This is a genomic window from Dyadobacter jejuensis, from assembly GCF_003149085.1.
Classification (GTDB): Bacteria; Bacteroidota; Bacteroidia; order Cytophagales; family Spirosomataceae; genus Dyadobacter; species Dyadobacter jejuensis.
In genome coordinates this window covers 1-57,671 of record NZ_QGDT01000004.1, presented here as the reverse complement: position 1 = coordinate 57,671, position 57,671 = coordinate 1, and the positions used below count along the sequence as shown (strand labels likewise).

The window sequence follows — 57,671 nt, the reverse complement described above, 5'->3', positions numbered from 1 at the left end:
CACCTTCTAGGTACTCATTTTTGACAGGGTACACCCTAAATTTTCGTTTATCCTCTTTGACAGACAAAAGCTGAACCAACTTTTTAAATAACTTATCGACTACCTCTTGCTGACCAGTCAACAAAAACTCCTCTTGCCTCCAGGCCCATAGGCCTTCCCCCGTCAAAACTCCCGTTTTATTCCCATCGGCCATCCGTACCAATAGCAAGGGCTTGGTGGTCGGCACGCTTCCAACTTGCTGATACAGTATAGCCTCAGCACCAGTCCGAATCTGGTAATCGCCAAATGGGACACTCAAAGGTGGAAGCTTGCCCAGCACATCTAGCTCCTTTTCATCAAGATTTAATAGATGAAAGGAAGTATTATATTTCCCTCGAACCAAATCCTTTTGATTTCCATTCTCCACGATCTGTAGTGCTTGGTTCAAGGTATTGAAAGCCGAGGTACTAGATTGGTTTCCTAAAACGAATAATAAGGGTGTATTAGTTTCCCGGAAGTTACTGATAAGTTGATTTCCAATATTCATGTTATTGGGGATCTGATGCAAAATCACCAGATCGTAGGGTTTGGCCGATTTGGGCAGGGTGGCATTCACCGACAATACCTGTGAAACTACCTCATAATTATCGTCGGACTCCAATATCGCCTTTAAGGCTTTGAGGTCAGGATGAGGGACTGCACCAAGTAATAGAATCCGCTGCCGCCCATCAATAATATCGATATAGACATCCTTATCATTATTTTCCTTGGAGTACTCGCCACTAACAGGCACCACCGACACCGTATAGCGCTGAACGCCCTTTTCTGTAGAAGTAACCTCAAAAGTTAATTCCTGATAATATTCCTTACGATCAATACCGACAGACCGGCTTTCCAGAACTTTACCGCCATGCTTTAATAATACTGTGGCCCGCTTCCCTTCCAGCCCTTGTCCTACGAGCTCCACTTTAATGGGAAACTTATTGCCTAGGTAAGCCACCTTATTATGGACCACTTCGGAAACCCGAAGGTCGGCCACCGGGGTAGTATCGCCCAAGGCGAGGGTATTGACCCGAAAAGGCATTGGCTTATAGATGGGTGAAAGGCCTCGGTTAACGATCCCGTCCGAAATAAGGACCAAATCGGTCAGGTGCTGCCCTTCGTACTGCCTTTTCACAGTAGCTAATAAGGTCGATAGATCCGTTTCAGGAAAGTCAAATTGGAGGCTATCGAGGTTGACATTATTTTCGTTTAATGACTGCCAGCTAACGTCAAAGTCTTTTTCCTCCAGCTGGCTGGACAAGGACTTAGCTAGCGCCCTAACTTCCTGGGCATATGGAGCCATAGAGGCCGAATTGTCGATAGCCAAAACGATCTTGGCCTTTTCGGTAAGGGTTGTGGTATTCCTTACCAAGGGATTCAGCAATAAAAAGACAATAAAAGCGATCAAAAAACCCCGTACTCCAGCCAAAAACCAGTTCCATCGGGCACCCCATGGCCCTACTGGCCTGTAAAGTAATAGCGCATAGGCGGCCCCAGCCAATATACAGAGGACCAAAAACCAAGGAGGAGTTTGAAAAAGCAGTTCTGAATGTACCATATTAGCCTTTAAAGGGCGGGTTTATCAATACCTAAAATAATAAGGAACGCAAGTTAAGCCCTTAACTTGCGTTCCCAAAATACTTAATTTCCATATCTTACCCAAGAGGTGTAAGTTGGCAGGGCTAGGTCAACATCCCTCCGTCTACTTGCAACACTTGGCCGGTAATATATCTGGACAGATCGGATGCTAAAAATACGCAAGCATCGGCCACGTCTTCAGGCTGGCCCCCACGCTTCATAGGAATAGATTGTTTCCACTCCTCTACGGCTTTGGTATCGATGGCATCAGTCATTTCCGTCTCTATAAACCCAGGAGCCACGGCATTGGATCGTATATTACGTGATCCTAATTCCAGTGCTACCGACTTGGTAAAGCCTATAATTCCCGCTTTAGAGGCGGAATAGTTGGCCTGACCCGCATTTCCACTGATCCCTACCACCGAGGTGATGTTGATGATAGATCCACTTTTTGCCCGCATCATGGACTTTATGGCGGCCTTGGTAAGGTTAAAGACCGACTTCAAATTGATGGTCATTACCGAATCCCACTGTTCTTCGCTCATTCGCATCAGTAATCCGTCGCGGGTCACTCCGGCATTGTTGACTAGGATGTCGAGCTTACCGAAGTCCGCCAACACATCGGTTACCAGCTGATCGGCAGCCTGGAAGTCAGAAGCATCGGACCGATACCCTTTGGCTTTAATTCCAAATTGCTCCAATTCCTTTACCAAGGCTTCGCCTTTTTCGACGCTAGACAAATAAGTAAAGGCTACATCGGCACCTTCCTGGGCCATGCGCAAGGCTATAGACCGACCGATGCCCCTTGAAGCGCCGGTTACCAAGGCTACTTTTTTTTCAACTAAATTCATTCCTTCCGTTTGGGTTGATACTATGCTTTATGATCAAGAATGGATGTGTAGACTACTGAGAGTCCCACAACCTTTGGCAAAAATAGACTTTTACTAAGATAGAACAAAAATCTAAGGCCTGAGGCTGAATTTTAAAATTCTGCGTAAACAGGCAAACCATCGACTCCAGAATACTGTTGAGGGGATAGTATTTCGAAATTTATTCATTAATAAACACTCAAAATGACCGAATCAATTGTAAAAGTGGCCTTAGTCACTGGCGGATCCAAGGGTATTGGATACGGCGTGGCGGAGGCCTTGATAAAAGACGGTATAAAAGTAGCCATTACCAGCCGTTCCCAGTCGGCAGCCGATGCAGCCGCCGCAAAGCTGAATACCATTAAAGACGGCTATGCCCTCGGCATTGCCTCCGACGTTCGCGAGTTGAGCTCCCAGGAGCAAGCAGTAGCTACAGTAATAGGACACTTCGGCCGCCTCGACTATCTGATCGCCAATGCAGGAGTGGGGCATTTCGCTCCCATCCAAGAGCTAACCGCCCAACAATGGCAAGAAACCATCGATATTAACCTCACTGGCGTATTCTTTAGCGCCAAAGCTTCCCTGGCCGCGCTCACAGAAACACAGGGTTATTTCATCACCATTTCCAGCCTTGCAGGCACCAACTTCTTCCCTAGTGGAACGGCTTATAATGCCAGCAAATTTGGCGTGGTAGGCTTTTCTCAGGCCATGATGATGGACGTTCGAAACGCTGGCATTAAGGTATCGACCGTTATGCCCGGATCGGTGGCTACGGAATTCAACCACCACCAGCCCTCCGACAAGGACGCATGGAAGATTCAGCCTGAAGATATCGGACAGATCGTCTCCGATTTAATTAAAATGCCTGCCCGAACCTTGCCGAGCAAAATAGAGGTACGCCCCACCATGCCCCCAAAATAAATATCCGAACTTATATTACGGCAGCAAGCCCCTCCTATGCCCCTAACTGGTGCATATGGAGGGGCTTTTTGAATTAGATATTTTTTTTACAATCATCCTAAAGTTTTTTATAACTTAAGGATAAGGTGATGGTTTTAGCACTATGGGCTAAATAATTAAGTCTGCAGTGAGAAAATAGCTGTCGAGAATAGGTCATGGGTGGGGGGGGGAGTACAAACTGGTCCAAGGATTCGAGCAGTCAAGAACGGCAGGTTAGAATAAACCCTATTAACTTCATTTATAGATACCTTTCTATATCCATACTGACATGAAGAATTCTGATTATTTCAACAATATTATCAGGTGAAAAACGGAAGAATATATAATGCTTGCCATGCATTGTTTTCATATATCCCTTCCGGACTGAATCAATTGCCTTGCCCTTTATTCTGCCTGCTGCAATCCCTTCAAAACTGGATACCAAGCTATCAATGTATCTCTCTGCCTGATTAACTGACCATTCATGAACGGTGTAATCCCAAATTTTTACCAGATCATGCTCCGCCTGCTTAGTAAGTTTATACTTACTCATTAGCTTCAATAATCTTTATCAATTTAGCCTTGAAGTCAGTTGGATTAAAGTTCTCTACCCAGCCACTCTCTTCTCCATCGATAAGAGCTTGCCTTAATAACCTGAGCCTCTGCTCTTCTTCTTCTAACAAGCGCAACCCTGCCCGAATCACTTCACTAGTTGATGCATAGCGACCTGTATCTATTTGATTTTGAATAAATGAATCAAAATGTTGCCCTATTGAAATCGAGGTGTTTTTGCCCATACCATTTTATTTTTTAACCTAGGAGCAAAGTTACCAAAAATTGGTAACCGAAACTACCCAGTATACATTTTACTCTAAATGATGCTCAATAGCACAGCCCTCCGACAAGGACGCATGGAAGATTCAGCCTGAAGATATCGGACAGATCGTCTCCGATTTAATTAAAATGCCTGCCCGAACCTTGCCGAGCAAAATAGAGGTACGCCCCACCATGCCCCCAAAATAACGGCAAAAACACGAACAGAGCCATTGCCTCTCCTGTGCCTCTCATTAGTGCGTATGGAGAGGCTTTTGCTATTAATAGTCTTTTGTTAATAATTTTTCGCTATAAATGAATATTTTACATATATTTATAAGGAATACATTACGGTAATTTCCTAGACATGGATGCCTTCATCAACTATTTCGAAACGATTTCGTCATCCCATCGGGCAGCGATCTTGATAGGGGGCATCTTGCTATTCTGGCTGATTGAAAACAACTGGCCTTTGTTTCAATTTAAATATCAAAAGTGGAAACATGCCCGGGTCAACTTTTTCTTTACCCTCACCACCATTCTCGTCAATATGCCTTTGGCATTCTTATTGTTAAGAACCAGTGATTGGGCCACCTCCTCTTCCGTCGGGATCATCCATTGGCTGTCCCCCCTACCCATTTGGCTAAAGGCCCTAATCGGCCTAATGGTATTAGACCTTATCGGTGCGTGGCTGGCGCATTGGATACAACATAAGGTCAAATTTCTGTGGCGTTTTCATATTATTCACCATGCCGACCAACAGGTGGATACCACGACCGCCAACCGACACCACCCAGGAGAAAGTATGGTAAGGTTCGTTTTCACCCTCTTGGCCATCGTCGTATCGGGAGCCCCCATGTGGTTGGTTTTTCTTTACCAGTCCCTATCGGTCGTGCTATCACAGTTCAACCACGCCAATATTGTATTGCCACGTGGCTTGGATCGTCTGCTGAGTTGGGTGCTGGTCACTCCCAACATGCATCATATTCACCACCATTACCAGCAACCCTTTACCGACTCCAACTATGGCAATATTTTCGCCTTTTGGGATCGCTTGTTGGGCACCTTTCAGTACACGCAACAGAAAAACCTGATTTATGGGATCGATACCCATCCAGATCCTCAAGAAAATGCAAAAATTGCGAACCTACTTAAAATCCCCTTCCAAAGGTACCGTCCCCCTGTTTCTTCCCAAAAAAAGGACTCTTTCTCCGCCCAATAAAGCTTCTTACCCAACAATATTTGGCAAAGAATTAAATCAGGCGGTCCTAGTTATTAAATATTTTTAATAACTTAGCCTTTAAAGGACTATTCCAACCAAAATAATACTATCTTTTGAAGAAAAAACTACGCATACTTGTGCAGCCATTCTTGGCTTCTATCCTCCTACTCATTTCGGCGCAACAGGTACAGGCTCAATACCAACCCACGTGGGAATCGCTCGACCAGCGTGAGGCGCCTACCTGGTACAAAGGGGCTAAATTTGGCATTTTTATCCACTGGGGTCTGTACTCGGTACCTGCATGGGCCACCAAATCGGGTGCCGACGGCTTCGGAAGTGGCTATGCCGAATGGTACTGGCAACGCCTACATGCACCGAACCTAAAAATCCATCAAGAGTTTGTCGACTTCCAAAACAGGGTATACGGTCCCAATAGCCGCTATCAGGATTTTGCCGGCCAGTTTAAGGCCGAGCTCTTTAATCCCGATGATTGGGCAGAGCTATTCAAACAAGCGGGTGCCAAGTACGTGGTATTAACCTCCAAGCATCATGAGGGCTACACCCTATGGCCTAGCGCCCAAGCTTGGAACTGGAATGCGATGGACATAGGACCCAATAGGGACCTGGCAGGAGACCTTTCTGAATCCATTAAAAAAAGTGGTCTTAAAATGGGCTTTTATTATTCATTATACGAATGGTTCAACCCTACCTACCAATCCAATGTCGATACTTATGTGAGCCAACATATGCTCCCTCAGATGAAAGATTTGGTAACCCGATACCAACCCGACCTGCTGTGGGCAGATGGCGAATGGGACCACCCAGCTAAGACCTGGCGGAGCGAGGAATTTCTCGCTTGGCTTTATAATAACGAGGCAGTAAACGAAAACATCGTCGTCAACGACCGCTGGGGTAACGATACCAAAGGACTTCACGGGAGTTTTAACACTACAGAATATGGGTCGGGGACGGTTTCGTCCGACCGGCCTTGGGAAGAGTGCCGAGGCATTGGCGAGTCGTTTGGCTATAATCGAAACGAAAACCTAAACGACTACAGAACTGGCGACTACCTCATCCATACCCTTATCCAGATCGTCGCCAAAGGCGGGAACTTTCTGCTCAATATAGGCCCCACGGCCGATGGCCGCATACCCGTCATCATGCAACAGCGCCTCCAGGAAATCGGTAAATGGCTAGAGGTAAACGGGGAGGCCATCTACGAAACCGAGGCATGGAAAGAGGCTCCTGCTAGTTCCGATAGTACGGTGTTTTATACTCGAAAAGGAAAAGATCTTTATGTGCACTGTACGACTTGGCCCGAAAAATTGGTCGTTAAAAATATAAATAAACCCGCGGCCCTAGCGCTACTGGGTCTTAAAGCCCCCATTAGCAGCCGGTATAAGCAAGGTAGTCTTGAGATAAAATTGCCTACCGTTACGCCCAACAACCTCCCCTGTCAGTCGGCATGGGTGTTCAAACTTAGCAACGTATTAAATTAACCCACTAACCTATATGATCATGAAACGCAACCGCCGTTCTTTTCTTCGTCTATCGGCCCTGGCCCTCCCTTTTTCGCAGGCCAATTTCTTACAAATCCCTAAGGCTGTCAATAAGCCCGTGGTAATTTCTACCTGGGACAGCGGGCAGATCGCCAATGGAGCCGCTTGGCCCATACTCGAAAAAGGCGGCAGGGCATTGGATGCTGTGGAACAAGCCGCTATCGCCATCGAGAACGACATCAACTGCTGCGTAGGCTTGGGAGGAAACCCAGACCGAGATGGGCATGTAACGCTGGACGCCAGCATCATGGACGAAAAGTCTAACTGTGGCTCGGTAGCCTTTATGGAGCGTATCAAACACCCTATATCAGTGGCCCGCAAGCTTATGGAGACCACCCCTCACGTATTTTTGGCTGGTGAAGGGGCCCAGCAGTTTGCGCTTGCAAATGGTTTTAAACTAGAATCCGCAGCATTGTCCCCTTCTGCTAAGGCCACCTATGATCAGTGGCTAGAAAAGGCTGAATATAAGCCTGTGATAAATATAGAGCTGCAACAAAACAAGGGGAACGGACCATTTGCTCCCGCTCGCTTAGATGATGGCTCTTTTAACCACGACACCATGGGAACCCTGGCCTTAGACGCCAATGGCGATGTGTCGGGAATGTGCACGACCAGTGGAATGGGCTTTAAGATGCGCGGACGTGTAGGCGACTCCCCCATCATAGGGGCAGGATTGTTTGTAGACAACGAAATAGGCGCTGCAACCTCATCGGGGCAAGGAGAAGAGGTGATCCGTGTATGTGGAACACACTTGGTGGTCGAATTTATGCGATCGGGTCTTTCGCCAGAGCAGGCTTGCAAAAAAGCGATAGAACGCATTGTAAAACCCAACCCCGAACGAGCAAAGACTTTTCAGGTAGGGTTTATCGCCATCAATAAAAAAGGAGAAATAGGTGCATACTCCATATTAAAAGGATTTAACTATACCGTAACTGAAAAAGGGGGTAAACCCAAAGTAATAAACGCTAAAAGCCATTTTGCCTAGAAACTGATCGATTGATAATGATGAAAATTAAAACTTTAGCCTTTTTGCTTTGTTCCATGGCCAACGGGCTATGGGTATCGGCACAGCAACACGCCGAGCAAGACCACTCCAAATACGTCCCTCCTACCGACCCTTTGGTGCAGGCCAAATTGGCCCAATGGCAAGACGTAAAGTTCGGGCTCATGATGCATTGGGGCACTTATAGCCAATGGGGAATCGTAGAGTCCTGGTCGTTATGCCCCGAAGATGAGGGCTGGTGCGAGCGCCGCGGCCCTCATGCGCATAATTGGTACGAATACAAAAAGGCGTATGAGGGGATTGCCGACTCCTTTAACCCGGTTCAGTTCGATCCTGAGAAATGGGCCGTTGCCGCCAAAAATGCGGGGATGAAATATTTGGTGTTTACCACCAAGCATCATGACGGCTTCGCCATGTTCGACTCCAAATATACCGACTATAAAATCACCAATACCCCCTTCGGAAAAAACCCTAAAAGCAATGTCACCAAAGAAATCTTGTCGGCATTTAGAAAAGAAGGGTTTATGACCGGCACTTACTTTTCTAAACCCGACTGGAACACCCCGTCGTATTGGTGGCCCTATTTCCCTCCTAAGGACCGGAATGTGAGCTACGACCCAAAGAAATATCCCGAAAAATGGCAGGAGTTTAAGGATTTTACCAACAACCAAATTCAGGAGTTGATGACTGACTATGGGCAGATAGACATCCTATGGCTCGATGGGGGCTGGGTACGCCCCTTTAGCTCGATAGACCCCAATATTAGCTGGCAAAAATCGATCCCCTACGACCAGGACATCGATATGGCCCGCATTGCCAAGCTTGCACGGCAAAAGCAACCGGGGTTGCTGGTAGTAGACCGTACCGTAACGGGGGCTTACGAGAATTATGTCACTCCCGAACAGCAGGTCCCAGATCATTATATGCCTATCCCTTGGGAATCGTGCATGACCATGGGCAACTCCTGGTCCTATGTACCCAACGACCCCATGAAAAGCACCCATCAGCTGGTACATACCCTGCTGGAGATCGTTTCAAAAGGGGGAAACCTGTTGCTCAATATTGGTCCTGGTCCCGACGGTACTTGGCCCCAAGTCGCCTATGACCGTTTAGAAGAAATAGGCCTATGGATGAAAGACAATGGTCAGGGTATTTACGGTACAAAACCCAAAGCTCCCTACCGTCAGGGCAAGTGGGCTTTCACCCAGAAAGAGCAGACTACTTACGCGTTTTATCTGGCAGACAAGGGAGAAAAGCTTCCCAAACAATTGAAAATAGAGGGATTAACACTAAATTCGAAACAAAAAATAAGTATCGCCAAGGGTTCAACGTCTTTAAAACATAGAGATGGAGTGCTACAGCTCTCCGACAAACTCGTCGATAGCATTGGCGAACAGCCTGCCTATTTATTCATCATCGAATAGTCACCTAACCTCTTTAAGAAAAAATATCATTATATGCGTAAATCATTATTAGGACTGTATCTGGTAGCCTCTTCGGCGGTACTAGCCCAAACACCCCCAAAGCCCTATGGTGCCCTACCCGCTCCCAGGCAGCTGGAGTGGCACAAAACGGAGGTCTATGGACTGATTCACTTCACCCCTACTACCTTCGAAAATAAGGAATGGGGCTATGGTGATGCCGAGCCAAAAACCTTTAACCCTTCCGATTTCAATGCCGAACAGATCGTACTGGCCGCCAAAGCAGGAGGCCTGCGTGGTATCGTATTGGTATCTAAGCACCACGATGGCTTTGCGCTGTGGCCTACCAAAACTACCGAATACAATATCAGCAAAAGCCCCTTTAGAAACGGCAAAGGCGATTTGGTGCGTGAGGTAGCCGATGCAGCACGCAAGCATGGACTTAAATTTGGCGTTTACTGCTCCCCTTGGGATCGTAATAATGCTCAATATGGCTCACCGGAATATCTGCAAACCTATAGAGCCCAGTTAACTGAGCTCTATACCAACTATGGGGAGCTGTTTATGTCGTGGCACGACGGTGCCATGGGTGGAGACGGATACTATGGAGGAGCCAAAGAGAAGCGATCTATCGACAACACCGTATATTACGACTGGTCCAATACCTGGGGCAATATCACCCGCAAGCTGCAACCCAGCGCCAATATTTTTAGTGATGTAGGCTGGGACGTCCGCTGGGCGGGTAACGAAGACGGTTCCGTCAACGAGACCTCTTGGGCCACTTTTACACCCGTGCCACCAGTAGGTAAGCATGAAGCCGTGCCAGGCCAGGCTAACGCCACCGAAAACCCGGGAGGCACACGGCATGGTAAACTGTGGATACCTGCCGAATGCGACGTACCCTTACGGAAAGGCTGGTTTTACCATGAAAATGAAAAACCTAAAAGCCCTGAGCGCCTATTTGAACTGTATATGAAGAGCGTAGGCCGTGGAGCCGCATTAGACTTAGGCTTGGCTCCCGATACTCGTGGACAACTGCATGAGGACGATGTGCAGGCTCTTAAGCAATTTGGAGACCGGATCGCCAAAACTTTCGCCCTTAATTTGGCCGCAAAAATGCCTATTCGGGCCGAAAATGTCCGGGGATACAATTCCATTTATTCTGCCAAAAATATCTTAGACGGAAACCCTGACACCTATTGGGCTACTGACGACGACTTTGTCACCCCAAATGCCATAGTCGAAATGAGCAAACCCGTAACCTTCGATATCATATCCCTGGAGGAGTATATCCAGTTGGGCCAGCGTATCGAAGCGTTTGCAGTAGACGCCTGGGATGGCCAGCAGTGGCAGGAAGTGGCATCGGCCACCAGCGTTGGCGCCAAGCGGCTCATAAAACTAGAAGCTCCCGTAACCACCCAAAAAGTAAGACTACGCATCACCAAGTCGCCGGTAGCGGTGGCCATCAGTGGTTTTGGCTTATATAAAGACGCCTACTAAGCGAGTGATTTAGCAACCCCCTCAGTCGGTTTACCATGCTGCTGAGGCTACAAGACTGGCACCCAATTGAATGATTGGGTGCCAGTCTTGTATCTGGAGATACTCGGAGGCCATAGTCTCATGGGGACCGGTTCCCCTGAATCGCGGGGGTTCAACCTACAGATGGGGAATAACGTTAATATCAACCTCATGCCCGACACCCGCCTAGAAACCGAAAGATTGTTTGCTGCCTTGTCGAAAGGCATATCCTGAGACAATACGGAGTGTTTTGGAATTTTCTCCCTCTTTAATACTGACAAGGTATGTTCCGGGAACTGTATCTCGAATATCTATACCATCTTTCTCCTGAGAGGTATTCACCTGTTAGAGTGCAATACCAAATACGTAATACAAAACGACCTGCCGAAGAGCCGCATGACCAAACTCCAATAGCAGAAAATCGTTGGCTGGGTTAGGGTATGCATATACTTGTACCAGCTTAGCAGGATCCTCCAGTTATTCGCGATGATTACCTCCCCATCACCAACCTCGTTTGTGCCGTACTTTTATCGTTGAGTTGGGCCGTTATTTCCGAAGCTTCTACTGTGCCGCGGTCGATGACCAGGGTGATCTGATGCTTACCAATTGGCAGTTCTGCGCTGATTCCCTGGCCGGCAATTTTTTGAGATTTCGTACCTATCCAAGCAAGCACACCACGGCCTGTATTGAGCTCAATTTGAACTATTCCTTTACTAAGCACTTCTACGTCAAACCGAACTAAACTATATAATTTATCCTTACCAACCTTTATAGCTGAAAGTTCAGATAATGGAATTCCACCAGAAACGGTACTATAGATAGGTATGCCGGTTTGCGTAGCCGTGTGCATGATCAAATTATCCAGGCCGGTTGCATTTTTTTCTCCGTTAGTTATTCCCTCCCATCTACGTACATAGCGGGTATTCGGCACTCGATATTTTCCAGACTCCCCTAGTCTCGAGAGAAATCCGATCAGGTCAATAAATTCTTGTTTGTCCAGTGAGGCAGTCAAGCCAGGAGGCATCAATGAACCGGGTATTTTTTCTATTTTTGAAATTTGGTTTTTGGCCACATTTTGTTCCATTCCCGTCACATCACGCATCACAATTTCAGTATTTCCACTACTCACCAAATAGCCCATCAACTCACTACCATCCGTTTTTACGATGCGCTGTAACTCGTAACCCTCTTTGATAGAAACAGCCGGGTAAAGGATAGATTTAATAATGGTTTCGGCAGGCGAACTAGTGCCCAGGCTACTCAGGTCAGGGCCGATTAATCCGCCGGCACCACCCAGGGCATGGCAGGTATAACAGTTCGTTTGTCGGAATAAAAGCTCTCCTTTTACTGGATCTGCAGTTGTTTTTGCTTCACCGGCAATTTTGGCAATTTCCGAATCACTTAATTCCTGAGGCATACGTTCTACTGGCAAACTACCGCCCGATTGCTCCAAAGCCTTCTTTAACTGGACTACGTCTTCATCGGTTTGGCGGTTGCCCCGTACTTTCTGTTGCACCTCTTTCCTGGCGAACATCGCCATCGGTTGAGGGATTTTGGTAGTGGCAATGGCTTGTCCAAGGGCAGCTATACCACCTTTGGTTCTAAAAAACGCTTGGAGTACCTCTGAAATATCGACGTTTGCGGGTAGCTCATTCAATAATTTGACGGTCCTATCCGCAGCAGCCGTAACATGGATGGAGGTCATTTGACCAGCAACCAATAACTTCAATGCATCTGGATATTTCCCATCAAGAATTTCAGAGAATTGGCTTTGTGCTTTCTGCGGATTCATCAAAGCAGCTGAAAAAAGTGCGGCCTTCTGAACCCCAACGTCACCACTATTGGTTAATTTTAAAATAGCATCTAACTGATTTTCAAGCTTCCAATACCCTGCCAGTCTAATCGCACTTTGGGCCACTTTAGGATCCCCGCTGGTGGTAAATGGCATAATCCTCACCAAATCATTGGTTGGTTTTTCCTTGCGTCGGGTGTAGGCATCTTCCAGGGCGGCCAATTGCTGACCAGTGCTGGTACCCGATTTTTTTGTAGCTATCTCTAACAGCAAATCCAAATCCCGCCCCGTTCCGTTTCGTGCAATGGAGTTTAACACATCACTTTCATAGGGTTCTGGAATTTCATTTTTTTGGTACAGGCTCATTAATTGTGCAACTGCACTGGCCGAATTGACCGATTTAAGTGCAAAGACCGTTTTTTTAGTATCACCAAAAAACCCAGGTTCGGCGGTAATTCGCTTCGTCCAAACGGGTGCCAGCTCTTGCATGGTTTGCCAGAGGGCGAAATCCAAAAATTCGTCCATCTGAAAATCCAAAACAGCAAGTGCTGTTTTGGCAGCGTCAACCGTATTTAGCTTACCTAAGGCAATTACAGCTTCTAAGCGAACCTGTGGATGAACGTCTTTGCTCGCTTTTGACAATAACTCCGCTGTATTTTTTATATTGTCGTACCAAAACCCCAATGCACGCAGGGCAGCAGCACGAGCATGGTGATTTTGGGAATTCAGCAATTCCAATAGGAGCGGTTCATTTACCGTTTTTAGCGCTTGGTACACCCATAATGCTTCCAATTTTCGTTGTGCATAGGAATGATCATTTTTATCCAAATCGGCTACCCACTTCTCCAAGGCTGGCAGTACCAGTTTTGGTCCACGTTCTTTGAGTACCTGACGGGCATTTGCACGGGTGAGTTCTTCCGGGGATTTCAATGCGTCCAATAAGGCTGTTACAGGTGCTTTCGAAAGGGCTACTTTTTGTAACAGGGGCCGTTTTTTGGCCGTAATTCTCCAGATCCTACCATGCTTCTGGTCGCGGCGGGGGTCATTAAAATCCACCTCTCCATGCTGAATGATCGGGTTATACCAATCGGCCACATATATAGCACCATCGGGCCCCACATTGATATCAACCGGGCGAAAAGCGACATCATCCGTCCACATTACATCATCCACCTGGCGGGAAGCGTAACCACTTCCTTGCTCTTCCAATACAAAGCGGTTAATCCTATTGGCTCTGAAATCATTGGCCAATAAAGTGCCCTGCCAGGAGTCAGGCAAATGTCTGCTGGAAACAATTTCTAAGCCGCTATGCTTGGGCTGGCCCGGATTGAGCCCGCGTATCGTTCTCTCGGCTCCGGGGGCAGTTACAAATGTGGCACCAGGGAAGGCATAGTTTATACCTTGTCCACCGGCTCCATCCGTCAAAAACGATTGTCCCCAATCATCAAAACGCAAACCCCAAGGGTTAATCAAACCCCTCGCATAGATATCCAATTTCAGTGTTTTGGGATCCAGTTGCCATACGCCGCCACCTTCCAAACGTATTACTCCAAATGGCGTCTCTACATGGCTATACGTATAAATGGATTGATTGAAGTATAAAAGTCCCTCGGGTCCCCAGCGAAAAGTATGGATCAGATGATGTACATCGGCCACGCCAAATCCATTCAGTATCCGCTTTTTAAAGTCAGCCTTTCCATCGCCATCGGTATCTTTCAAAAACAGAATTTCAGTAGAATTAGCTACATATACCCCTCCATCACCCGGCAATATACCCGTGGGGGTGAGTAGTCCTTCCGCAAAAATGGTGGATTTGTCCGCTTTACCATCGTTATCGGTATCTTCCAAAACGTAAATCTTGTCGTTGGCTTCCTCTCCTGTTTTCAGGTTTGGATAGGCCGTGCTGCTCACCACCCAGAGTCGGCCATCGGCATCCCAGTTCATCTGAATGGGCTTGGTTACCATGGGTTCTGAGGCAAAGAGGGTAACCTCCATGCCTTCGGCCACTCGAAACGATTCCAATTCCCGTTGTGGATCGGGATCATTATTCCGCTCGGTAATTTCTGCGGAGGAGGTCATGAAAAGTAAAAATGGCAATAGGGCCATACTCCACAACAGCTTATGACAAGTTGGAATCGATTTCATTGGATATACTTTAATAATTTCGTGTATTATTGAATCTGGAGCGACAGTTAGCTAAGACGTACTTATTCTGCTGCACGCAACTCGTAAATGGCAGGCTTGGGCTGGCTATTGAGCATAATTTGTGTTTCCAGCCATTTGATCGTAACATTCATTTCGTCCAGCTCCTGGGTATGCTTACCTTGCTCATAGGACCGAAATCCGACAATATAGGTACGGTTCAAGGGCCGATATTGGTAAAAAAACAATTCATTCTTTTTCATAATCAATTTTATCAATCGATTGGACTGGTCAAAAGAACTGCCTTGAGTAACAGGTAGACCTTGCGCCCAGGCCTTCTTAGAACCCGACTGTATCAATTTATTCCCATCGACGAGCTTATAAAAGCCTTTCTTTAGTCCGGTAATGGTCATAGAATTTCGGTCCTCAAACAATTCTGGATGCTTGGCAGGTAGGGGGAAGGGCAATAATGGGTCGTTTATTCTAAAAGCCATGAGCGCATGGTCGGTTACGGAAGCGAGCACCTCTGCAGGCGCCGAAACGCTGCTTCCATTTTTGGAATACTTCACCTGAATGGCCCGTCGCCTGTCCGGAAAGCCAAGCCCAGTTTCAACGACTTGACTTAAAAAGTAATAACCGGCTTCATTCAATTGATAGCCGTCGTCCATCAACAGCTGGTACGTATCGTATTTGAGAATAGGATCGAATAGATCAATAAATCGCTTATTACGCTCTTTGGCCACTGTGGCGATCAGGTTACCATATAGCTGCAAATCACGATTGCGTTGTTCAGCATCGGCAGTTAAAACTGGAATGGGCGATAGCAAGATAGCCTGTGCTCCTAATTGATCGATGACATCCAATAATTGGTTATACCCCGCTTTGAACTTGGCGACGCCTGCCTGGCCTTCCTGAGCCTCCGCTGCACCATAACCTACAAATACCACCGTTGGCTGCGCTTGGGTGATCTGCTCAATCAGTAACTGATAAGGGGTAGGTGGATTGGTATAATAACTTCTGGAAGCCCCAAATACATCATCGCCAGACCATCCTAGATTTCGGTAAACGATATTCCTGGTGGGGAAGCGCGTGGTGAGTGCAAACTCCAAATAGCCAAATTGCAAGTCATTTTCGAATAACCCATTTCCTACAAACACGACCCGATCACCATCTTTAAGTACAAAATCCCTAGTTTGCGCACTGGTAAACAGTGGTATCAGCACCAGTAAATAAGTCCCTAAGCGCAGGTATTTGGAAAAGCATGGGTGTTTCATATATCGGGTTGGGATATGTCAAGTAGTAGATCAGTACTATAAGAAGGAGAAAACGGCTAAATCATAACCTAAAAAAGACAAAAATTGTTGATACGGCCAACGGAGGCGTGTCCAGTTTTGTGGAGATAAACAAGTGACAGGTAAGCGATTAATTCGCAAATAGTGCCGATCGAATTAAGAGCAATTACCTAGGCCATGGACTACCCACCCGTTCGTGTCAACGGGTGGCACTAGCTAAAAAAGGGGGAGTCGCCGGACTTGGGTTTTTTGGGCATTATGGCTTACCAAGCTTATACCTCAGCCCAGAGGCTATTAAAACCAAAAGCCCATCTGAAATAAAATCCTTGGACTCTCTTCAGCCTTTTCTCTCGGGATAAAGGCCCCTACCGCCAGGGTCAGCAAATCTACTGGAGCGAACCATACCCCTCCGCCATAGCTGTAATGCCAATTTTCTAAACGATCCTGTTCCATCCATACCCGGCCATAATCGAAACTACCAAACAGGCCATAGGTGAGAGGTAGGGTTGGATTGTAATTGCTATTGAGACGAACCCGAAGGTCAGTTTCCTGCCAATAGCTACTTTTACCATAAAACCTTTCGGCCCTATAGCCTCGTAGCCCTTGCCGGGCGCCGAGGGTCGGCATCTGAAAGAAGGTATACCCTTTACCAAAATTGACGTTGGTACCTAGCCTGGTGGCAAGTATGAAGTTTTCTTTGGTATCTAGCGCCTTATAAATCACCAACTGGGACTTAAGAGCGGCAAATTGACGTTGATTGCGTAGGTCGTGGGTCCAGTCTAGGCTCGTTTTGAACCGTATTCCCGAATGAGGCATAGAATAACTATCTACACTCTTGTAATCGAGCAGCGCGCGGGCCCCTGCAAAATATTGGGTATCGAAAATCTGACCATCCAGTTGGTTCTTACCAGAAGTAATAAAGCGACCTGCTGTTTGTTCTATTTTGTTAGCCTCAGCAAAAGGACCTATCGCAAAGAACCCATCACTACTCCCCAATCTTTTCTTAATGGCCGGAAACAAGGCTACACCTCGCTGCCGTACCCTATAAAAATTGGCCTGCTTGGGCAAACGAACGGAGGCATTGCCTAGTCCTGCATAATTAAAGGCATAGCTAGGGCCATGGAGATGTCCATCCAGATAAAAATCCCACTGGCCGAAAGTATTCAGAAAGTCCCCGGTGTAGTCGAGTATAATAGATTTGGTACCGAAAGCATAACGTAGGCTAGCCTTCTGAAATGAAGCATAAGGTGCTTTTTTAAACCCATATCGGGTATAGCTCAGGCCACCACCCAGTAGCAGGCCGTCGTCGGGGTTATAACCAACGACTGGAATGGGCATCAAAATATCGTAATTACTGTCGGCACTGCGCCGATCGTAAATGTTATACCGATATTGACTCGTCCGTAAGTCCTTAAAGTGGGGGCTCTTTTGAAATTTATTATTCCTCAGATCGTCATATACCCATATCTTTTTGCCGATTGGGGAGTCCTTAGTTTCATCGATAAAGCGATCCTTACCCAATCCTCCAATCCAACGAACTTTTATAGAAGGGGTTCCTTCTCCGAGCAATACGAAGGTATCGTCATCACCGACCCCATAGATCTGCACCGATCGGGTAATATCCTGATCGAAGGTCCTATCGTATCTTTTATTTTTTAATTTCCCTTTCTTCGACAGATCGTAAATCCTCACCCTCAACTGTTGGTCGTTGATACGATCTACTTCAAAATATTCCTCTTTATTGGTCCCAATTACATCCACCGACTCGCTAACGATAGCATAGTGCTGCCGGGCGATGTCCATTAACCGATCCCGACGCGACTTGATATTTTGAGCGATGGCTGGGCTAGCCAGGCGTCGTGCCTCAGGGGGCCACGAATCAAACGCGGAGTCGATCACCTCGTCGGTGAGCTTCGCCTGAATAAAAAACGCCTGCTGTTGCCATTCGGCCCATGAAAGGCCATTGAGGAAGGTACGGTCCACCAGCCTGGCACTCCAGGTACTCCATTTTACATTTTTAACTTCCGGGCCAAAGCTTTGTAGTTGCCTCAAAAAAGGCTGAGTAAACCTAGCGAGGCCGGTCACGAGCCCATCGTACAAAGAAAAGGCCTGATCCCTGTCTTTGGGGATAGGCCTGAACAAGGTTCTACCTTTTGACTGATCGATGGAAGCCCAGGCCCATTGGTCATCGTGCCGGTCCCAGTCCCCTACCAAAAAATCCAGCATCCTCGTTCGCAACATCCATGCTTCATCGACCCGGCTATCGGGGTCGTCTAGGATCTCCTCCACCACATCGGCAGTTCCTACGATTTTGTGGGGGTTACCAAAAAATGCGGCATCCTTCCAGTGCTTTCCCTTGGGTCTTTCCTCATACAAATTCATGGTACCCCCTACAATACCATTATAGTCGGACAAGGCGGGCTGTTCCGGAACGAAAACCAGCTGTGGATTGGTATGATATACTTCTATGGCGTCGGCCAGGACCGGCATAGACAAAGGGGCAAATGGGTTGGTAGAAAGGAAATTATCTTCTACCACATATTTGGCGGCCGTCATCTTGTTGAAAGGAAAGGGAATAAAACGGGAAACGTCTTTGGCCAATCCTCGCAACACATATTCTTTGCCATCGGCCGCCTCGAGCCTGAGCGAGTTGGTCTGGTTACCTCCCCCCAGTTTGACGGGGGTAAGTCCCCCCCTTTCCTGGGAAAGGTCCATCACTCGAAAGGTATATGGCTGTTGGTAGAGGTTGCGGTGGTGTTCCCCAAAGAGAAAGCCATGAAGCCCCCCTGTTTTAGCTGCCTGATGCATGGTCACGAAGTGATCGACGCTATCCTTGGCTAAAGCGGGAACAGCTGGGGCATTGAGTCCCATTTCTGGCTCCGGCTGCACCTTATCTTTGAGCCTTTTCCTGAAAATAACCTTCGCTTGTAATCCGTCGGGAGAAACGGCATAAAAGTTGGTCCATACTTGTCCATTCTCATAATATTGAATGGTGCTAAAGCCCGGCTCAGTAGAGGCAAACTGAGAGCCTTTGCCCATTCCTACGGGACTCTTCTTCGACCCGCTCCCACTGACTATAAAGCTATGATTTTCGTCCTGAATAAACTGCAACCCATGTTCATGACCACTGGCAAATATAAAGCTACCATTCTTATTGGCTCCCGCAAAAAGTGCTCTACGCAGATCCTTATAGCGCTTATTGGCCATATCTTGCCTCGATCCTATGGTACCTCGAAACAGGGCACTCAAGGAACCCAACCCCGGAAGGGGGATATACAAGTTGGGTTTCATTTCGGTGAGTGGGAATAGGTGTTGCTTCCAGGTAAATCGGCCACCATGGGGGCCGTAGGTATAGGGCGGGTGGTGCATGGCGATCACCACTTTTTTTGAACGATACTTGCGGATCACATTCTCAAAGACAAACTTAAAATGCTCCCTATTTTTTATTTCACAACCGTCGTTCATTTTGGGCTCCTTATCCCAGTCCATTAGCCACCATTGGGAATCGACCACAACGACCACCACATCGTCATTGAGTTCTATCACCTCTGGCCCCGAACAACCATCCAAAGGCAGGAAATAATCCTCATAGTCGTCTTTGTCTTTGACCCCTCTATGCTTGTTAATATATTTCTGAACGAACTTCTGTTGTCGGGCCAGCCCCTTCCCTCCCCATCCACGCCAGTCGTGGTTGCCAGGTATAAAAACCGGACGCCCCTTAAACTCATCCAGTATTTCGAGCTGAGAGGTTAATCGGTACTCTGCAATAGAACGGTTCAGAGAATCTTCTTCAGGGGGCATCCCGCTTGGGTAAATATTGTCGCCCAAAAAGAGAATAGAACTATTGGCAGACTCCGTTGCAAGCTTACCTTTCAGATAGGTCAGCACGGGGGCTTGGTCGTCTGGTGAGTCGTTACCGGCATCGCCAATCAGATACATGGTATGGGTGATGGTACTCGAATCGGGCTGTTCTTCGGCCCATTGACTACCTAATGGAGAATATTGCGTTTTATACCCTGCACAGGCCGACAATCCGCTGGCTACCAATAGCCAGTACATGCAACGTACAAAAGGATTCTTTTTCTTTAAACTATTATTTTTCATAACTATTCAAAAATCAGGAGGGGTTTAACGGTCAGTCCGCCTTTTTCGGTCTACGCTACACCACAACCCATAGGTTATTGCTCCATGTTATTTTGCTCAAACATCAGTATATTCCCTTTCCTCTTCTTATCCCCCTCATTAGAGATATATAGGTTGCCAACCTTATCGAATGCAAGGCCTTCGGGCTGGTTAAAAACAGACCTTTTGAGCGGATATACCTGCCGTATGATCCAATTTGAGTCGGCCACAACCAGCGACAAATTGATGGATGACACCATATACCACTCCCCCGAAACGGGATGCCGTGCGATGGCCGATGGCTGAAAAGGTTTATTAAACCACCGCTTCTCAGAAGCCGGAACGTGGAGGTCTATCTTCTGGGAAATGGGCTGGGAAATCTGAACGATCCCATCAGAAAAATCTACGGGTATGGTATAGGCCGTCACCTGTTCCGCCCCCTTATCGACCTTGCAGTTTTTACATAAAACAGTAAGTGTATTCGTCAGACTATCTCCACAAATTCCTTCGTACTCTCCCTTAGGGAGGAGCCCTTCAATAATTTCTGTCGAAGAGGGCTTGCCCCTTGGCACCCCTAATAAAAAGATAGTACCATCCGAGCGTAGCACGAAAATACGGTGGTTCAATAGGGCTACCCCTTCATAATCTCCCTTTTTACCAAAGACACTTTGTGCGAGAAGGCTCCCTTCAGGAGAAACATGGAATAGCAATCCCAACTCATCCTGGACAGCCAGCAGGGTATCGGTATGCTCACTTGAAAAGGTTATTCCCGATATCTCAGTAAGGATATTCGGTAATAGCGACTTGGCAGGGGACTCTAGGTCGTAAGGGTTTATCGGTTGGCTGGCCTGCCTTTGCCCCACCCCGCAACTACAAATACAAACAGAAAGAGCGATGATCGCCACTCCCAAATTGAGTAGCTTGGCAAACAAGATATGAGGATAATTCATGAAGCTAAAACTAAAACGTGGACCTCTGGGCCATATATGCGGCAACAACAAAACAAATCACGGAAACAACTATACCAAACATAAAAATATTATAAGCCAATCGTAGCAACCGGTATTTTCGCCCAAGGACAACTCCCTGAGAATATACGTCTTTAATAAGGTTGGCATACAAGAACTCCTTATCGTTCATCACCTCTTGCATCCCATTATAATAGGCATCGTAGGGCATACGATAGAAGTTTCCAAAAAACAATAAATTGACCGCCTTGTTCTCTACAGACTCCTGGGTAAAGATACCATCCGGTATTTTGGGACGGGTGGCCAAAATACAAAACACCATCGTGATCACACACACTACCAATAATATAGAAGTAGGGAGAATCAGATGGGGGGTCTCCTCTATCATCCGAAATAATACGCCTAACAACACCGAGATAATGATAGAGGTGGTGGTGATCATGATATGTGCCTTATTGTCTGCCATATCACTCAGGCGTTGATGATTGCTAGAGGTAACCCTAAACATGGTCTCTACCCCTCTTTCCGGTTTGTCGGCCTTCTTATTTTTCTTTGGGGCCGCTGTAGGTTCTACAGGAAGGCTGGTCTCTTTTTCCTTCAATTTATTCAAGTTTATCAACTTTTGCTGACCCAGCAATTTTTGACACAGATCCGTTTTAAAAGAGTGGGAGTTCAATAATTGAATCGTACTGGCATTCCACTCCGTTTTGGATATTTTCCGGCCTAACCTCGACTCGGCCTCCTTCCGCATCTTTTTATTATTATCAAAAAAATCGGTGGTGCCGAAATGGTACAAATCGGCATCGCAAACGATTTGTTGTAGCAGGTTTTGCGGTGTCTGTGGAAGTTTTGTCGCAAGAATACATCCTGCTATATCATCGATGGTGGGGGCGTCTACTTGGTGTCCCTGGAGGAAATCGGTGGCCAATTGAGCCCCTCTTTCCTCGTGAGCGTCCACTCCCCCATTCACATAACCCGTATCATGAAACCATGCCGCCGCCTTTACGATAAAGGTGTCTCTTTCATTCAGATTAAATTTGACAGCCATTTTATGCACACTGGCTACCACCGCCTGGGTATGCGAGAGATTATGGTACTCTAGATGCGACAGGGAGACCCCCTCAAATAGACTGACCACATAGGTTTGTAACCTATCCAAAACTGTAGTATACTCCATAGCGCTATGCATCATTTATTGCTCAAAATTAATACCGACCCGTAAAGCTTTCAGCCCATTTACCCCTTGTAATTCTTCCAACTCCAATAGTTCAAGATCATTTAAGAGAATATTCTGGTTTTGTAAAGTACTAATATAGGCCAAGTATTCCTTTAATATATCTTCATTAAAATATACCAAGGCTATTTTTCCTGGTTGGGTAAGTCGCTCACCCGTCTGTAGGATATGCACCTTGTCTATTCGTTTCTTTATGACCTGATATCGGATATTATAACCTCCCTCCACATCGAAACGTCGTTCATCGTCTCGAAAGGCGATGTCGATACTTCCCGAATGAATAAAGATCAACTGAGTAGTATGCAGAGGCTTCTCCATTGAAGGCACCAAATGGTGGGTCATCTTACCGATAGCGGCCATAGACGACAACTGCCAAAACCGAATATTTTTAAGATATAGGGGGCTATAAGGCCTTTCTGGGGCTATCGATTGGCCTATATAAATATCGTACTCAACCCCATCAGTTCTGAATTTCTCAAAATAAATGGGATAAGTCTGCTGAACTTCTATTTTGACCAGGTCCAGGTATTGGTTAATGGCCGTATTGACCATCCCCATCGACGCCTCGAGTGCCCTTCTGTTGGCGAAGGCTGCACCCTTTTGCTCGTCTATCCTAGCGAAATAATCGGCTATGGCGATAGCTATTTCATCCTGTGGCTGGTCGGCCTGGCCCTTACTTTCAAAATGCCTTAAAAATGGATGCAGTTCCGACTCCAAAAAATATTGAAGCTGTACTTCATCGCTATCCGATCGGTTATTCCTGATCTTTTCGATAAAATTCCTGGCATTATAGAGCATCGTTTCCGCTAGTCCAAACCCTGCCCTTTTACCAATCAGGGTGAGGGTGTTAATGAGCGCTGCAAACTGAATTTCCAAGTCTGCCTGAAGCGCATCCCCTCTCTCCAGTGTAGAGTTCCGAATATCTATAGCCCCATAAAGAGGAAACACATCCTTAAAGTTTATTTTTTGAAGTCGTTTTTTTCCAGGCTCTTGGGGTTCTCCCTCATGTTTCAGAAAGTCCCAGGCCACTTCTTTAAACTTCCATTCTACCGAATCCTGTAAGGAGGTGAATTCGTCCTTGATCACCTCATCGAGGCGGCGGTTAAAGGCTAAGATATCCTTCTGAAGAATTTGTTCGGCCAAAGGCATTATCAAGTCCAATTTGGCCATCACGGCTTCGTTTACCTCTCCATCTTTATTAGCGTAGATATTCAGTATCCCCACTAGTTCCCTACTGCAATAAACAGGCATTAAAGCAAAGGAATTGACTCCTACCGATTTAAATATTTGCAGATACTCCGGACTGCTATCGTCCACTTGCATAGTGGGCATAAATAGTAGTTCGGGATGGTCAAAATATTCTTCTCCCAGTTCTTGTAGCTTATTTTCGGGGTACCCCGCCTCCACTAATCGATGGTGAATGGGACTGGTCCTTATGGTCGATGGGTTGATAATCAGCCGGTTATTGACCCGTATTAGCGGAATAAGGTCGAACTCGATATGGGGAGACCCTACCAAAGTTCGTAAAGAACCAGTTATTTGATGATATTGGGCTTCTGCATTGCCCCTATCCCTATTGATGAGTATATTCTTAAGTTCTTCTTGGGCATAGTCGATGGTAATATCGGTAAGTGATAAAATAGAAAAGCCATCGAAGGTAAACAGAGACAAGGGGAGCACCTCTAAAATCACCGATGGATCCAATTTCTCCTGCCATCCCTTGCGAAGGCGTTCCAAATTAAAAAGCGGCAATTCCCCTATTGGCGAAACGTCGACATAAGAATTATCAATATTGACTCGGTAGTACCTGGGTAAGCCAGTACACTCATCGATGATCGAAATTGTTTGCAACGCCTGTGGAATAGGCGGAAACCCATACAGTTTCTCTAAGATCACCGAATATACCAGTCGGACATAATCTTTGGACAGGGTCGAACAGTCCTCTATGACTTGACAATTGAGCCTTTCAAAGCTTTTATCCATCATCAAATCGTAAAATGCGTCGGTACCATAGAACACCGTAGGTTCCAAAGGGGGACAAAATGCTATGAGATTGTCTTCCTCCCGAGCCAGACCAGGCACCAACATCCGATAAATATGAGCCATTTGAAGAGGAAATTCTCCGGTTTCTTCCAGGGTCATGGGCTGCACAAATCGAGGCTCGTCTGTCAATTGCTTCAACCGCATCATTAAAGGGTCCATATCGGCAGCACCCTGCGGATTTACCCGTTTGCGAATTTCCTGGATAATCTTGGTAAAAGAAATAGTGGAATTCAGATGCAAGGAAGTGGAGGGAATATTTTTTTGATCTGCTATATGAAGTATATGTGTTTTCATCTATCGTTCAGTATGTAGTTTATAAGGAATACTAACCTTAGAAAGTTCAAAGTTATCCAGCTTTATCCTGACCATACCGCCCATAGGAATAGTTTTTGAACCAATTTTTTATATTGATCACCGAGGATATCCCTTTCCTTCATCCGATCGACCGTTTATAATTTCTTATCTTAACTTATATGGACCCGTTCCGGGTTATTATAAAAATCTAATAAATTCTATACACTATGAAAATGCAACTAAACACCATTCAAAAAAAATGGAACGAGGAAAACGAAACTGATTTCTCAAATTTGTTGGCCGTTTTCCTAAACTGTACCCTAAAGAAGTCACCCGATATTTCGAATACAGAAGGCTTAATGACCATGTCGCAACGCATTATGGAGGCCAACCGTATAAACACCAAAATGATCAGGGTGGTGGACCACCAGATTGCCTATGGAGTACAACCCGACATGACCGAGCATGGGTGGGATGTGGACGAATGGCCGGACATTCAAAAGCAAGTAATGGAGGCCGATATCCTGGTAATAGGCTCCCCTATATGGCTGGGGGAAAAATCGTCGGTAGCAACTCTGGCCATAGAAAGACTATATGCCAATTCGGGAATATTGAACGAAAAAGGCCAATACGCCTATTATGGCAAGGTGGGTGGGTGCATTATTACCGGAAATGAAGACGGGATCAAACATTGCTCCATGAACCTGCTGTATAGCTTGCAGCACCTAGGATATAGCATACCACCCCAGGCCGATGCGGGTTGGATAGGCGAAGCAGGACCAGGCCCCTCTTACCTAGACGAACCTGGAGGAGGTCTAAAGAACGATTTCACCACCCGAAATACCACCTTTATGACCTGGAACCTGATGCATTTGGCCAAAATGCTCAAGCAGGGGTACCCTGCCCACGGCAACCAGCGCAGCCAGTGGGACCAAATACGTCATGACAACCCCAACCCTGAATATCGGTAGGTAGAAAGCAAGGAGCTACTGGTAAAGACGTGGGTACATCGCCACGGGGCGTATCCACGTCACCAATGGGCCCTCTTTTGCTACAAAAATAGGCAATACTGATACTATCTTTCACATTTTTGGATAGTTATCAAAATTTATATTACCTTAATTAGGCAAAAAAGAAACCCACCAATTTAGTAGTATCATGAAAGCAGTAGAATTTCACTTACCACAAGACGTAGACAAGTCATTTATTGTTTTCCGGGAAAAGGGTGATTTTTTCCCGGCTCCATGGCATTACCATTCCCATTATGAATTTGTATTGGTCAACAAAAGTACGGGTAAACGGATGGTAGGCGACCATATTGGGTATTTCGAAGAAGACGACCTTGTATTCATGGGATCTCTTCTACCCCATGTATGGGTCAACGACCCAATTTACCAACAGCAGGGGCCCGAAGAAGCGGATGCATTGGTGATACACTTTACTGACGATTTTTTGGGGGAGGAGTTTATGAACATCCCCGAAATGGACCATTTCAAAAAAGTACTCAAACTAGCGGATCGTGGAATGGCCCTTCAAGGTGAGACAAGGAATAAAATCAATAAAATAATCAGAGATATGCCCGATAAGACGGGTTTACAAAGATTATCGGACCTCCTATTAATCTTCGATATCATGGCTCATACCGCGGAGTATGACCTGCTAGCCAGCCCTCGTTTCGTGCAGAACTTTCACTACGACTCTTCCGACCGATTCAAAAAAATAACCGGCTATATCATGGAAAATTTCGATAAGGATATTAGCCTCTCGGAAATTGCTTCTGTGGGTGGAATGGGCGTCACTGCATTTTGTAATTTTTTTAAGGAACAATTTCGAGTAACCTTCGTAGAATACCTCACTACGGTACGAATAGGCCATGCTTGTAAACTACTTTCTATGAATGATCGAAATGTTGTAGAAATCGCCTACGAATGTGGATATAACAACCTAGCCAACTTCAACCGACAGTTTAAGAAGCTAAAAAACATGACCCCCAGCCATTATCGCAAGACTTTAATTGTGCCTGAAAGTAACATTCCTTCAGGCACCACCAGGTGAAAAATAATATTAGATTTATCCCAAAGAGAGGTTATCAATGAGTCCTTTTAAGGTGGTCCTAATGGTAGCCTCTGCATCCGGCTCCAAACAGCTATATCGGCATAGCCAAGTTTCGTATCCTCCTAGCATCTTTTCCCGAGCAGGAGGCACGTAACCCACATTTCCATTGGCCATGGTAATTGTAAAATAGCTATTTACCGGAGCTTGGTTCTTTAGATACAACCCTGTTTCCGAGAAGAACTCTCCAGCTAGGGCACCGATTATCCCATCCCCAATGCGAAAGGCCTGGACAGGGCAATCTCGGGTGGGAGCTAGCTCATTCAAAAGGATCTGTTCTCGGGCATAAATTTTTCGTAATCCGGCGGCTGTTGGTTGTATACTCCTAAAATCGGTTCCTATCAGCAACTCCTTGGCGGCCGCTACGGCCTGGGAGTCAGGCTTAATAATGGGTATCGCGGGCACTTCAAGCAAGGCTTCTAAGCAAGCGTTGGTTTGCCAGGCCAGGTCAGGAATTGATTCCGATACGCGCTTGGCCAGGTCTTTTCCTATAAAATCACTCTTTTCAAAATGACCTAGTGGATAGCCGGTATTGTCCTGAAAGTCCCAAATATTTACATCTCCACTCGTCCCGTTGCTCATCATGCCCACAAAGTCCGCATCGGCTTGCAGTAGATGGGCCATTTCCTTAGAGAAAACGCCGAAATAGTCGGCCGATATGGTCCCGTTGGGCCAGTCGCCAACATAATGTAAGGAATAATTAGCCAAAAGGCTTATCCAGGAGCCATCCAATCCTTTTACAGCCAGATACCCTAAACCTGGGTCGGTAGGAGCAATACTCTTTCTGATAGAATCCTCATCCCCAAAGGGATTGGTTTTGACCGCATCGAGCCCACCCGTAACCGGATTGAGCGGTTGATAATCGGGAACCATTTCATAGCGGCGACAACGGAGGTGCTCAGGAGCTACTATGTGGCCGAAAGCCACCTGGGCAGGCGCTAGCCTTTGGAGGGCTTGCTGTACCGATGCTACGATGAGCCCCGGTAGCCGTTTAGTATAAGCCAAGTCGGCAGCCCCCAAATGCACCTCGGCCACGGCCCCAGCTGCATGCGTATGGGTACTCGCTATCAGAATATTTGATCCCAATATTCCGGTAGCCTTCGTTATTTCGGCCTTCACCGAATCGACAAAATCCTTGGGCATAATACAGATATCGACCATCACAAAAGCCAAATGCGTAGCTCCTTGTTTAAAGACCAACGCCTTCGAGAAGAGGTCATCATGGATTTGGGTAGCATAATGGGTGACGAAGTCTCCATTAATACGGGTTCCCAATACGGGGGTAGTTTTGACTTGTGCGGCTCCAGCGTAAAGTGTGGAATGGTTGGATGGGCTCATAGTTTGCACCACTTTTAATAACGGATTTAAATTTCAACTCCAGGCCTTCCTAAGAAACCGGAGCCAGTTCTCACTAAAAATATTATCTATATCCTGGTCAGTATAGCCCCTATTGCTCAGGATGCTTTCGAATTTTTGTAAATCGGCTATAGAATTAAGATCCCAAGGCGACTGCTCGGTTCCAAAAATACCATCCAGGTCGCTGCCAATGGCCACATGGTAACTATTGCCCGCTATTTGACAGATATGATCCCAATGATCTACGAGCTGCTCCAGCTTGATGTCCAACTGCCAGGGATCCGACACCATATCGATAAACCGCACATCCATGGCCCAGCAATCGAGCATCCCGCCTATTACTGCCCCACGTTCGATAAGCTGTTCGATTTGCCGGTCGTTTAGTTGGCGTTGGTTGGGTACAATTTTACGTACATTATGGTGACTGGACCATATGGGCCCCTCATAAAAGTTCAATACCTGATCGAAGCCCTCGTCGGTGAGATGCGTCATATCCAAAATCATATTTAACCGAGACATCTCTCGCATCAAGTCGTAAGCAGCAGGTTCTAATGGTCCTTGCATTTTGGTACCAGGGGCGTATCGTCCCGGCCCAAAATGAGATAGACCTAAGGCCCTCAAACCATGATCGTAGGCACGTTGAAGATAGGAAACGTCGACCAGAGAATCGGCCCCTTCGAGGCTTAAAATATACCCAATGGGCTTCGTGTCGTTGGCAACGGACTCATCCTTCCATAAGGCTAAATGCGCCTCTAAGGATGGTAAGTCGGTAATCTGCACCATTTCCCCTAGGGCCTCCATTTCCTTATACCATGCTAACTGGGCCTGGGTCATTGCCCATGCCTGTTGTGGGGAGTTCCATCCCGACAGGCCACTCCCTTTCGGCGTAAAACGAGCCAGCTGGGTAGCTACTACCAGACCAATATTCCCTTTTCGAAGTTCTGGTAAGCATACCGTCCCCTTTCCACGATCATTTTTATCGGACATATTCATCTCCCTTTGCCTAATATCGACCAGTGGTTGCGTAAGATCTCTATTCCACTCAATGGCATTCATGGACAGATCCAGATGCGCATCAAAGATAAGTCTATTCATATCGATGCTCTCTTTTATGATTTTCTGTTGGTAAAGGGTCTATTTTGGGGAGCTCTTCCTGACCAAAAGGATATTTATCAATAAGTTCTTTGACCTGATGACTAAAACGCTTTAATAACAACTTCCATTGTTCGCCTTCCGAGGGGCTGTACTCATAAAACCCCTTTCCCGTTTCCATGCCCCACTCTTTATTATCCATCATCTGCTGGAAAAATTGGGGCATGACCAAGTCGGTAGAAAGCTCGGGATTCAAATCTTTCATCACCATCCCGTAGGCATAAGTACCCATTAAGTCCATATATCGGAGATTTCCGGCATAGGGCAGATAATAGCCCGCATCATTCCGACAGGCCCTATCGATATCCTGAACAGTAGCATAGCCATTCGATACCAAATAAAACGCCTCTCTAATCATAGCGGCTAGCAGGGGCATACGTATCCCATGGCCAGCGCGTATTACATAAGGATCCTTCTGCCAATCTTCGACGGCCACTTGAAGTAAACCCTCTACAAGACCGTCGTCGGTGGTATCGTTTACAATGATTTCGAGAAAATAGGTAAGATCTGCCGGTTCCGTCCAGTTCAACCCGAGCAGAAGATGGGGAGAATCGCTAGCCCTTTGGAGCTGGTCTAGGCCTATCGACTCCATGTTTATGGCGATGGGAGTACGGGGCGCTAACACGCTTTGTACCTCTTCAATCATTAGCTGCTTAGCCGCCAAGTCCTCCTTAGTTACCAATATCGCCAGATCATAGTGCTCATCACCCTGCAGCTTTCCTATTGCCGATACCTGGGACACCAAGCTCACTTTACATCCTCCATTGCTCAAGCAAGCGATAATCCCTTGTGTCAAAAGGGTATTGCCTACCACGAGTACCGCTTCAATTCGTTTTCCAGTTCCTTTCATTAAATCGAGTAACTACCTATTTTTCAAAATGATTTGAGTACCTTATCTGCCGTACGAATGGCATGATCTACCTCCTCTTCGGTATGTACGGCACTAATGTACCAGAGTCCACGCCCTATGATGCGGATGCCTTCCTCATGCATGGCCGAAATAAACTTATTTAACTTCGCTTTATCGGCTTTGAGCGTATCTCTGTAATCTTGGGTTTTGGTTAAGGAAGTAAAGCTGATTGCAAACATAGGACCCGGCCCCTCCACCAGCATGGACTGCCCGTGTTTCTGAGCCGCCTGTTGCAAGCCTTCCATCAGCCGCTTACCTAGGGCAAACATCCGCTGGTGAGGCTGCTCTTTTTCCAGTACCGTGATAGTTGCCAAAGCGGCAGCCACCGTTGGGTTACCCGCATTCATCGTACCGGCATGAATTACCGTAGCATTTTCTATTAGCTGCATCCATTCATACTTTCCTACTATGGCGCTAATCGCATAGCCACTAGCGATGGCTTTGGCAAAGATGGACAGATCCGGAGTTACTCCGAAGTACTTTTGAGCCCCTCCTAAAGAGATCCGAAAACCCGTGATCACCTCATCGAAGATCAAAGTAATCCCATATTCGTCACATAGTTCTCTAAGCCCTAAGAGGAATCCTGGCGCCGGCTCAATACAGCCATTATTGCACATAATCGGCTCCGTAATAATCGCTGCTATTTCTGAGGCCCTTTCTGAAAGTGTTTTGCGAACCAGTTCCAGATCATTCCATGGAAGTACAATAAAATCGTTATCCACTCCTTGTGGCAACCCTTGGGTCCAAGGAAATACATTGGGGTGCTCCCTACTCCCCATGGCCTCAAGGGAAGGTGCCGAAAGCCCCCAGCACACGTTGTCCATCCAGCCATGATAATGTCCCTCGAAGCGCAGGAACTTATTTTTCCCCGTTTTGGCTCTAGCAACTCGAAATGCGGTTTGCACGGCTTCGGAACCATCCAAACAGAAGCGCATCAGCTCGGCAGAAGGGATCAGTTCATTCAATTTTTCGGCGAGCTCCACTTCCCTGATATGCTGCCCGGCAAAAAGTTGCCCTTGTGCGGAGTACTCGCTAATGGCTTGCATGACCTCGGGATGAGAATGGCCGAGGATCAAGGGACCTTGGCTGAGCGTAAAGTCTAAATAGGCATTCCCATCGACGTCATAAATTTTACTTCCTGCCCCATGCGTATAGAAAAGGGCATGAGGGTGGTTGTACTTTCTAAATTCGGACGAAACACCGCTGGCAAGTACTTTTTTTGCCCTTTCCAGCAGGGCTGCCGATTTGCTATAGGATTTCATTGATTGGCTCTATTTTCCGGCTAACTGCAGTTGGCTCGGTATGATAATTCAGTTCTTATTGGCTTAATTGTTCCTTTATTTTTACTTCTGAAAATTCTGCCGCCAAGCGGTGAATTTCCAAATTGAACTGGGAAAAAGAGAGATCCCATTGTTTGCCTTCACCCTTTTGGTAAGGATACAACCCTGTTTCGTTATGTATCCCACGGGCGTTCTTCTCGACCATTTCCTTCATTTCTTGAGGAACAGAATGGGTATTGCTAAGTTTTGAGAATACCTCCGGTAGTATTTTACCAAAATCCTCTATTCCCAAATAATCCATCCGTCGAAATATGCCCATCAGTGTCATCCATGAACCCGCATCATAACGAAAGGCCTTGTCAAGATCCTCACGGGTAGCGTGGCCCGTTTCCAGCTGATGAAATATCTCCCGATATACGGCATACATCAACCGATTGGTGATAAAGCCTCTTATATCCTTTTTAAGTAAGGTAGGCTCTTTACCCATTCCTTGTGCCAAGGAAAATATTCTTTGGGCGTAGTGGTCGGTGGTCAATCGGCCACAGGTAATTTCCAAAAAGCGAGTCATATATGCTGGCTCAGCAAAATGAATCCCTACGAAGCGTTCGGGGCCCATAATATATTGCTGAAGTTCACTGATGGGTATGGCGGAAGTATTGGTCCCTATGATGCAATCGGAAGTAACCACGGAAGTAATCTTCTGATACACTTCTTTCTTGACTTCCAATTTTTCGATCACACATTCAATAACCACCTGGCACCCAGCCAGTGTTTGATAGTCCTCAGTAATCTGCAAACGCTCATCGAAGTCAGCAACGGAATCGATCAAACCGGCTTGTTCACACAGCCTGAGCTGCCGGGCAACTCGATGCCGGGCCTCATCAAAATCTGAAGGAATAGGCACTATGGCTTGTACGGGATGGCCCGCTATTAATAAGGCGGCCACGATACTACTCCCCATCAGGCCCAATCCCACTACACCCATTGGCGTAGATGCGGCGGTTACTTTAGCTGATTCAATCATAGTTTCGAAACTCAGGAGGGTAATTTTACGATACAGTCTATTTCTACTTTAATGTTTTCTGCCAGTACCGATTGAACCGTTGTACGTGCCGGCTTCATTCCCGGAAAGTAGGAGGCATACACCTCATTATAACGGTCAAAGTCGGCGATATCGGCTAGGTGCGTAGTGCATTTGACTACCTGTTCCATGCTACCACCGGCAGCCTCCACAATAGCCACTATATTATCCATGGTACGCTTGGTCTCTTCTTCTATGGTCCCTAATATAAACTGAGAAGTCTTGAAGTCCACAGCCGCCTGACCACTCACAAAAAGGAAACCATCTACAACGATACCATCGGAATAGGCTCCCGTAACAAACTCAGGGTCACGATCGGGGTGTATTACATTTATCATAAAAAACAAAATATAATTTTATTAATAACTTGATTTACAAAAGTACTTTTATACCACACTTCAATTCTCCTACTTTTATATGGATTCCTAATACTATTTTTTAAAACCATTTTTAAGCATTCATCCCCCCATCCATCAATATGTTTTCCCCGTTAATATACGCTCCAGCCTCTGAGGCCAGCAATACTACCAGGCCCTTTATATCATCCTGATTAGCCATTCGATTCAAAGGAACCTTTTTACAGTAATTCCGTACAAATACCTCAGGTTGATTATTAAAAAGCCCTCCAGGACTGATACAATTGAACCGGACGTTTTTACCTCTATTCATTTTGGCCATATATCGGTTAAGGTTAATCAGCCCCGCATTATGAAAGAAATAATCGGGGGGCAGGTCACCCATATTCTCAGTACCTTCATAATTGCTTAGGTCTGGCCCAAACATTCCCATCATAGAAGCGATATTAATGACACTTCCACCTCCACTGGCGGCGATTAGCTCCGTCATTTGACGCAACAGGTTGACCATCCCCGTGGCATTGGTTTTCATGGATTCGTCGAACTCCGCAATGGGGGCCCCATAACCCTTCATAGGTCGAGACACAGCGTTGTTGACGAAGCCGTCGAGTCGGCCATATACCTCCCTAATTTTTCCACTCAATCGTTCGACTGATTCTGCCTCGGCCTGGTCCACCTCCATAGCCGTAACATCTAGGCCTTTCCCTCTAAAGTGATGAGCCGTTTTCAGGGCTGATTCCAGCCTCCTGGAAGTCGTAATCACGGTGGCGTCGGCTTCTGCCAACCCCTCTACAATACATTGACCATAATTGCCCGACCCCCCGGTTACTACAATCACCTTTCCTTTTAAACTAAAGAGTTGCTTTACATTCATAAGCCATTGGGGCCGACGGTATTCCACCCGGCCTATCGTTAAATGTGTTTTCTATTATATTTTAATATTTAAAGCATCCAAGGCGGCACAAACCACCTATTTTAGAGACTGATAGCGACGCCTCCTTGCTCCCGGCTCTGATGGGCAGCGATGATAATTTCCATAATATGAGCCGTTTTTTCGAAGGGCAGGCGGGGGTTCCCCTCCTCTACCGACCTGATAAACTCGATCAGATTATCCCTGAACATAGCATAAGAGTTTCTGATATCTACCAGCTTCCACCCTTGTTCACCAAATAGGGAGATTTGAAACGTAACACCTATTTGATTGTATAAATGGAGCGTAACATCGGGTCCGTTTTCGAGCTGTAGCTGAACGATTTCTTTATCGAGTGCTCCCAAGTGCCGCACCATACTTGCTTTGGGGTCGTCCAATATTCCGAACAACCCCTCTAGCAGGTGGACCCCATATTTTTTCCAATCTTTTTTGCCTACAGCAGTCACCAGATGTAACTTTCCTAAGCCTGCCAACTCTTGCCGAGCCGTACGGCATTCGCCAGCGTAGCGCATCGAGGAGCAAGACATGATAAACTTCCCTTGGGCATTTTGCTCCGAAAACCACTTCAAGTCCTCAGTAGAATAGGCCAAGGGCTTATCGATGAAGATAGGAACATCCGCTTCTATGAAGGGCTGAGCCATAGCCTTATGATTTTCAGGGTCATCGCGCGCCAAAAGCACGGCGTCGACCTGACCAATCATTTCTTCCATTTTCTCGACTACCGTGGCGATATTGGTTGCCATCGCAATGCGCTCGGATACTGCCCGATCTTGGGTCCATATATGCGTTACCTGAGCGCCGCTTAGTCCAATGGTATCGCGATTGGCCTCCAAATAGGCCGATACGGCCGGGTAGCCTGCACGTGAAATTTCTTCTCCATCGAAGTGACCATTGACAATGGCCGACCACGAATAGGGGTGGGCATTGCCCGGGCTCATTCCTATGATTCCTATTTTAATCGTTTTCATTTAGCATCCAGCAGGCGAAGCCTACTGTTCTTTATGGTTTCTAATCGTTATTTTAACCAGCCCATTTTGTCCCAATAGGGTAAATTCAAAAAATTGGGATCCGGAAAGGCCGCCTCCATAGCCTTTACCAAGGTAGGCCGATCCATATACTTCCCGTTGGCAGTGGCTAATGCTGTATACAAGTATTCGGTTTTATCGATCCCCACCAGTACCGATGAGATAGTGTCAAAGGACAATGCAAAACGAGTGGCCAGGGTGGGTAAATCGGGAAAGTCGGCAGCAATAAACTCCTGGTATTTCCCAATATGACGTTCAACTTCTACCAATTTAGGGTGTAAATCCTTACCACGGTCACTTAAAAGTCCTTTTAATAATACCGATCTAACCACCAACCCTACCCCCTGAGACTGAGCTTCTTGAAAATTGACAGCATGGCGCTGATCCATCAAATTGAATGGCAACTGGATGACATCCCAATGCCCCCGTTCTATGCCTAGTGCCGTTTCGGAGGCCAAATAGGTAGAAGCTCCAGTGGCTCGAATAACCCCTTGTTGCTTCAACTCCTGGAAAGTATCTGCAATCAGGTTGCTCTGTAGTATTTCCTGGTCGGCCTGATGCAACATAAATACATCTATATAATCGGTTTTTAAGGCCTCCAGACTCTCTTTTAGGGAGTTCGTAATAAATTTTTTAAGTTCCGCCTCTGGTAGCAACTGCCCCTGCTGATTCCTAAAATGCCGGCATTTGGTCGCTAGAATAACCTCTTCTCTCCGATCGCCAAAGGCTTTACCCATTATTTGCTCACTCTCCCCGTACATCCTAGCGGTATCGAAGAAATTGATTCCATTGGCCATGGCCTCATGTAGTAGGCTTATGGCCTGGTTTTCAGACAACATATCATTTTTGTCGGCCACGCCAATACCATAAGGCAATCCTATTTCGACGCCTCCAAAGGCCACTTCAGAAACCTCCAGACCCGTTCTGCCTAATATTCTCTTTTTCATTACTTCAGGTATTTCATTCGTTTTCTAGGTACGAGGTAGCCGCCTTACCAGCGCTTTGCGGGTCGAAGGCCTTCAGTAAATCCTGACAGTAGTTTTTGAGCCCTACCACATCGGCCCCCACACTCACAAACTGATAGCCCATGTCAATCAGCTCCTGAAGATTACCGGGGCCACCTACGGTTCCTGCAAACTTGCCATGCTTCCGTGCTGCTTCCGCAACTTTCTTACGTGCAGCTACAAGGTCGGGGTGATCCCATTGGCCTGGACTTCCTATACCTTGACTGAAATCGCCAGGACCAAAAAACAACATGTCATACCCCTCTAAGGCGGCAATCTCGTCTAATTGAGCCAAAGGCTCAGGATCTTCTATTTGCAGGATCACGAAGCGTTGCTCATTCGCCTGTACGAGGTATTCATTAAAATCCAGAGCGGTATAGGAACCGTCCGCATTTCCCCCATCGATCGGCCGTCGGCCAATAGGATGAAAGCGGGTCACCTCCACTACCTTTTTCGCTTCTTCCAAATTCATAATATGAGGCACCATAATTCCGGTGGCGTCGAGCTCTAGTGGGCGTACATAATCGCTATAGCTCCCTCGGGGAACACGCACCAGCAGATCGGTATCATGGCATTTGGTGGCCCATACATTGCCGGCCAAAATAGACCAGTCGGAACCGATATGTTCCTGGTCTGCCCATACACAGTCGAACCCGGTGATCGCCGCTATTTCTGACACCCTTGGGTCCGACAGATTTATCTTTAGGCAGCTTACCACCTCTCCTGCTCGTAGTTTTTGAAGCACTCGACTTTTACGCATTGATTATTGGTTTAGGGACTTTTTCTTCATGTTTTATAATACCAAATATAAGCACCAAAACCCAGCCGGACTATTACTTTTATCCTTAAAACTGATACTATCTTTCACCACCTCTAGAGCTAAGCCCTCAACTTATAAGCACAGGCTAATATTCTATCGAAATACTTCCTATTCCTCTACACGATCGAGTTAAAGCGCTCTATGAATGGGGCACATTGGGGCTTCCTAAAGGTAAAGGTCGTCAAACGAGTGCCTAGCCAGAGCTATCCATTGCCATGCTTACTTAGGGTCACATCGAGCCAACTCAATAATACGCCAGTCCCTATCCCTACCACCAAAGAGCCAGGCATGATCCAAAAGACGGTGATTCCAAATATCTCGTAAAAGGCAATCGCCACAGCCGCCGCTACCGAGGCTAAGCCAGCTAATAGGGTGGCTCTTTCGGTAGCAAATGGAATGAACAGGGCCATAAAAAACAAGACAAACAAAGGTGCCACCAGCAGATTGACCACCTTCATAATGACATCGTACAGATTGCCCGATACATTGGCAATGAATAAGCTCAATAAAATGACGACAAATCCGGTACCATAGGAAATCCACTTCACTTCTTTTAGTGCAGCAGAAGCACTTAATTTTCTTGTTCTAAACCTGTTAAATATATCTTCGGATAGGACTGTGGAAACGGAATTCAGGCCTGAAGACATGCTCGACATAGCCGCCGATAATAAACCGGCAATTACTAAACCCGACATTCCTGTGGGTAACCCTATGAGTATGAATTTGGGAAACAATTGGTCGGCCTGCCCATAAATGGTTTGGCCTGCTTCCATGAGGGCTTGGTTTTTGGTAAAATAAGCCACCATGGCTAGCCCCACTATGGCTAACAAGATATTGGCAAGTACATTGGAATATAGGGATATCCGGAAAGACTTCCGGGCTGTGGCGACATTTTCGGTAGAAAGATACCTCTGAATGGCCAGCTGATCGGAGCCCGTAGTACATACGTACCAAACGGTAGTAGCTAAGAAGATATTCCCCAAGGTGCTCCGCTTAGAGGTATCCAATTCCCATTGCAATTCATCCCAGTGCGCTGGCCACTCCAGGGGTATTATTTCGGCAAATGAGCCCAAATTAATAACCACAACAAGGATACTAACGATAGCCCCGATCAAAAATACACAGGTTTGAATTACATCGGTAACCACCACCGCCTTAAGCCCCCCCATCGTCGTATAAATGATCGTTATTACCATCAATAGCAAGCCAATTAAGGGCACGTAGGCCTCTTCGAATGGGATAATAGCCCTTAAAGCTATATTAACGGTAACATAAATAATAGTGGCCATCCAAAAAAAACGAAGCACTAAAAACATAAAGATTGCAAACATCCGAATGCTTAGCCCAAAACGTAACTCTAGTATTTCATAGGCACTGGTAACGTTCAGGGCCATTATTCTAGGAATTAACCAATAGCCCGCAATAAAATAAATCAGAGGAAATGCCAATACGGATAACAAAACGGCAGGACCGTGTTTGATCATTTCGCCAGGGTACGACAAATACGAAAGCGTACTTAACAAGGTAGCAAACAATGAAATACCTATTGCAGTAGAATTCATCTTCCGTCCCCCCAGCAGATAGTCCTCGCTTGTCTTGATTTTTCGGCTATAAAACCAACCTATTAAGATCATTCCCAGGGCATAAAAGATAATGATGGCCCAGTCGAGCACTTCTAGTCGTTGTCCTAATAAATTATTCAAGAAAACAGTAAACATAAGCGTTGGAATTAGCAAAAAGCTAGATAAAAATTAATAATGATTCAATGCGGTTACAGCCTACCAGCATTTCCACCCACCATCTACGGCGATGGTCTGACCGGTAATATAGGTAGAGGCCGCAGAGAGCAGAAATGCTACCGTACCAGCGATTTCCTCCGGTTGCCCAATCCTACCTAAAGGTGACTTCGAGGAAAGTTTGTCAATAAAGTCGGGTTGTTGATTTTGAACCGAAGGATTCGGAAAAGCTCCCGGTGCAATGGCATTGCAACGAACTTTTTTTGTTCCCCAATGCACAGCCAGATAACGGACCATTTGCTCTAACCCCGCCTTAGCGACGCCGTATTCAATCGGGTTTTTATGGAGAGGTGGGCTGTATATCGAGGGATCTGGAGAGACCGAGCCATACATACTCGAAAATAGCACCAAGCTACCACCGTCATGAGTCGCCATCCGTTGCCCCACCGCCCTGGTAAAAAGAAAAGTAGATGTCAACGAAAGACTGTTTGCCAGGTCAAAATCTGAGGCAGTCAATTCTTCCAAAGTCTTACCAGAAGCGCTAAACGACAGGTTGACAAGTCCATTGGGAATCCCGTGTTTAACAGTTTGCTGCGCAACAAATTCATCTATTAAATGCTGTTCTCTCAGATCAAATGATTCAGGAACGATGTTTTGTCCTTCCGTAAGCCGCTCTACGAATCGCTGTGCCCGATTACCAAGGTCCATACAGACGACCCTAGCCCCCAATTGTTCGAGCAGCAAGGAGGTCGGTTGGCCTAGGTGTCCTGCACCTCCTAATACCCATATCACCTGGTCCCTCAGACTAAAAATTTCTTTACTTATTGACATAGTATCCTAATCGTGCGATTTATTTTTTTGCGGCTAATAGTTCCTTTTGATAATCTGCTTTCGATACGATATCCTCCACGGCCGACGCTCCGAAATAAACCAAAGCCAGAACCCGTCGAGAGCGGGTCAGGCTCTTATTTTGATCGGCCCTATGGATGGTCATGGCATGATGTACCAATACATCGCCAACGTCGACGGGCATAGGGGCTTCATAGGTGAGGTCGCTTGGAATACCATAATCGGTAATCCCCTGAGAGAAACCGAGCGTAGCAGTGCGTCCATGAGGCCGAAGGCCATGCAAATGTGAGCCTTTTACGTATCGCAAACAGCCATTTTCTTGATTGACTTCTTCTAATGGGATCCAAAAAGTAATGGCTTGAGGTGGAGTCAATTTAAAATAATAGCCGTCTTGATGAGGGGGAGTGGGTTTACCCGAACGGGCAGGTTTGTTAAAATACTCCACAAACCGTTTTTTCATCTTTTCCCCCAACAGCACCTCGGCCAGTTCTTCAAAAATACTTCCATGAATCAACTGATGGAAATAGGGATCATAATCAGACAGATGAAAAAGTTGTTTTAAGCTCGTATTGTCCTGATCATTCTCATAGAAGACATGTTCGGGCGGCATTGTTGGAACCGACACTCTAATAAACTCCTCTACTTTAGCTTGTAATTCCCGTGAACGATCTTCAGAAATAAACTGTGATAGCATAACGTACCCATTCCGGTCAAACTCACCTTTCAATGCTTTTAAATCCATTAATTCATCATTTAAATGGGGAGTACTATCGGCTGTCCCTCGTTTCCTCACCGCACATACGTTTAAATCTTTTATACTTTTTAGTGGGTTATTTAATTTCTATAATGGTGCCGGCTATATGTCTGGTACCATTGTCTTTATTGAAGTAATAGGTTACCAATACCCTTTCGTTGTCGAGCTGCACAGGCCAGGAATAGCCCAAATCGCTACTGCCACCGTCATCCCGCAACACGAACTCCTGGGCAGTGGCAAAATCGGTGCATTCCGAATTTAAGATCCGGGCCCGTATGCCATATGGTTTTTGGCGATAGCCATAGGTCAGCAGCACCCGGTTGTCGGGTAAGCGTAGTACATTTAAGGGATGGCCTTGAAATCCCATTTTTTGCCATTTAAAGGTTTCTCCTCCGTCGGTCGACCGGGCGATGCACGCTTGCCCATCCATTCGGGCAGTCCTCAAAAAACCAACCAGGTCTCCTTTGGGTGTCTGATAAATCGAAGACTCATTAAAAGAAGCAGTGCTATCTATAGCCACTACGCTTTTATAAAGCCAGGTAAGGCCTTTGTCGTCGGAGACCAAGAGATGATTGGAGGTTTTTTTGGGGCTATTTGAGTCGGACGCCGCGACTATCCAGTAAATAAGACCGTCCTTTCCTTCGCAAAGAGCCCCTCTGTTATAAGCGGGAAGTGGTTTACCATCGGCCGAAAAGTTTATTTCGGGTTGGATATGTGGGGGATAAATGGGTTGGCTCCAGGTGGCTCCACCATCTGTCGATCGCATCAAATACCCACCCAGAAAAGTAGCCTCCCCCGCCTGAAAGTTAGGCTGTTTCAAATGAGGACGTACTTCCGACTTTACAAATGCCCAGCCATAGCTCGTACAGAGGATCGAGCCATCCTGAAGCTGTAATAAACAGGGATCCTGCGAGCCACCCAAAGGATGGGCATAGAGCAGTTCGGGGGTAGGGCTCCATTGCTCCCCGTCCCTCGATCGAACCATCACGAGATAACTATTGGGATCTACATGGTTGGTATGAGATTCTCCAAATATCTTACGGTCGGGAGCCCTTCTGAATGCCACCACCAATTCCCCATCCGGTCGTTTTATTACAGAAGGGAAGGCTGAAAAATAGGTATCGTCCTTATAAATGACGATATCCTTTATCTTCTTAATAGCGGGTGTTAAAGATACCTCTTTCTTCGATCGATTATCGTCCTCACCACTCATGGCAAAAGCAGGTAGAAAGCTAAAAAGCAAGCCATAAGCAAAGCCTAAGACACTCCAGTGACTTCGAATTGGGAATGGATTCATATACATTTGCGACATCGTTTAGGGATTATATTTGTTCTCGGATATTTTGCACAGAATGGAATCAGAAAAAACCTCTTCTCCAAATCACCTAAGTTTCAGCTCATTGAGAAGGGAGTCGGTCTACTTAAAAATATTTAAACAGACCGCCAAATTATTGGATCGGATATTGAAATGGAATCTTAGGCCAAGTTCAAGTCCTATAGCCCATTTATTATGAATCTTGATGTATTTAAACGGGTCCATTCGGGCATAATAGGGAATCAACAGGCGCTTTCAAGGCCTATGCATTCACATTTGAGAATCAACTTTCCCTGGGTAGTCTTCTTCGTTCCAAGATTGATCGGCTGGTCGGTTATCCCATAAATCCAAACCATTAAAAATTTGCTCGGGATCGTTACCCTGACCAAATTTCTCGGGTAAAGGACGCCAGGTGGCTGGCACCCCGTAGACTAACGAATTGGGGGGTACATCCTTTAGAACGACCGACCCTGCCCCAACAAAGGAGTTGGCACCTATATGTACCCCAGGGCCTATCGTAACCCCTCCCCCAATCACGACGTGGTCATCAATAGTGGCACCCGCCACGGCTTTATTGCGCATGGGAAGTAAGGCATTCAAAAAATTCACTCCAGGGCCTATAAACACCATACTACCAATATGCGTACGACTAGGAATATAGACATTGGACATGATTTTAACCCCCTTTCCAATACTCAGATTCCCTTCTAGGGTAGTGCCATGCAGGACTACTACCCGATCGGCAATTTGACAGGCAGCCCGAATGGTCACCTGATGACCACAACTAAAATGGTCTCCAATTACAGTATCTGCATATATTACACTCCCACTATGAATACGGGCCATTTTTCCAAGAATTAATGGATCTTTCCAGCCGGGATACTGATAGCCCAGCATCACATTTGGCTGAATCTCGGCTCCCTCTCCCAGCTTACAATTCCTCATCTCCATTGTATTTCCCATGTCCTCACTTTAAAAAGTTAACTGGCGCAACCCAGCATCAACACCTAAACATAACCATCGAACCCAAGTGGGGAGCCAAGCGATATTTGGCATCCCCATGAAGGCAGGCAGTGGCTCACTTCCGATGATGCTCGAAGCACCCAATGGCCAATATGGTACCCAACAGTTGCGAAAGCTTGGCACCTACAGATGCGAACTGCTACCGAGCAAACTCTGCCAATTTTTTTACGGCTACTATCGAACAGGCATCTCCTCCTGGAGCCTTATACGGAGGCACATTGCCTCTATACCGAAAATATCCCGCCTGATACTCTCTGTCGTTCACGGCGCTGGCATCCGGAATGTATCCCAAATGTCCGTCGGTATAGCCTGCTGTCAGCACGCAAGGAAGGGCCGCTTCATTTTTTATTTTCAAACCTGTTTTCACGAATGCCTCGTAGGGGAGCCCTACAAATCCTACATCTCCAATACGAGCCACCACTATGCTAATAGGCATGGTAGTGGGTACATTCTTGAGATTTTGGGTCGTGTGCTGTTCCAAAGCCCACACGTACCAGCGGCGTACCGCCTGCACCAAGCTTGCCCGATACACCGGCGAAAGAGCCTTAGGGAAATTCATCCCGACGCATTCGTAAGTATTTTCATCTCCAGCATTGCCCCGTTTCACGAAATCGTCAATAGATTCTAAGTCTTTTCTCAAACTGCTCTCACTTGGCAGTGAAGCCAATGGGATATCCACAGGTTCGCGACTCCATTCGAGTCCTATTCGCTTCGATTTCCGGAGCGATTTGGCAGCAATAATAAAGCTATCTCCTAACTGCTCGCCCAATAAACGAGCCTGCTCTATAGTTCCAGAAAGCATGTGTTTGGAGTTAATGTCGCCACCACAACCCTGAATAAATGCTACTGGAACCCCTCCGAGATGCTTCGAAAGTTTCTCAGAAGCCGCTTGCGGGAATTGTCCATAGCTCATCAACTTTTCGGGGTTATAAGCTGCCACGGGATGGCCAGTAAAGAATGAGAATGCCGCAACGGGTTTTTCTTTCAGATCCTTCAATACGACCACCATTGCTTCCGGGTCTATTAATCCGCGATATCCTTCCCCTACCAGCATTCGGTCTTCCTCACGCATAAAATAGGTCTTACCATTTAAGCGACGCCCACGGCGGTTGTAGGTAATTCTATTCTCTTCGGCTACGCCCCATTCTACAGTTACGGGAACTAAGGACTTGGCTAGCTGATCGGCGGCTGCTTGTAATTTCTTTAAGTAGTCCTGTCCCAGCTCCCATGATAATCGTTGTGGATTCCCGGGCTCAGGAACGTTGACCGTATCGACATTGAGCCAAGGAATGGTGTGATTATGGGATGAGGACGCCACTACCGCCTCTGGGTCTATCTGTAATGTTTTCGACAATATTTGCACACTGGCCTTGTTGAGCGCTCCACCGTCCACACCTAAGGCAGAGGTAAGGTAACAGAGTCGGTTGGCTCCTTCCTCAAATAAAACGAGGGTGGTCTTCAGATCGCCATAAACGACTTCAATTTTGTTTCCTGTTTTGGTATGTCCACTTGGCGTTCCTACTTTCGGCGTTATGGAGAACGTCTGTGCTGAAGCCTTCAGCACATCGGCCGCCATGCTGGCTTCTCCTATCGTTGCCAGAAGAATTATTAATGCTATTAATTTATTTTTCATAATACAAGCTAGTCTAGTAACGTACAAATTGCTTTATGACAGAACCTCCCCTACCCAAAGCGGATATTCCTATGGGGCTGTTCAATGTTTATTCAGTTGATGAGCTGCCTATTCTTCAGAGCATAGCCCTCTTTTTATTAGTTAAACTTAAAGGAGTATAGATCTCCATCTTTCACATAAACTCTTAATCGAACGGGTTTTGAAGCGAATTGCGAGATATCCTCTCCTCCTTTCCACGAAACAATCCTCGTGATTTCATTCCCGATGATCGGTTGGGCATCCTCCAAGGTAAAGCCAGGAATAGGCTTACCATTTTGATCCTGGATTTCAATCTTGATTTCTCCAGCAGCGGAGGTAGAATAATTTATTTCTAGCTGGCTTCCTTTAAATATAAATGGCTTGGTGATTAGCTCTCCACCACTGTAAGGGGCAGTCAGCGAAGTAAAGCCATCCAACCGCATCGAATATCGTTTTAAATGTGCCTTTGGCTGTGCATACTCCTCATTAACATATACAGACATTTCAGTATCACTGGTCTGAACTACATTTAAGGCGGGGTAATTGGAACGAGACACCCAGTTGGCCAACCCCACACCCGGACGAATATAAGATTCCATAAACGTACGATCATACACATTCCCTCCTCGAGAGGTCATAAAAATCGCATCAGAACAGTCCTTATAATATTTGGGATTTACGTCAAGCTTTGCCGCTTGCTCCTCCGATACGACCTGTCTATTGGGCATAAAACGAGCTCCTATGGCCACATAGATATGGGGAGCCCTGAAATATGGACTGGTCTGTTGGGTATATAAATGTTCCAGAGGAGTGTCACCAAAAGTCATAGCCTCCGGTTCGGTCCAATGGATAAAATCAGTAGAGGTGGTACGGCTAACGGATCTAAACCCATGATACCCCTCCCCTGACCAAGTCCTGAAATAACAGACATACTGTCTTTCGCTTTCCGACCAAAAGGCAACGTTTTGAGAATCAAAAAGCCCCTTCGTAAAAACGCTCTCTTGTTGCTTTTTTTTCCAATGAATCCCATCGGCCGACACATAGGCCATTAGCCCGCTTTTCTTGATTCCTCCTATGGCCTTATACCTTTCTTCTGGATTAGCATTGGGATTGGCATCCACGAAGGGACTAAAATTATGGGTCATTGGCGCCTCATGGGCCAGTATCGCATTATTATGTTTCGAACCGTCAATCTCTTTGAGGCCCAAATCAGGCTTTGTCCAGTTCACCCCGTCCACCGATTCGGCATAGCACGTTACTTCTTCGGCTGAGCCGTCTTCTCCGGCATTGCGAACGCCCCGATAATAGGCCCTATAAAGCCCCTGGTCTTTAATGATCGTACAGTAAGCCGAAAAATTCCCTTCCCAAGGATTATCAAATTTTAGTACCTCTCCTTCGTTTCGTGGATGATGTAACTGAAAAGTTGCGTTCTTGAGCTGATCTACCAGATGGTGGTCAACAAACAGTTCACGGCGATTACCGATATCAACGGCTTGTTGAGCCCATGAGGTAGCCCCAGCCGTTATCGTCAACAATAAAAGCAATAATGATTTTCTTTTGAGATTCATCATGTTCGAGGTTAAGTGATACTTCGCTTTCTTAGGATGGTAGTGCTTTTAGCCCTGCGACAGGCTCCATGTTTTATATACAATACGCTGTTAATCATTATACGACAATAATCGCTGGTCCTAGCATCCTCAAAGACTTACGGCTAAAAGGGACAGGTGGGCTATGGTAGCGAATAGACTTAGCCCCATTAACCCCACCTGCCTTTATTCAGAAAACATCCATCCAGAATTACTGATAACTCTAGTCCTTCAACAGTCGTACGGAGAGCCCTGCCGTCATCACAAAACTCGTTTTTTCAAGTCCTGAATGGTCGTAGGAAAGTTTGCGACTGATACTATTGTCCACTAAGTAGCGGGTAGTGCTCCACCAGTACGCCCCCGCTCCCATGTCGAAGAATGGTCCGCCATAGTAGGAAGGCTTCTCATGACTGCGATAACCTGCCGGCAAGCCATTGAAACCACTTTTGTTGGAACCTTGTCCCGATTTTTTCCAACCCTTCGCCGATTTCAAACTTTTACCGGCCAATTTTTCACCACCCAAATGCTCGGCTAACTTCATCCATTCGGCATCAGTAGGCACGTGCCAGCCTTCAGGAGCGAGTTTTCTTTTATCGGACACTGCCCAATAATTGTACAGTTTCCCCATCTGCTTATACTTGACAGGATCGTTATTATAGTAGCACCATGCTGGTGAACCGTCTATGCAGGCCTGCTCCCATTCCTCAAATGTGCTAGCCTCAGGAATAGGGTCGCCATTTCGGAATTTGGCCACATCGAGATTTTCTGCCGTCCATTCCTGATCCCCAATTTTTATAGATTTGGCTTCAAAAGCCGCTTCATTTCTTATCATTGAAAATAGGAGGGGCAGCAAAAAAAGCGGTACAATATGAGTAATTTTCATGGTCAATCTTATTTGAAGCGAATCGAATAGAGATCCGCATCCTTTAAATAAATATGTAAACGAACCGGTTTCGACGACAGTTGGGACAGATCTTTTTCCCCATTCCAGGTCACGGTCCTTACGGTTTCATTGCCGACTAGCTCCGCACATTCTATCATAGAAAAACCTGGAATTTCCTCCCCATGCTCATCTTGAATGGCGATGCGAATCTCGCCGACTGCCGAGGTAGCATAATTGATTTCCAACTCCTTACCCTCGAAGGTAAACGGCTTGGTGATCATCGCCCCCCCTTCATAGGGTGCATTGAGGGCACTGAAACCATCTAGTCTCATAGAGTACCTGCGCAAATGTCCGGTAGGCTGGGCATAATCTTGATTAACATACAGCGACATTTCACTATCTCCTGTCGGCACTACATTCAGCGATGGGTAGTTGGTACGAGCCGACCAATGGTTGAGGCCCACTGCCGGACGAATATAGGCCTCCATAAAGGTACGGTCGTAGGTAGTACCTCCACGTGAGCTCATCAAAAACGGCTCTGAAAGTCCCTTATGCTGGCCAGGGTCTACTTGCAGCCTCTCGAGTTGGTCCAAGGTAGCGATTTGACGATGAGGTACAAACCTGGACCCAATCGCAATATAGATATGTGGAGCCCTAAAATAAGGGCTGGTCTGCTGGGTATAAATATGCTCGAAGGGAGTATCTCCATAGGACATTTCTACTGGCTTGGTCCAGTGTAAGAAATCCTTAGAGGTACTCCTGCTTACCGATCGGTAGCCGAGCTCCCCTCCTCCCGTCCACGAACGGAAGTAGCAAACATACACCTGCTCTGATTCGGACCAAAAGGAGACATTTTGGGAATCCAATAGTCCGTCGGTAATCACCGGCGTCTGGCTAAGCTTGGTCCAATGGACTCCATCTTCCGAAACGAAGGGAATGAGTCCGGAACTATCCGTTCCGCCGAAGGCCTTGTACTTTTGGCTTGCAGATGCTGAAGGATTGGTATCAATAAATGGACTAAAGTTATGCGTCAAAGGCATTTCTTCCAGAATAACGTTATTCTCTTTAGAACCATTGACGGAGACCATATTCAAAATGGGTTTTTCCCAGGCAATCCCATCCTGCGACTCGGCATAGCAAGTATTGTCGATACTTCGACCATTTTTGCCGGGGGTACCGCCCCTATAATAGGCGCGGTACCGGTCGGTATCTTTTAGGATCGTAATATATGCCGGGGCATTCGTCTCCCAGGGCTCATTGAAAGCCATTACAGCTCCCTCATCCCTAGGCGACTTCATGACGAGCTCGGCTCCTTTCAGCTCTTGAATCAAGAATTTATCGACAAAAATCTCGCGCTTACTTCCTAATTCAATAACTGTATCCTCTGTGATGGGCACCACTCCTTTGTAGCTACTTAAAACTATCATAGTTGCGGCTAATACCCATCCAGAAATTTTTAATTTAAACATTTGCAATCAATTTAATTAAAATCAATACCCAGGATTCTGTTCAATAAGGGGCTCCAAACTAAGGATCGTCTCACTTAATGGGAAAAGTAGGTCATTTTGAGTCTTCCCTTCCAAAGAAGGTACCTTTTGTAGGGCCTTGTCGAACCGTACTAAGTCGTACCAACGCTTGCCTTCTTGTAGGAATTCGAAGAGTCGCTCTTGTAGAATAACCTCATCATTTTCTTCTTGCGTACTACTCACGAAGGTATGTGCCTCATAGTTTTCGCCATAGGCTCTTTTTCTGATCAGGTTGATAGCCTCCGAAGGGTCTTGTCCTAGGGCATTTTGAGCTTCTGCTTTCATCAGGACTACATCGGCATAGCGGTAAACAATAAAGTCGTCGTACATTACCCGTACCCCACCACTGATCACTCCTGGCCATTTCTGATCGATGTTGTAGAGCAGGCTCGTAACCCCATCTCTAGTCTGTGTTACTTCAATAAAGCTAGCATCTTTCCTAGAGTCCTCATCAGAAAACTGATCGGTTACGAGAGAAGATAGTTGCCAGTAAACATTTTTACCAGAATAAGGTAATAACTTATCGATAACACTCTGGTCGGTGTAGGGAGCTGTAGGCGAGGCCAAGGCGGTAACCCCACCATAAACAGTACGGGTAGTGGACTCCCCTTCCGCAAATCGAACACTAAGAATCACTTCTTTATTGCCCTTATTGGTGAAGCTAAAGATGTCATTAAAATCTGTTAATAGCTCTACATCACTACTTTCTACTTCAGAAATAGCCTCCAAGGCCTCGGTAAAGTCGGCGGCTCCTCCGCCCAGCTTCTTACCAGACCATAGGTACACATCGGCTTTCAGGGCATTCACAGCCGGCTCCGACCATTTAATGCGACCTTCAGAAAATTCGTTAGTATCAAAAAGTGACAAGGAGCGTTCCAAATCTTCTTTTATTAAAGCGAAAACCTCTGCCTGAGTGGCTCTCTCCTGATATATTTTATCGGGCTCAATACCTTCTGTGGGTTCGGTGATGAGGATAAGGTCGCCCCATACCTTGCTCATGGTAAAATAAACGAAGGCTCTTGTGGCATACGCCTGGGCTAGAATCTCATTCTTCTCCGATTCGGAAGGAAACGAGATATCGGGCACATATTTAATGATCAGGTTGGCATCATGCACTACCGAATACATGGTGGTCCAATCGGGACCGGCGTTTACTTGGCTTAGGTCGTTGGCAAAGGCGTAATAGTTTGCAGAAGGGTCAAAACCGAAGTTCTGTGCCCAAATCTCACTTCTAGCTTCGCCCCAAACAAACATATTGTTTGCTGCTTGCGTACGCAAACGAACGTACATACCGTTGAGTCCACCCTCTGCTTCTTCGGCTGACTTCCAAAATGAAGTATTGGTAATCTGACTGATGGGTGTCAAGGTTAGATCATCGGTGCAGGCAGAGAACATGACAACCGCCATACCGGCTGTCATTAGTTTTCGTATCATGGATTTCATATTAATACTTTTTAAATTTTGAGTAATTCTTAAAACGAAGGAGTCAATTGCAATCCAAAAATGAAGTTTCTAGGCATTGGGAAACGACCCGTATCGGTACCCCCTTCTTCGGGATTCAGACCCGTAAATTTGGTAAAGTACTTTAGGTTATTGGCTGTAGCATGAAACCTCACATTGCTCATTTTTAATTTGTTGGCTATGCTTTCAGGCAACATATAGGACAATGAAATCTCCCTTAGGCATAGAAAATCGCCTTTTTCGTAATAGTTAGAATTACCCCTGTAAAGGTTAGATTTCTGATTCTGATCGGCCCAGTAGTAGCGAGGTATATCGGTGATATCCCCTTGGTTCTGCCACGATCTGGTCACGGCAGCGGATATCGCATTCTGTCCTGAGAAGTTCCCTAACACCCTTGCTTTGGTTTCGTTATAGATCATATGACCCGTGGTATAGTCCATGCGGACGGTAAAACCAAATCCTTTGTAGTTCAGGCGGTTGGTAAGTCCTCCGGTCCAAGTTGGATAAGGGTTACCCATATATACGCGGTCCTGGCTGTCGATGATGCCATTCCCATCGGTATCTTGCCAGTTCACGTCGCCACCATGTTTGGTTTTGTCGGCACCTACTACGAGCATATCCACAGGACCAGCCGCAGCCTCTTCGTCAGTAGCATAGATACTCAGCTGCTTATAGGCATACATATCGCCGATAGTACCCCCTTCTTGCAACCCACCTTTCCACTGGTAAGAGTTTGTGGCTTCGTCCCATACATTGAATCCACCAATTCTATTATTCTCAATACCATTTTCAGGCAATTGAAGGATTTTCATTTTTACATAACTGGCATTGAAGGCGGCAGTCCACTGTACATCCGAAGTTGCTGGGAGTAAACGCGCACTCACTTCCAAATCTAAACCTTTGTTCTCTAGACTCCCCAAATTGGTAAGAATGCTGGTAAAACCTGTGGAACGAGGTAGGGCTAAGCTGGTCAACAAGTTGTCGGTAACTCTTCTATAAACATCCACCGCAGCCGTCACTCGGTTTTGGAACAACCCTAGATCAAACCCGAAGTTTAGCGTTTTGGACTTCTCCCATTGCAAGGCAGGGTTGGCCAAATCGGTATTATAGATGGCCGCAGCTCCATTATAACGCTCACCTACTGCGTAAGATCCTTGAGCCTGATAGTTTCCGAGTCCGCTGATATTACCATTGACCCCGTAACTTCCACGAAGCTTCAAATTAGAAATGCTCGCTGGCATCATATCCCAAAAAGCTTCACGGTGCAAGTTCCAGCCCAAGGATACCCCTGGAAAGAAACCCCATTTATAATCGGCACCAAGATTGGACGCTCCATCGTAACGGGCATTGACAGTGACAAGGTATTTTTGTTCGAAGTTATAATTGAGTCGACCAAAATAACCATATAGCAATTGCTCCGATTCGGATCCAGTAACGCTCCAAGGTGTAGCAGAAGCATTCAAAGTGGGGATCAGGTCGGTACCGGCATTTCTACCCACCGCCGTCAAATCTTTATTGAAGGTTTTAAAGTAAGAATAACCGAGTGTAGCATCTAGGTTATGGCTATTGCCAAAGGTTTTGGAATAATTCAGTACGGCATCTGCCTGATGTTGCACCTGGGAAATCTGCGAGGTAGTGGATTCCCGGTTTTCGTTCAATACCAAAGGACCATTCAGATAGGATTTCAAGAAATTCCTAGTCGAGAAGGTATTATTGATTAAGGAGAGCTGTGGCCTAAAGGTCAAACCAGGAAGTATATCCAGTTTTGAACCTACCACAACCATATAATTGTTGCGAATCCGCTCAGAGTCGTAGCGACTAATATAATAAGCAGGGTTACCGTTGGTGAATAAACGTCCAGGAGCGAGACTGCCATCCTCAAATTGGTATTTAGAGGTTTGGGCCGTATTGATATTATTTTTAAACACTACCCCTACATTCGGAACCTGGTTATCGTCTACATTGGCATAATTCAGACGTCCAAAGAAGTTTAGCTTTTTAGAAACCTGTACATCCCCATTCAAATTCAGGGTAAGTCTTTTATAATCCGTATTTATGGCAATACCTTGGCTGTTTAAGTAGCCTAAGCCCATGCTATATTTTACTTTTTCGGTACCACCCGATACATTCAAGTTATGATCGTGGGTATATGCCTGACGGAAAACCGTTTTCTGAAAATCAGTGGCTTTGAAAATCAAATCTTTGGTAGGATCCAGGGGATCGGGAGTCGTTTCCCACATGGCTCCCCACTGGTCGGCTGGCAGGTCTAACAAATAGCTATTGTCTGGAGACAAATACATGGTAGTAAAAGCCGTATTATTGGTGAGGTCGTTGCCTGTACCACCGGCATTGGCTTGGGTAAGGAAGTCGAGCACCGAAGGCGATTTCACCCCACTGGCAGCTATCCCCATCCGCATAAATTTGATAAAGTCCTTTCCACCAGCCAAATCATAAGTATTTCCCACCTTTGAGGAGGTAAGGTTGTAGTTATAACGCACTTGGGTAGTACCTACTTTACCCGACTTAGTCTCCACGATAATTACCCCGTTAGAAGCCCTCGCACCATATATAGAGGTAGAGGCTGCATCTTTTAACACTTGAATGGACTCAATATCCGCTGTGTTGATATTGTCCATGTCCGAGCGGATTACCCCATCGATTACATATAAAGGAGTGGAACCGTCCGGATTGTCTATAGAAGTCCCTCCCCGTAGGATAACCCGCGGTGAAGCACCGGGCTGTCCAGAAGTACTCTGAACCCGAAGTCCGGAAATGGTCCCTTGAAGAGCGGAGGCAGGACTGGCAAAAGTCACATTTTCGAACACCTTCGTGTCCAACTTGGAAATGGAGGTGGTTACCGTCTCTCTCGACTGGCTTCCATACCCCACCACTACGAGTTCCTTAAGCTCCGATACATCGGCCACCAAGGACACGTCGATTGTAGAACGATTGCCAACTACGATCTCTTGACTTTCATAACCAATAAATGAAAAGATCAATGTAGCATCATCGGAAGCTACATTGATCTTGTAGTCTCCGTTCGAATTGGTACTCGCACCAATTAAAGTCCCCTTCAATTGGATGTTTACTCCAGGTAGCGGCTCGTTGTTTTCATCCATTACCTGACCAGATATACTCCGACCTGCCTGTTGGGCAGAAACCGGTTGACCAGCAATCGTCAGTAAGGCAAGGACAAAAAGAACAGGCTTACAAAGAAAACGATATAATAAAATTTTCTTTTGCATAACATTAGGCTTATAAGGTTTTATAATTTTAAGTTTCTACAAAATTAAGTTTTGGGATTTCCACAGTCTGCTACTTTCATGTGCATTTATAATACTATTTTTCAAAAGTATTGGCAAAGCGCTAAGGCATCTAAAATCCACGGTAATAAACCTTATAATATACCAGAATAGCCATATTTTATATGGCTATTAGTCCTTTTCCTAAAAGAACCTACATATACCAAGTTATTCATTCAGTCCAATATCATTCCTAATTCCTGCCTAAACGGGCCGGACATAAGATGGTCTCCAAACCCAAGGAACCGTACCCAAGTCACGAACTCCCATGGACGTACAACCTTTATATTGGACCGTCTGAAAGCAGGGCGACACCTAGGGGTACATAAAAAGATCTACCGTGTGTACCCAGAAAGTCGCGGTACACACGGTAGATCGTACTGTGTCAATACAATGGTTCTACGGGTTCAACTCAATCAACTCAACAGTCCGTCCGTCAATTTTTGCCATTCCCATTTCGAGTAAAACGCCATCCCCACCATCCCGACTAGCCTATTGCGTAGCTCATCGGTAACGTTCTCCGAAGTTTTATTGAGGCTAATATTTTTGTCGTAGATGGCCGCAGTTATTCTAGTCCCCTCTCGGGTAATGGTAAAACTACTGGTAGACTCGGGGCTATAGAAATGCGCCACCGCCGTATCGTCATTGGTAGGGTTGGCCATCGGCCGCACCATCATCCCTATACTGTCCACGTTGGGCGCTACATATTCTTTTACCAGCTCCACACTCACCCAATCTCTTCCCTCGCCCGTTGCGGTACCTGGGCCGGGTATATCGATGCTCAAACAATTTCCCTCCTCCACCGACTGCGACAGGGGGTTCCCCTGGGCATCGGTCACCTGAAAATCAACTAAGGGCTGCTGGGTAAGTTTATTCCAGTTATTGACATCGAGCAACCGATGGCTCGCCAACTCGAACATGGTAATGGCCGCCTCTACCGATTCAAAGCTACGCGTCGTTTGGGCCACAATCTCCTGCCCCGTGCATTGAGCAGGGACGGTACCGGTTTCATTATGTTCCTTCATAGTATTTCTTAATTATTCATTAATTCCAGTTCCTGCTCTTGATAAACTTCCTCAATCGGCTGCCCCTCCGAATCGTTCAGGGAGCATATAACCCGCCGCCCTGCCCCTTCCTGACCATCCTCTACATAACCGAGGACCGTCATGGCCTGGGTACCACGCACCTGTTTCACCCAATCTCCTTCCTTAAATTTTTCCTGTTCCATATTCATGATTTTTATAGGGGTTCATTTTATAACCAAATCGATATGTGGGGTCCAATCGGCCTCCCCGTAAGCTTATCTTAACTGCGCAATAGATTCATCATTAGATCCAAATTAAAAAACTGTTCCACCCCTTTGATTTGCCTCCCCCACCCACTTCGAAAGTGGCACAGAAATTATACTACGCCCCTATAGCCTATACCTTTTGAACATAAATATTTATGGAGACACCTATTGCCAATAAAATTCAATGTACAGCCCCCGGAATGGAGCGGAGCGTCTGGCCGGGAAAACCCTATCCATTAGGAGCACATTGGGATGGGGAAGGGGTGAATTTTGCCCTATTCTCAGAAAATGCGAGCGCAGTGATGCTCTGCCTATACGACTCCGACAACCAAGAGGAGTTCGTGGTCAGAATAGAAGAGGTCACCCACCATATATGGCACTGCTATCTTCCGGGCATTCGGCCAGGGCAACTCTACGGTTATAGGATCGATGGCCCCTATGCACCAGAAAAAGGCCTCCGATTCAATGTCAACAAATTGCTGATTGACCCTTACGCCAAGGCGATTTCGGGGACCATTGCCTGGGACGACGCCCTTTTTGGGTATCAAATAGGCCATAGCGAAGAGGACTATAGTTTTAGCGAAACGGATAGTGCGCCCTTTATGCCTAAGTCGGTGGTGGTCGACCCGCATTTTGATTGGGGCCAGGCTCGCCACCCTAAGATACCCTATCACGATACGGTTATCTATGAAGCGCATGTAAAAGGACTGACCTACCAACATCCCGGCATCCCTGAGGACATCCGGGGAACTTATGCAGGTCTGGCGCACCCGGTTATGGTCGACTATCTACTATCGTTAGGAATTACCACCGTTGAGTTAATGCCCATACATCATTTCGTGAGCGACCGACATCTGGTAGATCAAGGCCTCACCAACTATTGGGGCTATAATACCCTCGGTTTTTTTGCTCCAGATGTGCGTTACAGTGCTTCGGGCTCGCATGGGCAACAGGTTCATGAATTCAAAAGCATGGTCAAAGCCCTACATGAAGCCGGTATTGAAGTAATACTCGATGTAGTATACAACCATACTGCCGAAGGCAACCACCTAGGCCCCACACTTTCCTTCAAGGGAATCGACAATCCGGCTTATTACCGATTGAGTCAGGAAGATCCCCGTTATTATGTCGATTATACGGGAACGGGCAACACCCTCAATACCCGCCTACCCTATGTACTCGGACTGGTAATGGACAGCCTGAGGTACTGGATTACCGAAATGCAAGTCGATGGTTTCCGCTTCGACCTGGCCTCTTCTTTGGCTCGCTCACTACATGAAACGGACACACTCAGCTCATTTTTCAATATCATTCATCAGGACCCCATTATTTCGCAGGTAAAGTTGATCGCCGAACCTTGGGACATCCATGAAGACGGCTATATGGTGGGCAAGTTCCCGGTGGGATGGGCCGAATGGAACGGCATGTACCGCGACTGTGTTCGGGACTTTTGGCGGGGTGCAGATAGCAAATTAGCCGAGTTCGCTAAAAGATTTACTGGAAGCGCCGATCTATACCAAGGAGGCTACCGTAGCCCTACGGCCAGCATCAACATGGTGACGGTTCATGATGGGTTTACGCTCAACGATCTGGTGAGCTATAATGACAAGCATAATGAAGCCAATGGGGAAGGCAACCGCGATGGAGCCAATGATAATAATTCGTGGAATTGTGGAGAGGAAGGCCCCAGCGACAACCCAGAAGTGATCAGGTTGAGAAACCGCCAGAAACGCAACTTCCTGACCACCTTGTTTCTCTCCCAAGGGGTACCCATGCTCGTAGCAGGCGACGAGCTGGGCAAGACCCAACAAGGCAATAACAACGCTTATTGCCAGGATAACGAGATATCCTGGATCGACTGGAATACCGTCGACGAGTCCCTGCTACGCTATTCCCGGGAATTAATCCAATTCACCAAACTCCACCCCTCTTTTAAACGTAAAAGGTGGTTCCAAGGCATCCCGCTCGAAGGCTCAGAGCTGGAGGACATCCGCTGGTACCTGCCCGATGGCAACCTGATGACCGATGAAAACTGGGAACACGACTTTGCCAAGTCTTTGGGCGTTTACCTCAATGGAAAGGGCATCCGATGCCGGAGCGAGGATGGAACGGAAATTGCGGATGATAGCTTCTATATTCTCTTTAATGCCCATTATGAGCCAGTGAACTATACCGTACCTAACGTGCGGGAGGGTAATGTATGGCATAAGGTGATTGATACGCAAGAAGCACTGGTAGGCAAGCAGGAAATAAAGATGACCGCAGGGTCAATACTAGAAGTCCCCGGCAGGTCCATTATCGTTCTCACCAGCTCCATTTCATAAATATACACAGTGGCTGTCTTCCTTAAGGCAGTCACTTTTTTTGCCCCTTAGTTATTTGAGGAGCATGCTGCTAATTGATAAAAAGTATATATTCCGGTTAAAGGGTGCGGCGTACTCCCGTCCAATCATTCCCATGGTCGAGCTTGCACCGCACGCATATATTTTCTCCTTACCGGGAAGTATTTTGACTCCTATCATTTCATCAAATATATACTATCATATTTGACCGTTATTGTATAGTTAAACGGCTATGCATAGTTTTGCAACTATAATTTTTATAGTTGTATGAGAGCTTGTTTAAAAAATCAATTGATAGTTTAGGCTGTAATTGGGCTACAGGCGAGCGTCGGTCGCTGTGTTAAGTTTTTCGTGACGGTTCGTCGCACGATAGCTAAGGCTATCCCTGCAAAATTTACCTTGTTTCGCTCAAAACCTATGCGATAAACCATTCAATCAATAAAATTTAAACAGGCTTTAAGCCATGGGATTTTCTGCAAGCAGAAAAATAAATGGATCTATAAAAGAAATATAGCAAGCACTTACCCCCCCTTTTAATACTTATTCAATCATCATAAATAAGAGGACTAATTGCCTCTAACCTAATTGTAATGACAAAAACCAGTATCAATATCCTTATTATTTTAGGAGGCTTGATTTCCTGTATGAATCCCAATAGGAAACAGCAGGCTCTCGATTTCACAGAGAACAAAAATCCAACTAATAAGGTAGTATTAAGTTCTGAAATTGTATGGGAAAAATTAAACCCAGCAAGAGGGGAGCAAAGCCCTCAAGCTGGTACCATTTGGGGAGATCGAAAAGGAGAGATAGCCACAGGTTTTTTAGCAAAATTTACCGACGGCTTTTCATCACCGCCACATATTCATAATGTCACCTATAGAGCTGTGGTTATAAAGGGGATGATTCACAATGATGATCCCAAAGCTGAAAATATGTGGATGAAAACTGGCTCGTTTTGGACCCAACCTGTCGGAGAGTCACATATTATGATACTCCCTCTTTATAGGACCAAAATATTATTTTTTTTCTTTTTCAACTGCCTATTCAGTTTATTCTTTGGTTCTGTCAAGGCTTCCGACCTCTGGGAGGAATTTA

The 57,671-nt window shown here is 46.3% G+C and carries 44 protein-coding genes and 1 pseudogene (1 of these 45 running past the window's edge); 12 read left to right on the top strand and 33 right to left on the bottom strand.

Features of this window, described 5'->3' with window-relative positions:
- A protein-coding gene (locus CLV98_RS09380; RefSeq protein ID WP_109674072.1) for a hypothetical protein crosses the window boundary here: on the bottom strand, positions 1 to 1,579 show its 5' portion. 494 nt of this gene lie to the left of the window's left edge; the window shows 1,579 of its 2,073 coding nt (coding positions 1-1,579); its start codon is at positions 1,577 to 1,579; its stop codon lies off the left edge, out of view.
- Positions 1,580 to 1,703: 124 nt separating this feature from the next.
- Complete coding sequence (gene fabG / locus CLV98_RS09375; RefSeq protein ID WP_109674071.1) at positions 1,704 to 2,450, bottom strand: 3-oxoacyl-[acyl-carrier-protein] reductase; 747 nt, start codon at positions 2,448 to 2,450, stop codon at positions 1,704 to 1,706.
- 222 nt (positions 2,451 to 2,672) lie between these two features.
- Here fabG and CLV98_RS09370 point away from each other — a divergent pair, with 222 nt between their 5' ends.
- Positions 2,673 to 3,389 (top strand): SDR family oxidoreductase, encoded by a 717-nt coding sequence (locus tag CLV98_RS09370; protein WP_109674070.1) that lies wholly within the window; start codon positions 2,673 to 2,675, stop codon positions 3,387 to 3,389.
- A gap of 277 nt (positions 3,390 to 3,666) precedes the next feature.
- On the opposite strand, the gene CLV98_RS09365 is transcribed toward CLV98_RS09370, so the two are convergent.
- Complete coding sequence (locus tag CLV98_RS09365) at positions 3,667 to 3,960, bottom strand: type II toxin-antitoxin system RelE/ParE family toxin (RefSeq protein ID WP_109674069.1); 294 nt, start codon at positions 3,958 to 3,960, stop codon at positions 3,667 to 3,669.
- Positions 3,953 to 4,204, bottom strand: a complete 252-nt coding sequence (locus CLV98_RS09360; protein ID WP_109674068.1) for a type II toxin-antitoxin system ParD family antitoxin — start codon at positions 4,202 to 4,204, stop codon at positions 3,953 to 3,955. The genes CLV98_RS09365 and CLV98_RS09360 overlap by 8 nt, the downstream gene beginning before the upstream one ends.
- Before the next feature lie 94 nt (positions 4,205 to 4,298).
- Here CLV98_RS09360 and CLV98_RS23885 point away from each other — a divergent pair.
- From CLV98_RS23885 to CLV98_RS23330, 7 genes and pseudogenes are all read left to right on the top strand, one after another.
- Positions 4,299 to 4,430 (top strand): annotated as a pseudogene (locus tag CLV98_RS23885) (SDR family oxidoreductase); the annotation flags it as partial.
- Positions 4,431 to 4,587: 157 nt separating this feature from the next.
- Entirely contained in the window at positions 4,588 to 5,442 is an 855-nt protein-coding gene (locus tag CLV98_RS09350) for a sterol desaturase family protein (protein ID WP_109674067.1), read from the top strand.
- A gap of 113 nt (positions 5,443 to 5,555) precedes the next feature.
- On the top strand, positions 5,556 to 6,941 hold the full coding sequence (locus CLV98_RS09345; protein ID WP_229203293.1) for an alpha-L-fucosidase: 1,386 nt from the start codon (positions 5,556 to 5,558) through the stop codon (positions 6,939 to 6,941).
- A 19-nt stretch (positions 6,942 to 6,960) separates the two neighbouring features.
- A complete protein-coding gene (locus CLV98_RS09340; RefSeq protein ID WP_109674417.1) occupies positions 6,961 to 7,986 on the top strand; it encodes an isoaspartyl peptidase/L-asparaginase family protein in 1,026 nt (341 codons plus the stop codon).
- Between the two features lie 20 nt (positions 7,987 to 8,006).
- Complete coding sequence (locus CLV98_RS09335) at positions 8,007 to 9,428, top strand: alpha-L-fucosidase (RefSeq protein ID WP_109674066.1); 1,422 nt, start codon at positions 8,007 to 8,009, stop codon at positions 9,426 to 9,428.
- A 33-nt stretch (positions 9,429 to 9,461) separates the two neighbouring features.
- Complete coding sequence (locus CLV98_RS09330) at positions 9,462 to 10,925, top strand: alpha-L-fucosidase (protein ID WP_109674065.1); 1,464 nt, start codon at positions 9,462 to 9,464, stop codon at positions 10,923 to 10,925.
- Between the two features lie 66 nt (positions 10,926 to 10,991).
- On the top strand, positions 10,992 to 11,177 hold the full coding sequence (locus CLV98_RS23330; protein ID WP_146202252.1) for a VOC family protein: 186 nt from the start codon (positions 10,992 to 10,994) through the stop codon (positions 11,175 to 11,177).
- 256 nt (positions 11,178 to 11,433) lie between these two features.
- Here CLV98_RS23330 and CLV98_RS09325 read toward each other — a convergent pair whose 3' ends face one another.
- The 6 genes from CLV98_RS09325 to CLV98_RS09300 form a co-directional block, all read right to left on the bottom strand.
- Positions 11,434 to 14,880 carry a PVC-type heme-binding CxxCH protein gene (locus CLV98_RS09325; protein WP_229203292.1) on the bottom strand — a complete coding sequence of 1,149 codons (3,447 nt, stop codon included), beginning with the start codon at positions 14,878 to 14,880 and terminating at the stop codon, positions 11,434 to 11,436.
- Positions 14,881 to 14,942: 62 nt separating this feature from the next.
- On the bottom strand, positions 14,943 to 16,151 hold the full coding sequence (locus CLV98_RS09320) for a GDSL-type esterase/lipase family protein (protein WP_109674063.1): 1,209 nt from the start codon (positions 16,149 to 16,151) through the stop codon (positions 14,943 to 14,945).
- 312 nt (positions 16,152 to 16,463) lie between these two features.
- Positions 16,464 to 20,273 (bottom strand): metallophosphoesterase, encoded by a 3,810-nt coding sequence (locus CLV98_RS09315; RefSeq protein ID WP_109674062.1) that lies wholly within the window; start codon positions 20,271 to 20,273, stop codon positions 16,464 to 16,466.
- 74 nt (positions 20,274 to 20,347) lie between these two features.
- Positions 20,348 to 21,241, bottom strand: a complete 894-nt coding sequence (locus CLV98_RS09310; protein WP_109674061.1) for an SdiA-regulated domain-containing protein — start codon at positions 21,239 to 21,241, stop codon at positions 20,348 to 20,350.
- Positions 21,242 to 21,251: 10 nt separating this feature from the next.
- Positions 21,252 to 22,451, bottom strand: a complete 1,200-nt coding sequence (locus CLV98_RS09305) for a Pycsar system effector family protein (protein ID WP_229203291.1) — start codon at positions 22,449 to 22,451, stop codon at positions 21,252 to 21,254.
- Positions 22,452 to 24,830 (bottom strand): GAF domain-containing protein, encoded by a 2,379-nt coding sequence (locus CLV98_RS09300; protein ID WP_109674060.1) that lies wholly within the window; start codon positions 24,828 to 24,830, stop codon positions 22,452 to 22,454.
- A 227-nt stretch (positions 24,831 to 25,057) separates the two neighbouring features.
- Between CLV98_RS09300 and CLV98_RS09295 the strand changes: the two genes are divergently transcribed.
- The gene (locus CLV98_RS09295) at positions 25,058 to 25,801 is read left to right on the top strand and encodes a flavodoxin family protein (protein WP_229203290.1); all 744 of its coding nucleotides are present in this window, start codon (positions 25,058 to 25,060) and stop codon (positions 25,799 to 25,801) included.
- Between the two features lie 187 nt (positions 25,802 to 25,988).
- Positions 25,989 to 26,885 carry an AraC family transcriptional regulator gene (locus CLV98_RS09290; RefSeq protein WP_109674059.1) on the top strand — a complete coding sequence of 299 codons (897 nt, stop codon included), beginning with the start codon at positions 25,989 to 25,991 and terminating at the stop codon, positions 26,883 to 26,885.
- 15 nt (positions 26,886 to 26,900) lie between these two features.
- Here CLV98_RS09290 and CLV98_RS09285 read toward each other — a convergent pair whose 3' ends face one another.
- The 23 genes from CLV98_RS09285 to CLV98_RS09175 form a co-directional block, all read right to left on the bottom strand.
- Positions 26,901 to 28,280: a hypothetical protein gene (locus tag CLV98_RS09285; RefSeq protein WP_109674058.1), complete on the bottom strand. Its 1,380-nt coding sequence runs from the start codon at positions 28,278 to 28,280 to the stop codon at positions 26,901 to 26,903.
- 33 nt (positions 28,281 to 28,313) lie between these two features.
- Positions 28,314 to 29,393, bottom strand: coding sequence for a dipeptidase (locus tag CLV98_RS09280; protein ID WP_109674057.1), 1,080 nt, complete (start codon positions 29,391 to 29,393; stop codon positions 28,314 to 28,316).
- Positions 29,386 to 30,300, bottom strand: a complete 915-nt coding sequence (locus CLV98_RS09275; RefSeq protein WP_109674056.1) for a 3-hydroxyacyl-CoA dehydrogenase family protein — start codon at positions 30,298 to 30,300, stop codon at positions 29,386 to 29,388. Before CLV98_RS09275 ends, CLV98_RS09280 begins: the two co-directional genes overlap by 8 nt.
- Positions 30,301 to 30,323: 23 nt before the next feature.
- Positions 30,324 to 31,622 carry an aspartate aminotransferase family protein gene (locus tag CLV98_RS09270; RefSeq protein ID WP_109674055.1) on the bottom strand — a complete coding sequence of 433 codons (1,299 nt, stop codon included), beginning with the start codon at positions 31,620 to 31,622 and terminating at the stop codon, positions 30,324 to 30,326.
- A 55-nt stretch (positions 31,623 to 31,677) separates the two neighbouring features.
- Complete coding sequence (locus tag CLV98_RS09265) at positions 31,678 to 32,664, bottom strand: 3-hydroxyacyl-CoA dehydrogenase family protein (protein ID WP_109674054.1); 987 nt, start codon at positions 32,662 to 32,664, stop codon at positions 31,678 to 31,680.
- Between the two features lie 11 nt (positions 32,665 to 32,675).
- Positions 32,676 to 33,059: a RidA family protein gene (locus CLV98_RS09260; protein WP_109674414.1), complete on the bottom strand. Its 384-nt coding sequence runs from the start codon at positions 33,057 to 33,059 to the stop codon at positions 32,676 to 32,678.
- 112 nt (positions 33,060 to 33,171) lie between these two features.
- Positions 33,172 to 33,951, bottom strand: a complete 780-nt coding sequence (locus tag CLV98_RS09255) for an SDR family oxidoreductase (RefSeq protein ID WP_109674053.1) — start codon at positions 33,949 to 33,951, stop codon at positions 33,172 to 33,174.
- A gap of 101 nt (positions 33,952 to 34,052) precedes the next feature.
- Entirely contained in the window at positions 34,053 to 34,976 is a 924-nt protein-coding gene (locus tag CLV98_RS09250; RefSeq protein WP_109674052.1) for a Gfo/Idh/MocA family protein, read from the bottom strand.
- Between the two features lie 47 nt (positions 34,977 to 35,023).
- Positions 35,024 to 35,980 carry an aldo/keto reductase gene (locus CLV98_RS09245; protein WP_170120674.1) on the bottom strand — a complete coding sequence of 319 codons (957 nt, stop codon included), beginning with the start codon at positions 35,978 to 35,980 and terminating at the stop codon, positions 35,024 to 35,026.
- A 13-nt stretch (positions 35,981 to 35,993) separates the two neighbouring features.
- Positions 35,994 to 36,797 carry an HpcH/HpaI aldolase family protein gene (locus CLV98_RS09240; RefSeq protein ID WP_109674051.1) on the bottom strand — a complete coding sequence of 268 codons (804 nt, stop codon included), beginning with the start codon at positions 36,795 to 36,797 and terminating at the stop codon, positions 35,994 to 35,996.
- A gap of 263 nt (positions 36,798 to 37,060) precedes the next feature.
- Complete coding sequence (locus tag CLV98_RS09235; protein ID WP_109674050.1) at positions 37,061 to 38,575, bottom strand: sodium:solute symporter family transporter; 1,515 nt, start codon at positions 38,573 to 38,575, stop codon at positions 37,061 to 37,063.
- Positions 38,576 to 38,635: 60 nt separating this feature from the next.
- A complete protein-coding gene (locus tag CLV98_RS09230) occupies positions 38,636 to 39,424 on the bottom strand; it encodes an SDR family oxidoreductase (protein WP_109674049.1) in 789 nt (262 codons plus the stop codon).
- A gap of 19 nt (positions 39,425 to 39,443) precedes the next feature.
- Positions 39,444 to 40,184 carry a phytanoyl-CoA dioxygenase family protein gene (locus tag CLV98_RS09225; protein ID WP_109674048.1) on the bottom strand — a complete coding sequence of 247 codons (741 nt, stop codon included), beginning with the start codon at positions 40,182 to 40,184 and terminating at the stop codon, positions 39,444 to 39,446.
- Positions 40,185 to 40,272: 88 nt separating this feature from the next.
- Positions 40,273 to 41,499 (bottom strand): sialidase family protein, encoded by a 1,227-nt coding sequence (locus CLV98_RS09220; RefSeq protein ID WP_229203289.1) that lies wholly within the window; start codon positions 41,497 to 41,499, stop codon positions 40,273 to 40,275.
- A gap of 282 nt (positions 41,500 to 41,781) precedes the next feature.
- A complete protein-coding gene (locus CLV98_RS24055) occupies positions 41,782 to 42,474 on the bottom strand; it encodes an acyltransferase (RefSeq protein WP_109674047.1) in 693 nt (230 codons plus the stop codon).
- Positions 42,475 to 42,673: 199 nt separating this feature from the next.
- On the bottom strand, positions 42,674 to 44,167 hold the full coding sequence (locus CLV98_RS09210; protein WP_109674046.1) for a hypothetical protein: 1,494 nt from the start codon (positions 44,165 to 44,167) through the stop codon (positions 42,674 to 42,676).
- A gap of 137 nt (positions 44,168 to 44,304) precedes the next feature.
- Positions 44,305 to 45,756 carry a glycoside hydrolase family protein gene (locus tag CLV98_RS09205; protein WP_109674045.1) on the bottom strand — a complete coding sequence of 484 codons (1,452 nt, stop codon included), beginning with the start codon at positions 45,754 to 45,756 and terminating at the stop codon, positions 44,305 to 44,307.
- Positions 45,757 to 45,994: 238 nt separating this feature from the next.
- Complete coding sequence (locus tag CLV98_RS09200) at positions 45,995 to 46,654, bottom strand: fibrobacter succinogenes major paralogous domain-containing protein (RefSeq protein ID WP_109674044.1); 660 nt, start codon at positions 46,652 to 46,654, stop codon at positions 45,995 to 45,997.
- 8 nt (positions 46,655 to 46,662) lie between these two features.
- Positions 46,663 to 48,123: a glycoside hydrolase family protein gene (locus CLV98_RS09195; RefSeq protein WP_109674043.1), complete on the bottom strand. Its 1,461-nt coding sequence runs from the start codon at positions 48,121 to 48,123 to the stop codon at positions 46,663 to 46,665.
- 21 nt (positions 48,124 to 48,144) lie between these two features.
- On the bottom strand, positions 48,145 to 49,614 hold the full coding sequence (locus CLV98_RS09190; protein ID WP_109674411.1) for a RagB/SusD family nutrient uptake outer membrane protein: 1,470 nt from the start codon (positions 49,612 to 49,614) through the stop codon (positions 48,145 to 48,147).
- 38 nt (positions 49,615 to 49,652) lie between these two features.
- The gene (locus CLV98_RS09185) at positions 49,653 to 52,886 is read right to left on the bottom strand and encodes a SusC/RagA family TonB-linked outer membrane protein (protein ID WP_109674042.1); all 3,234 of its coding nucleotides are present in this window, start codon (positions 52,884 to 52,886) and stop codon (positions 49,653 to 49,655) included.
- 473 nt (positions 52,887 to 53,359) lie between these two features.
- The gene (locus CLV98_RS09180) at positions 53,360 to 53,968 is read right to left on the bottom strand and encodes a hypothetical protein (protein ID WP_109674041.1); all 609 of its coding nucleotides are present in this window, start codon (positions 53,966 to 53,968) and stop codon (positions 53,360 to 53,362) included.
- 8 nt (positions 53,969 to 53,976) lie between these two features.
- Positions 53,977 to 54,171, bottom strand: a complete 195-nt coding sequence (locus CLV98_RS09175) for a hypothetical protein (protein WP_146202251.1) — start codon at positions 54,169 to 54,171, stop codon at positions 53,977 to 53,979.
- 218 nt (positions 54,172 to 54,389) lie between these two features.
- Here CLV98_RS09175 and glgX point away from each other — a divergent pair, with 218 nt between their 5' ends.
- Positions 54,390 to 56,558: a glycogen debranching protein GlgX gene (glgX, locus tag CLV98_RS09170; protein WP_229203288.1), complete on the top strand. Its 2,169-nt coding sequence runs from the start codon at positions 54,390 to 54,392 to the stop codon at positions 56,556 to 56,558.
- A gap of 608 nt (positions 56,559 to 57,166) precedes the next feature.
- Positions 57,167 to 57,671 (top strand): DUF4437 domain-containing protein (locus tag CLV98_RS09165; protein ID WP_146202250.1); only part of this gene is annotated, 505 nt, incomplete at its 3' end.

Excerpts from the sequence above, each read along its gene's own strand:
- fabG (WP_109674071.1), bottom strand. The coding sequence starts at position 2,450 with ATGAATTTAGTTGAAAAAAAAGTAGCCTTGGTAACCGGCGCTTCAAGG.
- CLV98_RS09370 (WP_109674070.1), top strand. The coding sequence starts at position 2,673 with ATGACCGAATCAATTGTAAAAGTGGCCTTAGTCACTGGCGGATCCAAG.
- CLV98_RS09365 (WP_109674069.1), bottom strand. The coding sequence starts at position 3,960 with ATGAGTAAGTATAAACTTACTAAGCAGGCGGAGCATGATCTGGTAAAA.
- CLV98_RS09360 (WP_109674068.1), bottom strand. The coding sequence starts at position 4,204 with ATGGGCAAAAACACCTCGATTTCAATAGGGCAACATTTTGATTCATTT.
- CLV98_RS09350 (WP_109674067.1), top strand. The coding sequence starts at position 4,588 with ATGGATGCCTTCATCAACTATTTCGAAACGATTTCGTCATCCCATCGG.
- CLV98_RS09340 (WP_109674417.1), top strand. The coding sequence starts at position 6,961 with ATGAAACGCAACCGCCGTTCTTTTCTTCGTCTATCGGCCCTGGCCCTC.
- CLV98_RS09335 (WP_109674066.1), top strand. The coding sequence starts at position 8,007 with ATGAAAATTAAAACTTTAGCCTTTTTGCTTTGTTCCATGGCCAACGGG.
- CLV98_RS09330 (WP_109674065.1), top strand. The coding sequence starts at position 9,462 with ATGCGTAAATCATTATTAGGACTGTATCTGGTAGCCTCTTCGGCGGTA.
- CLV98_RS09325 (WP_229203292.1), bottom strand. The coding sequence starts at position 14,880 with ATGAAATCGATTCCAACTTGTCATAAGCTGTTGTGGAGTATGGCCCTA.
- CLV98_RS09320 (WP_109674063.1), bottom strand. The coding sequence starts at position 16,151 with ATGAAACACCCATGCTTTTCCAAATACCTGCGCTTAGGGACTTATTTA.
- CLV98_RS09315 (WP_109674062.1), bottom strand. The coding sequence starts at position 20,273 with ATGAAAAATAATAGTTTAAAGAAAAAGAATCCTTTTGTACGTTGCATG.
- CLV98_RS09310 (WP_109674061.1), bottom strand. The coding sequence starts at position 21,241 with ATGAATTATCCTCATATCTTGTTTGCCAAGCTACTCAATTTGGGAGTG.
- CLV98_RS09305 (WP_229203291.1), bottom strand. The coding sequence starts at position 22,451 with ATGATGCATAGCGCTATGGAGTATACTACAGTTTTGGATAGGTTACAA.
- CLV98_RS09300 (WP_109674060.1), bottom strand. The coding sequence starts at position 24,830 with ATGAAAACACATATACTTCATATAGCAGATCAAAAAAATATTCCCTCC.
- CLV98_RS09295 (WP_229203290.1), top strand. The coding sequence starts at position 25,058 with ATGAAAATGCAACTAAACACCATTCAAAAAAAATGGAACGAGGAAAAC.
- CLV98_RS09290 (WP_109674059.1), top strand. The coding sequence starts at position 25,989 with ATGAAAGCAGTAGAATTTCACTTACCACAAGACGTAGACAAGTCATTT.
- CLV98_RS09285 (WP_109674058.1), bottom strand. The coding sequence starts at position 28,280 with ATGAGCCCATCCAACCATTCCACACTTTACGCTGGAGCCGCACAAGTC.
- CLV98_RS09280 (WP_109674057.1), bottom strand. The coding sequence starts at position 29,393 with ATGAATAGACTTATCTTTGATGCGCATCTGGATCTGTCCATGAATGCC.
- CLV98_RS09275 (WP_109674056.1), bottom strand. The coding sequence starts at position 30,300 with ATGAAAGGAACTGGAAAACGAATTGAAGCGGTACTCGTGGTAGGCAAT.
- CLV98_RS09270 (WP_109674055.1), bottom strand. The coding sequence starts at position 31,622 with ATGAAATCCTATAGCAAATCGGCAGCCCTGCTGGAAAGGGCAAAAAAA.
- CLV98_RS09265 (WP_109674054.1), bottom strand. The coding sequence starts at position 32,664 with ATGATTGAATCAGCTAAAGTAACCGCCGCATCTACGCCAATGGGTGTA.
- CLV98_RS09260 (WP_109674414.1), bottom strand. The coding sequence starts at position 33,059 with ATGATAAATGTAATACACCCCGATCGTGACCCTGAGTTTGTTACGGGA.
- CLV98_RS09255 (WP_109674053.1), bottom strand. The coding sequence starts at position 33,951 with ATGAATGTAAAGCAACTCTTTAGTTTAAAAGGAAAGGTGATTGTAGTA.
- CLV98_RS09250 (WP_109674052.1), bottom strand. The coding sequence starts at position 34,976 with ATGAAAACGATTAAAATAGGAATCATAGGAATGAGCCCGGGCAATGCC.
- CLV98_RS09245 (WP_170120674.1), bottom strand. The coding sequence starts at position 35,980 with ATGAAAAAGAGAATATTAGGCAGAACGGGTCTGGAGGTTTCTGAAGTG.
- CLV98_RS09240 (WP_109674051.1), bottom strand. The coding sequence starts at position 36,797 with ATGCGTAAAAGTCGAGTGCTTCAAAAACTACGAGCAGGAGAGGTGGTA.
- CLV98_RS09235 (WP_109674050.1), bottom strand. The coding sequence starts at position 38,575 with ATGTTTACTGTTTTCTTGAATAATTTATTAGGACAACGACTAGAAGTG.
- CLV98_RS09230 (WP_109674049.1), bottom strand. The coding sequence starts at position 39,424 with ATGTCAATAAGTAAAGAAATTTTTAGTCTGAGGGACCAGGTGATATGG.
- CLV98_RS09225 (WP_109674048.1), bottom strand. The coding sequence starts at position 40,184 with ATGGATTTAAAAGCATTGAAAGGTGAGTTTGACCGGAATGGGTACGTT.
- CLV98_RS09220 (WP_229203289.1), bottom strand. The coding sequence starts at position 41,499 with ATGTATATGAATCCATTCCCAATTCGAAGTCACTGGAGTGTCTTAGGC.
- CLV98_RS24055 (WP_109674047.1), bottom strand. The coding sequence starts at position 42,474 with ATGGGAAATACAATGGAGATGAGGAATTGTAAGCTGGGAGAGGGAGCC.
- CLV98_RS09210 (WP_109674046.1), bottom strand. The coding sequence starts at position 44,167 with ATGAAAAATAAATTAATAGCATTAATAATTCTTCTGGCAACGATAGGA.
- CLV98_RS09205 (WP_109674045.1), bottom strand. The coding sequence starts at position 45,756 with ATGATGAATCTCAAAAGAAAATCATTATTGCTTTTATTGTTGACGATA.
- CLV98_RS09200 (WP_109674044.1), bottom strand. The coding sequence starts at position 46,654 with ATGAAAATTACTCATATTGTACCGCTTTTTTTGCTGCCCCTCCTATTT.
- CLV98_RS09195 (WP_109674043.1), bottom strand. The coding sequence starts at position 48,123 with ATGTTTAAATTAAAAATTTCTGGATGGGTATTAGCCGCAACTATGATA.
- CLV98_RS09190 (WP_109674411.1), bottom strand. The coding sequence starts at position 49,614 with ATGATACGAAAACTAATGACAGCCGGTATGGCGGTTGTCATGTTCTCT.
- CLV98_RS09185 (WP_109674042.1), bottom strand. The coding sequence starts at position 52,886 with ATGCAAAAGAAAATTTTATTATATCGTTTTCTTTGTAAGCCTGTTCTT.
- CLV98_RS09180 (WP_109674041.1), bottom strand. The coding sequence starts at position 53,968 with ATGAAGGAACATAATGAAACCGGTACCGTCCCTGCTCAATGCACGGGG.
- CLV98_RS09175 (WP_146202251.1), bottom strand. The coding sequence starts at position 54,171 with ATGGAACAGGAAAAATTTAAGGAAGGAGATTGGGTGAAACAGGTGCGT.
- glgX (WP_229203288.1), top strand. The coding sequence starts at position 54,390 with ATGGAGACACCTATTGCCAATAAAATTCAATGTACAGCCCCCGGAATG.